This window comes from Pirellulales bacterium, from assembly GCA_036499395.1.
Classification (GTDB): Bacteria; Planctomycetota; Planctomycetia; order Pirellulales; family JACPPG01; genus JACPPG01.
Window position 1 is genome coordinate 1 of the sequence record DASYDW010000089.1, and the last position, 47,215, is coordinate 47,215.

Consider the following 47,215-nt stretch of genomic DNA (forward strand, 5'->3'; position numbering starts at 1 on the left):
CGCATTCTCCGTTTCTAAACGGCCCCAGCCGACTGTCAGCGGCCCACTCTTTCCCTTCCGGGCCAGAAGATTCTTGCCACAGAGTTCACCGAGGCCACAGAGAATTCTCTAGGCACAGTTCCCTAACTTTCTCTTGGTGCCTTTTCGCACTTTTCGTGGCCGGATTTTCTAAGTACTTGTAGGGTGTGTCCGAGACACACCAGTCTTCAGGCCTTCAGGCCTTCAGGCCGCAAAACGTTCACGCCTTCAGCAAATAATCGACGAATGCCGATTGATGAACGATGAGATGACCGATGAATGACGGCCATAAATTTCGGCTGGGTCAAAAACACTATCCCAAAAAGCCGTCACGAACCACACACCAGCCCGAAGCGCCGAGCTAAAGCGTCTTCCCCCACTCATCACTCTGCATTTGCTTCACTGCCCTCTGCCTACGGCCGGTTGCCCACTCCTTCGCTCCGGTCATCCTTGATTCGGTAGATCGCCCGCGAACCCGGCGGTGGTCAATATTTTCTGCTTCACCACGTCCACCAGCTTGATGGCCGCGATGTTGCCGAAGGGAAGGATCACCTTGCGGGCGCCGATCGTGTCGGGCGTGCGCCGCTCGAGGAGCAACAGGGTCTCGGTGGTGAGAAAACCGTCGAAGGGAATCTGCTCTTCGAAGGTCGTAACCAGCACCCCCCGTCGCAACATATCCTTCGGCCACGCCAGAAAAAAATCACGCCAAATCGTACCGGTATCCATACCACCAACACTCCTCATCGTAGGGTGCCCTGTGGGCACCGCATTTGAAATTGACGCGACATGTAGCGCGGCGGGCAACCAGTACGCGATTCAATCCGACGCCCTAAGCAACCGCGTCCAACGCAACGGTCGCCATTATAGGGGAAACGACCGCGGAGCGCCGGCCCAGCGAGCCAAGCGTGAAGACCGAGCCTCGATTGCGGATCACCGCCGAAAAGTGTGCGAAGCGCGGCGCGAAATTGTCGGCGAGATCAACGCCCGATTGCCGAACGTAGCGCATAGTGCAGGCAAGGTAGGCAACCGTTCCGCTGTCGCCCATCCCACGTAGCGTACGCTGTTCGTACCATGAATCCGTCGCGGTGATGCAATCCTCAAACGGATCGCCTGGCGCCCGCAAGGCACCCTACAAAAAAAGGTGGAGGTCTTGCGACCTCCACCTTTCACGTTTGCACAGATTGAATCAACGCTACGCCGCAATCAAGCGGCGACATCACGCAGTTACTGGATATCCAACCCACTGACGACCGAGTTGCGAAATCCGCCGGTGACTGCCTGCGTATTTGTGTAAAAACTAGGCAAAGTATTGTCTTTGGAACTGACAAACGGTAGGCCAGGAGGATTGCACTTCGCGCCATCGGGAGTCATCAGCAAGCAATACACCGTGTAATTGATATTCTCGCTCAGGGTCTGAACGTGACCATCGGCAAATGCTACGACGACGATGCCAGGGTGATTGCTGGAGGGACGTGCGTAGTACATGTCCGTGGCATATCCAACTTCGGTCTGCGGAAGGCCGTTGATGCCACACACCTGCGACGGAGGAACGAATTGAGGCCACCAGACAAACCCAGTAAACGCCTCGGCAGTGAGGAGCGACGGTGCTTGCGGGGTACCGGTCGACAACTTGGTACCGGTGGGACCAACCGGGGCGGTCAAATAGCCATTCGATGTAACCGATGTCGGGAAAGTCGTGCTCGTATCGGTTGTTGGGAACGACGCATTACCAGTCAACAGGTTGGTACTGTTCGCGAGATTCGGGTCGCCATAGCTCGTTTCGTCGTACCAGTTTCTCGCCTCGAGATTTTCCGCCAGCAACAAGGTATTGCTCTTGCCATCCCGAATCGTGTCGTCGGTGTTGCGTGGCAGCGAGCTCTGCTTTCCTTGGGCGACCCAGTTCTGATCCCAGCGACTTACGCAGATGCCGTTAGCAGGACTATCCGGATGAATCAGCGCGGCCTTTGCCGGCTGACTGGAGCCTGGCGACGTCGCGCCGCCTGCATTGTAAGTGTTCCCCCCAATCGATGACGTCGTCGGATATAGGTCCGCTTGTCCCGTGTTCACAACATAGCTTATCGGGGCACTAACGTCTTGAACCGTCAAATCGCTGGGGCAGACAAGCGGTTCGAGATATGGGAAAGACATTAGACTCATATTTGCCCCGCCAATCATCTGCTTCCATTGGTTATAGACCTGCGGCTGCTCCATGTAGGGCAGAATCGCAGTCGTCCAACTGACGGGCACCAATCCAAGGTTGGTTTGCATCGCGTCACGATATCCGGGGTACAGCTTGCGGGCCCCGGTATAGTTCGTGATCGCCAAACTCAAGTTGTGCTGATTGTTCATGCACGTGTTGCGGCGTGCGGCTTCGCGCGCCATCTGCACGGCCGGCAACAACAGCGCCACCAGGGTGCCGATGATGCTGATCACTACCAATAGCTCGACCAGGGTGAAGCCCCGGCGTTCGGGCGTGACGCGCCCGTGCGACAGTCGAGAACCGCGAGCAATACGACGGATCATATAATTACCTCTCTTGTGTCCCCAGCCGACTGGTACGGCGCAGAAAGCACCCCTGGATATGACAATCGTCAGTTTATCAATGCCATCGAGGCGGGACAAGCAATTTGGACAAATTATAATTGCCCTAAAACGTGAGGTAGCAAACGGTTCCTTAATGTTCCCGGCCCCCGTCGAGAACCGACGCGAGTCCCTGCTCGATAAAGCCAGAGATGGTTCCTAAAAGCCCATCCGAAACAGAGAATGCTCTACGAAAATCATCCAAATTGCCAAAACGCATGATCGACCCGACCGGTCCCTCGCGGCACGCATCGCTATCGCTTCCCGCTGACCGCCAAGATCCCGCGGCAGAAGTCCGGCAGATCATCCGGCTTACGGCTGGAGACGAAATGCCGGTCGATGACCACGGAAGCATCCTCCCACTGGGCCCCGGCGTTGACCAGATCGTCTTTGATGCCGGGCGAGCCGGTGACCCGAACGCCCCGATACACGCCCGCCGAAATGGGGATCCAACCCCCGTGGCAGATCGCGGCCACGAGCTTGCCCGCCCCGGCGAATTCGCGCACCAGCGACAGGACCTGCGGGTCGCGGCGCAGCTTATCCGGCATGAAACCGCCAGGAATTACGACGCCGTGGAAGTCTCCGGCCTTCATGTCTGCTATGGCGGCGTCCGACCGGCAGGGATAGCTGTGCTTACCGTGATAGACGCGATCCGCCGCCGGACCGGCCACGGTCACCGCGGCCCCGGCCTCGATCAGCCGCAGCCGGGGGTACCATAGCTCCAGATCCTCATAGATGTCATCGACAAACATCAGGAAACGCTGGCCGGCCAGGGGCTCGCTCATCGTAAAGTCTCGCGGTTCGGGGGCTGCAAATCTCTCTCGCTAGCCGCCGAGTATACCGCACCGTGAGTAGCTGGCGCCGTCGTCGTCAGCCCGCGAATCAGCAGGTCACCAGGTTAGGCGCGGAGCAACACCTGGGAGAAAGCCTGTCGGGCAACAGAATCGCCAGAATGCCATGTGCCGTCGACCGGCGGGCGAATTTCGGCCGGCGTGCGAAACCGACCGTTAATTCAGTTCCGCATCGGTCTGCTGCTGCGAGCCGACATATTTGCAGAGGACGATTTCGAGCCAGATTTCGTCGATCCGGTCGAACGGCTCATAAAGATGTACCGGCACAGGCTCGGCAGCCGGGCTTTGCTCCGCGGCGCCCGAGTGGGCCAGGTCTGGCATCGCAAAGGCCGGTCGCGACGTCTGCCCTGCGCGAGTGGCCCGCTGATAATCGACCGTTCCCGGGCTAAGCGTGCGCCCGTCCAGCGGTCCATGGCAGAGGCGAAAGAATCGCTTCATCGCGATCGCACAGCTCTCGGTGGGTGGCCGTCTGGTTCAGCGGCGATAAGACTGCCGCGGTGCGACGCACCCTCGGCCGCTAATGTTTCGGTCGGCCGGTACAGAGAACTTGAATGAATTTGGGGATTTCATCTCCAACGGCCGGTGCTATCACCGATTCGCGGACCGCGCGCCACAGGCTATGCTGAGTTGAAATCCGCCCCCGATCCGTATCTCGCCCTTTTGCCAGCATGAATCAGCCCTGGTACACGATCGACAATGTTGCCGACCTGATCACGCCCGCCCTGGTCGTTTATCCGGATCGGGTCGACGAGAACTTGCGCCGCATGATTGCCCGCACCGGCGACGTGGCGCGCCTGCGTCCGCACGTGAAAACGCACAAGATGCCAGACGTGGTGCGGCGCAAGCTGGCGTTGGGCATTACGAAATTCAAATGCGCGACGATCGCCGAAGCCGAGATGCTAGCCCAGTGCGGGGCGCCCGACGTGCTGCTGGCCTACCAGCCGGTCGGACCGAACGCGGCGCGAATGGCTCAGTTGGCCGCCACGTTTCCCGCGACACACTTTTCGACCGTGGCCGATGATGCCCAGGCAGTACGAGAACTGTCGGCGGCGGTCGAGGCCGTCGGCGCGACGATCGAAGTCCTGCTCGACCTGGACGTGGGCATGCATCGCAGCGGCATTGCTCCCGGTGAGCAGGCTGTTGACCTCTATCGTCGGATTGCGCTCTCACCTGGGCTCAAGCCTGGTGGGCTGCACGTCTACGACGGTCACATTCGCGCCTCGGACCTGGCCGAGCGTCGAGAAGATGCCGAGACGGCATTTGCCGCGGTGGACAACTTACTGCGCGACCTGGCAATCGCAGGCCTGCCCGTGCCACGCATCGTCAGTGGTGGCACACCAACGTTCCCAGTCTATGCCGGCCACGTGGACCGCGAATGCAGTCCCGGTACGTGCGTGTTTTGGGATCATGCCTACGCCACGCGTTTTCCGGATCTCGACTTCCTGCCAGCGGCGCTCTTGGTGACCCGCGTCATCAGCCGGCCGACGGCGAATCGTTTGTGTCTGGACCTGGGCTATAAGGCGGTCTCACCCGACAATCCCGACCAGCGCGTTCACTTGCTCGATCTGCCCGACGCGAAATCGGTCGTTCACAGCGAAGAGCATCTGGCGATCGAAACCTCGCATGCCGGCGAGTTCGCTGTGGGCGACGTCTTATATGGCGTGCCCTGGCATATATGTCCCACCGTCGCTCTGCACGCGGCGGCCGTTACAATCGTCAATCGTCGCGCAACAGGCGTCTGGCCCGTGGTTGCCCGCGACCGAAAGCTGACCATCTAACCGCGCGGCCGATTCCTAAACTTGTCCCGCCGAAACCAGCGGGTTAGGCTCAGAATTTGGCCGGAAGTCGCCGGCGCGTGGGGCAACGGGCAGTTCCCACGGCAGCATGCGCGCTCGAGCCCGCCAGAGTCTCATCTCGTAATTGTTCGTGGTCGTCCTGACCGTATAGCTGTCGATCGTTCTATGAAGCCTCGCACCAAAGCACATCGCAAGCAGCAGGCCGTCCGGATCAAGCCCGCGACGTACCTACCGGACGCGCCGACTGAACCGCGTTCGCGAAGGGCCGCGGCAGCAGGGCTATTGCTGGCGCTAGTGGTCGTGGCTTACTTGCCAGTCGTTCGCGCCGGCTTCATTTGGGACGACGAGAGCTACGTCGAGAATAACGAGGCGTTGCACACCTTCGACGGACTGCGGCGCATCTGGTTCGATAAATCGACCGAGCGACAGTATTACCCGCTGGTTCACACCACGTTCTGGATCGAATACCACCTGTGGGGCTTGCATCCGCTGGGGTATCACCTGATCAATGTTTCGCTGCACGCGCTGAGTGCCGTGCTGCTGTGGCGACTGCTGGTCCGGCTGCGCGTGCCCGGCGCGTGGCTGGCGGCGGCGCTCTTCGCCGTTCATCCGGTCATGGTCGAAAGCGTGGCCTGGGTGACCGAGCGCAAGAACGTCCTCAGCCTGGCGCTGGCCCTGCTGTCGCTGCACGCCTATCTACGTTTTGCGCCGGCCGACGACGATGGCCGGCTGCAAACTGCTCGACCGCGCGATGCGTGGCGCTGGTATGCGCTGGCGCTGGTCTTGTTCCTGGCAGCACTGTTGAGCAAAACGGTCGTGGCCTCGCTGCCGGCCGTGATCTTGGTGATCTACTGGTGGAAGCGTGGACGGATCACGCCGCAGGATATGCTGCCACTGGTGCCTTTTTTCGCGCTGGGGCTCGGCCTGGGCTTGTTCACCGTGTGGATGGAGAAGCATCACGTCGGCGCGCGCGGCAGCGAGTTCGATTTCACAGTATTCGAACGCATTCTGATCGCGGGGCGGGCTGCCTGGTTCTACGTGGGGAAACTCGTCTGGCCTTATCCACTGGCGTTCTTCTATCCCCGCTTCGCGATCGACGATCACGCGCTTTGGCAATACATCTTCCCACTGACCGCCGTGGCCCTGCTGATCACACTGTGGTGGTATCGCGAAAGAATTGGTCGCGGTCCGCTGGCCGCGGTGCTCGTGTTCGGTGGCGTGCTGGTCCCCGCGCTCGGCTTCTTCAACGTCTATCCGTTCCGCTATTCGTTCGTCGCCGATCATTTTCAATATCATGCCAGTTTGGCGCTTTTTGCCCTGGCCGGTGCCGGCGCGATGATGGCCGCAGCACGGTTGCCGCAGCAATTTCGCGCTGCAGCGCCCGCCGCTGGCGGACTGCTGCTGGCGGTATTGGTGATGCTCAGCTTCAGTCAAGCGCGGACCTATCGCGATTTAGAAACTCTCTATCACGACACCATCGCCAAGAACCCCTCGGGCTGGACCGCTTATTCGAACCTGGCAGTGTACGTCGAAGCGTTAGGCCGCCACGACGAGGCTTATGAGAACTTCAAGAAAGCGGTCGAACTGAATCCCGACGACGAAAAGATGCAAGCCAACATGGGGCACATCTTGCTCAAGCTCGGCGAGCGCGACGGTTTCACCCCTGAGCTGCTGGAAGAAATGATGGGCCATTTTCGCCGCGCCCTGGAAATCGATCCCAACTCGGTGTCGGCGCGGCGCGGTTTGGGGTTCGCGCTTGTACACGCCAACCGGCCGAATGAAGCCATCGAACAATTCTCGCGCACTCTGAAGCTACGGCCCAACGATCCCGATTCTTGGACCGGTCGCGCGGCCGTACTCGGCGCCGCAGGGCAATCGGCTGAGGCCGAAAGATCGTTTCGTCGCGCGCTGGAACTCGATCCCAACTACGTCGAAGCACTGCGCGGACTGGCCATTTTGTGCATGCAGCAAAAACGAACGGCCGAAGCGATTCAGTATCTGGAAAAGGTCGTACAACTGCGCCCCAAGCACCCCGATGCGCAATACGAATTGGCCAACCAGTACGCCCTGCGCAAGAACTTTCAGGGTGCCGCCAACCACTACGCCGTAGCCGTGAGCCTGCGCCCCAAATTTGTCGAAGGCTGGATCCGGCTCGGGGCGGCCTACGGCGACTTGAATCAGTTCGACAAGGCAATCGACTGTTTTCAACAGGCTCTGCTGTTGGACCCCACTTCGGTTCCGGCGCAGGCGAACCTGCAAAAGGCGCAGGAATTGAAAGCCAAGCCAGCGGCGGCACCCTAGATGGCTAGCAAATCAGCGCGACAGGCAGCACAGGCCGCGATCGCCGGCACGGGCCAGGAACCAACCCATAAGGAGTCGGCTCGCAACGCCCAGTCGGCCAGTGACCCGGACGCACAACTCCGCGCATTGGGATTCGGTACCCTGTTGGTCGCGATGGTCGTGGCCACCTATGCCCCGGTATTGTCAGCCGGCTTCATTTGGGACGACGAAGAAAATATCGTCACTAACGGCACGCTGCGCACCGTCGACGGGCTGCGGCAGATGTGGTTCGTACCGCAATCGATTCAGCAATACTACCCGCTGATGTACACGAGCTATTGGCTCGAGTACCACGTGTGGGGCTTGTCGCCGTTTGGCTATCACCTGGTAAACATCTTATTGCACGCCACCGCCGTGCTGCTGTTATGGCGCGTGCTGCTGCGACTGCATGTGCCGGGCGCCTGGCTGGCAGCCGCGATGTTTGCCGTTCATCCGGTGATGGTCGAAAGCGTCGCCTGGGTCACCGAGCGCAAAAACGTGCTCAGCATGTCGCTCGTGCTCGGTTCGCTTTTGTGCTATTCGCGATTTGCATTCCCCGAGGTCCGCGCAACACAAGAAACACGCGACGCAAAGGGCACGGCTTGGTACGCGGCGTCGCTAGTCCTATTTGCGCTCGCGCTCACGGCCAAGACCGTGGTCGTTACGCTGCCGCCGGTGCTGCTGGTGATCCAATGGTGGAAACGCGGGAAGATCGAGCGCCGCGATTGGCTGGCCGTGGCGCCATACTTCGTTCTGTCGATCGCGCTGGGCAGCATCACAACCTGGATGGAGACTTACCATCTCGGCGCGCGCGGCAAGGAGTGGTCCCTGACGCCGCTCGAGAGATTGCTGCTCGCGGGACGCGCCTTGTGGTTTTACGCGACGAAGTTGGTGTGGCCACATCCGCTGGCCTTTTTCTATCCTCGGTTCACGATCGACACGCATGCCTGGTGGCAATACGTGTTTTCCATTGCCGCCATCGCAGTGCCTGGATGTTTGTGGCTGCTGCGCAACCGCATCGGACGTGGTCCACTGGCCGCGGTGTTGATTTACGCGGGCGTTCTCATGCCGATGCTGGGATTTTTCAACATCTATTATGCGATGTATGCCCAGGTGTCGGATCATTTTCAATATCACGCTTGCGTGGCGCTATTGGCACTGGCCGCCGCCGGCATCAGCGCCGCGACGGCACGATTGCAGCCGTCTAATCGTGCAATCGGCCGCGCCGCAATTGGCGTGATGCTGTTCGTGCTGGCTGTGATTTCTTTCCGGCAGACATTCATTTATCACGACTTGGAAACTCTGTACCGAGACACGATCGCGAAGAACCCAAGCGGCACGATCGCTTACTCGAACCTGGGCGTTTATCTCAACGCGCAAGGACGAAACGACGAAGCCATAGCGCTCGCGCGCGAAGTGCTTGCGCTCGACCCGGACGATCCGATCGGCCATGCCAACCTGTCGTTCTTTCTGTTGACGCACGGCAACCGATACGGACTGCAGCCCAACGAGCTGGACGAGATCATCGACCACTTGCGACGTGCGTTATCCACCGCAGAAGACGCCTGGGGGACGATTCCCAACGAGGCACGCCTTCGAACGCAACTGGCAACGGCATTTCTCCGGCAAGGAACGAGCGATGGCTCGAAACCTGAAAAGATCGCCGAGGCGATCGAGCAATTGAGCGCCGCGCTGCAAGTCGAACCAAATTACGTCGACGCCGAACTGAACCTGGCTCTGGCGCTGGCCACGATCGGTCGCGCTGCCGAGGCGGTCGCTCACGCCCAGCGCGCGCTCGATCTTGATCCGCAGAATACCGAGCCGTTGCATCGCACACTTGGACCGGCACTCTCGGCCGAGGCCCACAACGCCCGGGCCGGCGCGTTCGCCGCACACGGAGCATGGCGCGAAGCCGCGGACGAGTACAGCGCCGCCGTCGCGTTGCGACCGGAGTTCGATCGCGCTCTGAACAACCTGGGCGTCATGATGATGAAGCTCGGCGACACAGACCGGGCGATTCATTACTTCCAAGAGGCCGTTCGCCAGAATCCGCAGTACACCGAAGCTCAGGCGAATCTGGAACGTGCCCAAAAATCGCGGAGCGAACCGGCAGCGCCGCAATAGTTTTTAATCGCACAATGAACCCACGCCCCTCATCACCGGCTCGATCGATTGCCAGACGCGATCAGACGCGTCGTCCGGCATCCGCGTCCGCGCCGTCGTGGTGGACATGGCTGGCCGCGGCTGCGCTCGTGGGCCTGGTGTGCATCGCTTACGCGCCCGTCGGCGACGCTGGCTTCATTTGGGACGACGATTCTTATGTGACCAGCAATGCCACGCTTCGATCGCTCGACGGCCTGCACCGCATCTGGTTCGAAATCGGCGCCGTCCCACAGTACTATCCCTTCGTGCATACGACGTTCTGGATCGAATACCATCTTTGGGGCCTGGCGCCGCTGGGTTACCACGTCGTGAACGTCCTGTTGCACGCCGTAAGCGTGCTGTTGTTCTGGCGGCTGCTCTCGCGGTTGAACGTCCCCGGTGCCTGGTGGGCCGCGGCACTCTTCGCCGTGCATCCGGTGATGGTCGAAAGCGTGGCCTGGGTGACCGAACGCAAGAACGTTTTGAGCTTGGCGCTGTCGCTGGGCGCAATGCTCAGTTATCTGCGCTTCGCGCCGCTTGAGAATGAAGAAGTCACTACTACGGGCGCACCACGTCGCGAGGGAACGCGTTGGGCCTGGTACGTACTAGCGCTTGGCTTGTTTCTGGCGGCGCTACTGAGCAAAACCGTCGTCGCGTCGCTGCCGGCCGTGATCCTGGTCATCGTGTGGTGGAAGCGGGGCAAGATCTCGATTCGCGACCTCGTGCCGCTTTTGCCCTTCTTCGTCCTGGGCATCAGTTGCGGATTGTACACGGCCTGGATGGAGAAGCATCACGTCGGGGCCGCCGGGCTGGAATGGAATTTCTCACCGGCGGATCGGGCATTGATCGCGGGGCGTGTGCTGTGGTTTTACGCGGCCAAACTCGTTTGCCCTTATCCGCTTGTGTTCTTCTATCCACGCTTCCACATCGACGATCATGTGTGGTGGCAATACGTGTTCCCGTTGGCGGCCCTGGCGATAGTCGTCGGGCTATGGCTCGCGCGATCGCGCATCGGGCGTGGCCCCTTGGCCGCGGTGCTGATCTTCGGCGGCGTGCTCACCCCCGCGCTGGGCCTGGTCGACGTTTACCCCATGCGCTTCTCGTTCGTGGCCGATCATTTTCAATACCATGCGAGCATCGCACTTTTGACCTTGGCCGTCGCCGCAGTCGTTCATTTCCTTTCGAAGTTGCGGTCCGACCGACAATCGGCCGGCATTGCGGTGGCAGTCGTCGCCATTGCGACGCTCGTCGCACTCTCCATACAGCGATCCGTCGTCTTTCAAAATGTCGACTGGCTGTACCGCGATACGATCGCCAAGAATCCGGCCGGTCCCACGGCCTACGCGAACCTGGCCGTCTATTTAGAATCGATCGAGCGATTTGACGAAGGGCTCGATATGGCGCGAGCCGCCGTGCGATTAGGCCCGGACGAGGCCACGGCGCACAACACGCTGGGTGTCTGCCTGATGCACGTCGCCGAGCGCAACCCGACGTCCACGGCGACCCGCGACGAAGCCATCGGCGAACTCGGCGAAGCCTTGCGATTGTTTCCCGACTATGCTGACGCGCACGTGAATCTGGCCACGGCGTTGCTCGCGGGCGGCCAGGCCGAAGCGGCGAGGCAGCATCTCGAGGCGGCTCTCGCCACCCAGCCGGAACATGCCGACGCCCACAATGTGCTGGGCAACTTATGGTTTGCTGAACGCGATTTTCAAAAAGCGGCCGAGCAATACTCCCTGGCGGTCGCGGCGCGTCCCGAATTCGACCGCGCCTGGAATAATCTGGGTGTGACCTATATGAACCTTGGTGAAACGCCTCGTGCCATCACCTGCTTTCAAGAGGCGGTACGCGTGAACCCCGCTTACGCCAGTGCTCAAACGAATCTTGCTCGCGCTTATCAGGTACTCCAGCAGCAACCCGCGACGCAGTAACAGTACAGCCTTTCGATGTCACGACGATCACCTACATCGCGCCCCGATTCGCCATTGCCCGCGGAGAAGCCGCGCGGTGACGGCGAGACGAACGAGTCGGGCAAGTCGTCGTTGCCGGCTGCCGTGGCGATCGTGTTCCTCGTATTCCTGGCGTATTTTCCTGTTTTCTCGGCGGGCTTCATTTGGGATGACGACGATCACGTCACGAATAACGAGACGTTGCGCAGCGCGGAGGGCTTGCGCGAAATCTGGTTCGTCCCGCGATCGCTGCCGCAGTACTACCCACTCGTACATACGTCGTTCTGGATCGAATATCACCTGTGGGGGCTGGCGCCGCTGGGGTACCACGTCACGAACGTGCTTCTGCACGCGACGAGCGCCGTATTGCTGTGGCGTTTGCTGGTCGCGCTGCAGGTTCGCGGTGCATGGCTCGCCGCGGCGTTATTCGCCGTTCATCCCGTGACCGTCGAAAGTGTGGCCTGGGTCACCGAGCGAAAGAACGTCTTGAGCCTGGCGCTAGCGCTTGGGTCGCTGATCGCTTATTTTCGTTTCGCGCCCGCCGATGATGCCGCATCGAATGCGAAGGAAGCGCACAGCGTCGCGCCTGGGCGCTGGTCGTGGTACGCGCTCGCGCTGTTTTTGTTCACGGGCGCGCTCCTGAGCAAGACCGTCGTCGCCACGCTTCCGGCTGTGATACTCGTGATCGTCTGGTGGAAGCGCGGCCGATTGCAATGGCGCGACGTTCGGCCGCTTGTGCCGTTTTTTGTTCTAGGCATCGGCACGGGGCTCACCACGGCGTGGCTCGAAAGGCATCACGTCGGCGCGATGGGGGATGAGTGGTCACTGAGCCCGATGGATCGCGTTTTGCTCGCGGGGCGTGTGGTGTGGTTCTATGCGGGGAAGCTCGCCTGGGCATATCCGCTGACATTCATCTATCCGCGCTTCACGATTAACGCGCGCGAACTCTGGCAATATTTGTTTCCACTCGCGGCGATTCTCGTGCTTGTGCCACTGTGGCTGGCACGCAAGCAGATCGGCCGCGGCCCACTGGCGGCCGTATTGATCTTCGTCGGCGTGCTGTTTCCGGCACTTGGTTTCTTCGACGTCTATCCATTCCGCTACTCATTCGTCGCTGACCATTTTCAATACCATGCCAGCATCGCGCTCTTTGCCCTGGCGATGGGCTGTATTGCGAGCTATCTCCAGAGGCAATCAATTTCGGTCCAGAAACTAACCGGCAATGTTCTCGGAGTTCTGCTGGTCTTCCTCATGGTCCTTACCGCGCGCCAGACGCGCGTCTATCACGACCTGGAAACGTTGTACCGTGACACGATCGCCAAGAATCCGACGGGTTGGCTCGCGCCGATGAACCTGGCCACGCACCTCGAAGGGCTTGAACGCTACGACGAGGCCTTGGCGTTGGAACGTGACGCCGTAGAACTGAATCCCAACGAGCCGGGCATTCGCGCGAACCTGGGCGCCACACTCTTGAAGACCGGTGAACTGACGGGATTCCAGCCGGGTCAGTTAGAAGAGATCGTTGCCGAATTGAACCAGGCGCTCGCTCTCGGCGCTACGCGCCCTGGCTTGGCGCGCATCGAGCCGGCTATTCACAACAATCTGGCCACGGCGATCGTCAAGCTCGGGCAGCGCGACGGTTTTCAGCCCGGCCAGCTCGAAAGTGCGATTGCCCACCTGCAAGAGGCGCTACGACTCAGTCCCGATTTCGTCGGCGCGCACAATAACCTCGCCTCAACGTTGATTCTTGTGGGCCAAGCCCCCGCAGCAATCGAACATCTGTCGCGCTCACTCGAACTCGAACCCGAGAATCCGGACACGCTGGCCAGCATGGGCAGCGTTCTGGCCGCCGAGGGGCGCGCAGCGGATGCACAGACGTACTTCGCCCGCGCTCTGGCGATCAAGCCCGAGAATGCGGCAGCCAACTACGGCCTGGCACTGTTGCTGATCAGCGAAAACAAATCGGACGACGCGCTCCAGCATCTCGATCGAGCGCGCGCCGCCGATCCACGACTGGCCGAGGTCTATTATGCGACGGCCGGGATCTTCGCCGCGCGCGAACAATGGCAGCAGGCCGCCGATGAATACATGGCCGCCGTACAATTGCGGCCGGGCTACGATCGCGCCTGGAACAATCTTGGCGTGATAATGATCAAGCTGGGCCAGATCGACCGGGCCATCGAAAGCTTTCAAAACGCGGTTCGTGTCAATCCAAACTATGCCGAGGCGACCGCGAACCTGGAGGGGGCTCGGCAGGTCAAAGAGCAAAGCAACAGCGTCAGCCCGTCGTCTTCAAAGTCCAATGACCAGCGGCCGCGTGATGAACAATCGCCTGCGAAGACCCCCTAATTCGAGCCATGCTGCGAGTCTGACTGGTGACCACTCGGTGTCGGCCAACAATCGTAAATGCTGTGCGTCGCAAAAACGTCACGTCGTAAAACGCAAAACAATGCCCTGCCAACGATCAAGGACCACGCATCGATGAGCGCCCCTGAACGACTTTCTACCGGTGTCCCCGGTTTGGACGAACTTCTCGGCGGCGGGTTGCTGCCAGGCACGCTGACCGTGGCTTCAGGGGCGACTGGCATTGGCAAAACGCAACTCGGCCTGCAGTTTGCCAACGCTGGTCAGGCCCAGGAACAGCGGCGCGGCATCATCTTCGACATGTGCTCGCGCGGTGACAGTCAGAACCATGCCGATTACGCGCAGCGCATGTTCGACTGGCGCTTGACCGAAACCGATGCCAGCCGCGCGCCCGACCTGACTCGTTTTTTCGATTCACTCGACAACCTGGGCGATTATTTACGCGTCTTCGAGTATCACGGGCGGCGAGTCACGCGCGCCGACATGGAATTCGAAGCCTGGCAGGATTGGCAAGGCGAGTTGTCGCGCAAGCTGTCGGCCGCGATCGCGTTCTTCTACGGTAACTTCCTGCGCGGGGTGCGACGCACGGTCATCGACGGCGTGGAACCAGTTGGCCGCGCCAGCGAATCGATTCAGTTCGATCTTTTCGAGTACGTGTATCACCAGGTTTTGCGAAAAGATCCCGAATGGGTCGCCCGCGATCTGTTCCGCGAACGCTTTCGCGAAAACTCCGCGCGCATCGCCTCGGCCACGTATGACAACAAACTCATTGGCTGCCTGCTGCTCTATACATCCCCCGAAGTCATGCTCGAGGAACTGGCCGCCCGACCGATTGAAGAAGGCGATGTGTTGTCGAACGCCAACACAGTCATCTATTTCGGTAAGATTCGCAGCGGCAATCGCCTCAGCCGCGCGCTGTACATCGCCAAACATCGCGGCAGTGCCTGTACCGACGAGATCGTTCCCTACACGATCGACGATCGCGGGCTGCACGTCGGCTAGCTTCGAATGCTCATTGACGACTGTCAGTGATGGTGATGCCCCTGGATCGTCCGGGCGCGGGCCATGGCGTCCTCGGCTTCGGGGATTTTGCCGGCGCGTTGATAGGTCACGCTCAATGCCGTAAAGCTGAAGGCATCGTTCGGTTCCAGTTCGCAGGTACGCAGCGCGTGCTTCACGGCGTCCTCGTGGCGACGTAGGCGCGTGCAAACGACGGCCATCGCCGAATGGGCCAACGCATAACTCGAATCCTGCGCGATCAGCTCGTCGAGCTTCTTGGCCGCCCCTTCCAGGTCACCGGCGTCTTTCAGTTTCTCGGCCTCGCCATACAGCTCTTCGTTCGTTGCCATGACTCGATTGATCTCCGCAGAAGTTAAGATTTTCGGTGCTGAATCCACGATCGTCGCCCCTGGAAGAAAGCGACGCTCGGGCGTATTGCTAGCGGCGAGTGTAACCCATGCACGCCCCGGTTCGAAGGCTCCACGCTGTAAAGATTTACCGCCTGCGTCCCCTGTAATGGGGCAAACGCCACGAGCGGGTCGACGGCAATGCTCTTTTTTTCTCGCCAGCGTTCGGGCCGCCCCTTTTTGAAGGACTTGCAATGCGGTGATAGCAGCCCCGCAGAGTCGGCCTGATTTTTCCTATCCTTTCCCGCGGAAGGTTCCGGCTGCCGGGCGACGGCCGTAGCGCGCGCCTCGAACCCCTCTCGAGCGAATCGGTCAGGCGTTCCTGGCAAGATCGAGAACCTGGCGCGGCGGACTCGCACGGTATTGAACCGACCTTCGGTACGAACCGATATGTTACCGTGGACGGAGTTACCGTCACGGTCGAAACAGTTTCTCGCCCTTGGTCCCGCCCGCCGTCAAGTTCCTATCGCCAGTATCACACGTCGCCAGTATCCCGCCGGCTTCCGCCGCGCCTTCTCCCTGCCGAGGCTCACACAGGTGAAGATCCACCCGCTCGCCGTTGTCCATCCTTCCGCAAAACTTGGGCACAACGTCACCATCGGTCCGTTCGCGGTCGTCGAAGCCAACGTGGCGATCGGGCACGACTGCATTCTCGAATCGCACGTCGTCATCAAAGAAGGTTCGACTCTCGGTGACAGTAATCATGTTTTCGAAGGCGCCGTGATCGGCGGCCTTCCCCAGCATGTGCGCATGCCCGAGCATCCCGGCGGCACGGTCATCGGGTCGGGCAATACAATTCGCGAAAATGTGACCGTGCATCGTGCTATGGAAGATGGCCACCTGACGATCGTCGGCAACAGCAATCTATTGATGGCCTGCTCGCACGTCGCGCACGATTGCCATATCGGCCACAACGTGATTTTCGCCAACAACTGCATGTTGGCCGGTCATGTCACGGTCGAAGACCGCGCCTTTGTCTCGGGCGGAGTGGCCGTGCATCAGTTCTGCCGCATCGGCCGTATGGCGATGGTGGGCGGACAGGCGCGCGTCGTAAAGGATGTCCCGCCCTTTGTGACGATCGACGGCGCCAGCAACTTTGTTGTCGGACTCAACACGATCGGCCTGCGGCGCAATGGTGCCACGACCGCCGAGATCACCGAGATCAAGTCCGCCTATCGCTTAATCTATCGCAGCGGACTGAAATGGAACGAAATTGTCGACCGCCTGGGTCGCGAGTTCCGCCAGGGCACCGTCGCCCATTTCTACGAGTTCATCGTCGGCACGCAACGGGGCATCACGCAAGAACGCCGCATGCCCCCTGGCGCCACGATCAAGCTTCCCGACGTTGCCGCCCCGGCCGAAGCAGCCCCCGCGTCCCGCGCTCTGGCCGGTTAACCGCGCGGGTGGATAGCGAGGAGGGATGGTTCGCAGCGAGGGACTTTCCCGCGGCTAAACCATCTGCTGCGACCGCATCACAGCCGGCTGATTCCGGCCCAGTGCCAGCGGCGTTGAAAACAGCCGACGAATGTGGGATACTCGCGAACCCGACACGGCTGCCGCGAAACGGCAGACGTTGTCCAAAAACACACGCACACGGGGCGTGGCGCAGCCTGGCTAGCGCGCTTGACTGGGGGTCAAGAGGTCGCAGGTTCAAATCCTGTCGCCCCGATTTCCGAAGGCTTTTCATATCAAGCATTTGCGGCAAGCGTTGAAACTCGCCTCTTTTGCTCGAAAGCCAAAATGCTACGCCGGTGCTACGGCGTGAAGGAAAACGGCCATGAGAATTGCCGTTCTGCTGGTGGTGCTACTGGCGGCTCTTTCCGCCGGTTCCCGGGCCGATGATCGGCTGGCGGCTGAGTTTGCACGTCGTCACCCGGACGTGCGGAAGTTCAACCCGGCCGTGGAAGCGATCCGGCGGGAAGTGAAGGCCGGGCAACTGAAGCCCAAAGAGGGCAAGGCCATTCTCGCGGCCATGAACGCGGGCCAGCAAGCAAGCGGATCACAGCAGCCCAACCCGGAACAGGCACGGCGGGCCTACCGCATGGCACGGGCCGCGCGCAGGCGGGCGGGGGTCGCGGCCGACGATGCGGCGGGGGTCTCGTTCGCTAATGCGCAACAGGCGGCCTGGCAGGCGAATGTCGCGCGGTACGTGGCCCACTATTGAGCGCCACGATGATCGTGTTCATGGCCTTTTCCAGGGCCTCTGGGTTCCGCCGGAAGTAAGTCTGAATCTCGGCCCGGCTCCAGGCCAGTTTGCCCAGGATCAACGACAGGCGGGGGCGGGGGAACTCATCACGGCCTCTGAGCCGTTCGTTTTGTCCGGCCATCAGCAGTTGATCGACTTCGATGCCCAGCAGCCGGGCCAGGGTTGGCGCGTCTACGGGGTCCGGCAAATCTTCGAGGCGGATGCGGGCCATTACTTCCTCCGGCGCTGTTGCTGCCGGCCCTGAAGCAACCGCTGACGCCGGGCTCGGTTCTGGTCGCGTCGCTCGTTCACCGGCAGGCCATCGCGGTTCAGCCGGTCGCGGCCCATGCCGGACCAGCGGCCCTGCTGCAGATCGTTCAAGAAATGCGGGAAATCAGCGACCGGGCCCTGATCTTTGCCGACCAGCTTTTCGAGCAGGCCGACCAGCTTCACGACCGGCCGAGCGATGAAGTTCAGGCCCCGGCCCACTTCGACCAGCGGGATGGCAACAACGTTGACGGCCGACGCGACCGCAGCACGTGTCTCGGCGAACTCGCGCTCGAACTTGCCCATCTCTCCGGCCAAAGCTGCGGTGCTGTTTTCGGTGCGCTGGCCGACCTCTTGGGAGGCCCGGACGCGCTGATAATCCAGTTGCCCGAACGCGGCATTGATTCGGCCGTTGAACTGCCTCAGGTACTCTTGGCCGTTTAATTGCAGGTTGGCGAAGCCCTTCATTGAACGGGGCAGATTGCTCAACCCGGCGCCGGCGGCCAGCGCACCTACAGTCAACTGGCTCATGGCCCTGTTCATGTCCTTCAGGCGGTCCTCTTCCTCTTTCCGCTCGCGGTTGTTCCGTTCCCCCTGCATCAAGCCGGCGTAGTCGACCTTGCCTCCGAGCAGGTCCCCAAAGTTGCCGGCGGCCAGCTTGGCGAATCCTCCCGGTGGCCGATCGTCAGGCCCGGGCGGCGCTGTCGGCGCACCGAACGCGCTAGGCCGCATCGCACTGCGCACGGCACTGGCCGGGTTTGCCACGAACTGAGCCAGGCGGCTGAGTCCGCCACGCGGTTGGTCAGCGAAGCGTGTGCCGGCGATTTGTGGGGGCTGCTGGCGGGGCTGAGCGCGATCGAACAGGCCGGTCATGAAGTCCTTGAAGCCGGCGCTCTCCGCTTCAGCGACGCCTTGCTTGGCGCCCTGCGCAACTGCCGCGCGTGTGCCCATGCCGGCGAGGGCCTTCAAGCCGGTCCCGAACGTTCGCGCGCCTCCGGCTAGTGCTCCGGCGGTCCCGGCGGCCTCGACTAGGCCTGGCAAAATGGCGAGTAGTGCGGGCAGCATGTCAGGTCCTTTAAGCGATTTGAAGCCAGCGTGTGCCGTCGGAAACCAGGATGCAGCTATGCAGCGTGGCGATGGTCAGGCTGCTGGCCCCGGTGCCGCTGTTCAAGGGGTAGATGTCAGAGCCGCTGTCAGCCGCGATCACGCAATTCCCGGTGCCTAGGTTTTTTAGGAAAACCAGCTTAAAAGCATCGGGGCCGGGCAGTTTCGGCGCTGTTGAAGTACCTGAGGCAACAACGAACGAACTGGTGATGTTCGTGCTACCCGTGGCCGCGATGGGCTGCGGGGTGACGGAAAGCGTAGCGGCTTCGGCCGCTGTCCAACCGGTAGCTTCAATCAGATCAGCTATTGCCCGCGCTAACGCCAGCGGCGACAGGGCTTCTCGTTGTGTATTACAGATAAGCGCCTTTTGCAGCGCCTCCCCGTTGCCAGGAGGCTTATCGAGGACGCGCGCCTCGATCGTTTCAAGACCAAGTGATACCGTCGCGTCAAATCTGCGGTGACCGTCGACCAGATGGAACCAGTCGTCGTCCTGCCAGACGATCACCGGCATCAGCTGGCCGTCTTTCAGCGTCGCGACGAGACCGGCAGCTCTGCTGGGGTCAGCGTTGTCGCGAATGTCCGTTCCGCGTTTTATCTTGCTTATTGGGATACGTTGGATCGGGCCCAGCGTCATGACTCTCCTCCGCTAAAAGGTGCGAAACATTGTTTCCGCCCGAAATTCGATGGAGAACACTGAAATGAATGGATTATCAATACCCTTGCCAACTTGTCCTCAAATGAAGAATTCTTTTATCAGGTGCTGGACTTGTCGTGCTTCGTCAGTCGTCAGCTGATCGAGCGATTCCCTGTGGAACAGCTGTTGCGCAAATTTTAGCGCCTGCTCGTTGCGATCGATCGGCGACATCTGCGATACTTTCAATTTGCGGGCGCCAAGTACGATTGCGCCAAGGACGCCAAGTCCCACCACCGCCAACGCACTGGCCAACATCCCGAGTCTCCCTTGGCTATTCGCGGGCACGTTAGCTGGCCCGGCCTCGCACCGTGATCGTCCTCTGCTGCTGGCCGGACGATGTCCGTGCTGCCACTTCTTCTGCTGCCCATTGCCGCGCTCGGGCGTGTGCTCTTGCCTCTCGTCCTGTTTTGATCGCCGTAATTAACGACGCTATCCCCATGAAAAGCGCCAACAAATCATCGGGTAGACCAAAAGGACCCAAAATGATTTCTGGCAACACGTCGACGGGCGACAAGACGTAGGCACCACACGTCCCTGCAAATAGCCAGGCGACAAGCTGCAGAAGCAGATCGCGCACCGGACTGTGCGGCAGGCTGGCCAAAACGAGCAAAGCGACAAACCCACACGTAATGCAAATCAATAGGACGCTGATCATTCCAAAGAACGTCATGTGTCACCTAGCCAATGAAAAAGTTCCTTGCTCAACGATGCGGCTGCGCCCGTCGAACCGGACGCAGCCGCACGGCACACTGACTCTTCAACGCTTGGGTCTCCCAACAAAGAGCACGTAAACGATCGCTGTCCACACGCACTGCAGGATTGCAACTAAAGGATTCTGAGACATATCGAGCCTCCTTTCCGGGGTTTTCAAAAAGATCGCTTTCTAACGCACGAAATCCCTCGGCGGCCGAGGGCAATAATCACCCAGCCGCGACGGTCATGCGGGTCACGCGCCGCCGCCCGCAATGATTTCACCGACAACCTCTACAGCTACCTCGGCAACCACGTCCGCAGCCGCTTGAACCAGCACGGCGATCAAGAACGTAAACATCGTGAATCTCCTTTCAACACCTGATTGACGTAACTGTCGTTCCGCCCCACGGCGGACAAACGCACAGACCTCCTGAAACTTCTCTGTTCCACCAAAATGCTCAACCCGTTTTCCCAACCTGGCCAGACAGAGTTCAATTCGCAGACGGCAATGGCGGCCATTCGGCTGCATAGCTTAGAAATTGACCTCCCAGCTCTTGCAGCCCGCGCCGTACCTTGAAAGGCTGGCCATGCGCGGCGTGTGTCAGCCGGTTGTGGACCTCGTACACAGTCCAGCGCGTCAGTGCCGGAGGTGCGCTCGCGTCACGTTGCCGGACCATTTCCTGGAGTCCGCGGCGTTCCTCTGCTGATATTCCCAATACTGCGTCGGGATCTCCGCCCCTGGGCAACACGTAATTAACGCGTCGCCACACGTTCGTGAACGCCACATCAGGAACCGGCCGGTCGAAGGTCACCCTGTACAACTTGCCGACAGAAGCCAGCTCGCCACAGAGCGCTGTCACCTCTCGTAGAAACGCCCTTTGACATCCGGCAGGCGTCATGCGGGGATCGCTAGGCCAGCGGGCGACTCCAAGATCGTCGGTCATCATTGCGCCATTCGTGCAAACCAGCCGATAAGAATAGGCCGACGCTTTCAACTGGCGGTCGCCGCTCTCGCTGTTCGTGACGGCAATTCCGATTTCCACGGTATCGCCCACGACCGGTTCGACCATTAGGCCCGGGCGGACCAACTCAACATCGACCCCAGCGTAGGACACAGATGCTCTGCGAAATTCGAACTGATGCTCTTTCCACAATTCCCGCAGAACAACCATCGTGTTCGCCGGGCGATAACGAGACCGCCGATCATTTACCAGTCCGATCGCAACGTCGCCGATGCTGCATACGGTGATGGGCGCAGTCGTTTCAGCCTGCCTCCTCCGGAAATTCTCGATAAAGAGCTCCGGGGAAATGCGGTAGGCGTACGTCTTAGGCATTCCAATAAAATTTGCGCTGCTTTCCAGAAAATCACGCGTCAGTTGAAACGCGCCGCTCGGCGTCTGGACCGTCCCGTCGGCGGACAGCCGAATCATTTCCAAAGTTGTCTGCTCATGCCGGACGCAATAAGTCGTCGCCAACTCCTCCATTAGCTCGTCGAAGTTTTTTGGACTGGTCGATCTGTCGAGAACTAAATTTTCTGGAAGCATTGGAGTTCTCCTCTTTTTGGACACTTCACGGCCTTGGAAATTCCCAGCTCGTCAATAATTCCGCGCGTCTGTGAGAGCGGAGCTCGCATCAAACTCTGCCTCGCGTTTCCGTTACACTATCGACGACGTCTCTCTCACCGCCTGCGCGCGTATTGTGAAACGGTGGTGGTTCCCCTTGCTAAGGAGTCTCTGGAACAATTCCTGCAGCAACGAGATAGGTATGTGTCATAGACCACGCACGCATGCCCATGTCGCTTAATCCCTGGATCGCATTGCCTTGGCCATTATCAAGAAAGAGGGGAGCGGGACCGCTGCAACCAAATAACGCTCCAAAGAAATGCTTTGCCACTTTGCACTGCCGCGTTATTGATGAAGGCGAGCAAGGAAGCATGAGCCTGTCTGTCCCACTCAAATTGCGCGTCGTAAGCATTCCAACAACATCTGCTAAAGAGCGTGCACCGTTTTTGAACGCCACGCCGACTTCGTGGTACAGAATCAGTACCTTGATGTATCGCCAAGCCTCGGGTCCGAGGCTCTCGACATGTTCAAACTGCGATCGACTATGCCGGCCCCGACCCTGATTGGATGCCGATTTGTCATTTTTCCGTGCGCCCATCTCCATGCTCCTATGGATTCCAAAACCGAATGTCCCAAGGTCCGCTCAAATCAAAACGACTTCTGTTCCCTATCCAGCGGGCTTCTGAACCGGAAGCCCGCCAACCTGCGAAACTTGCCTGCCAAGAATTCATCTCTGGCTTACGGATTCCCGCGCCGCATGCGTTTGCTTTGCGGGAATCGCATTTTTGGGAGGAAACCAGAGAACGTAAAATGCGCAACAAGTGCGCAGTCGCAGGCAGGGGCGTGCCAGTAACTGGGGTGCCTTAGAGGACCGGGAAGGCCGGTCGTGGCTAGCGAGATTTACCAATCGCCTTCTTGGCTTGCGCGACGGCGGCTATTTCGATACCCCGCACGAACTGCTTGGTTTCTTCGAGGCCTCCACTGAGCCCATACTCTCGGTAGGCATCATCCAGCATTTCGATCATCTCGCGGTGATCGGCCAGAGCCGGAAAGTGTGGTGGCTGTTGACCGATCGCTGCCGCGTAGGCCCTCTGAGCCAGGCACTCTTCCAGCATAAAGATGCTGCACACATCGACTTCCGACGCCCTTTCCGTCAGCAACCTTTCTCGGCGAAACACTTCAGGCTGGCTTGCCCGCATCTGGCCGAATGTGATGCGATCGCTCGGCAGTCGAATTGAACTGAGATCGACCGCCAAGGGCGGTCTCTGGTGTGCATCAGACAGACGGTTGCCTCCTCGACAACCGTTCAATGCCACACAACGGCCGTGTCGTCAAGCATCACTTGACCATCGTAGGCGCCAGGCGATTATTTGAAGAACTCCTCGATCAGCCACAGCCATGCGACTCCCTCATCCGTGAGGCCGCCTTTGCTGTTCTTCCCGCGGCCAATCAGAACACACCCCAGAGCCTTCTCAAGGTTCGCTATACGGATCAACAACATGCGCGCTTTGGCCTTGAGTTTCGTTTGGCTGCGTCCGGTGGTCTCTAAGTGTTCTCTGAACAGCGATTCGAGCTCCCGTGATCCTGTCGGCCCACGACCGCGTAGTATGCCGCCCACGATCAAAAAAGTCTCTAGTGTGATGCGGTCTGTCGCGTTCAACTTGGCAAATGCCGTTTGTGGCGACATGACGGCCGCAATGATACGGGCGATTCGCTCCCGAGTGACTCCCGTCGCGTCTTGAAGTGAATCTGCTAGAAACGGCAGCAAGCTTTTGCCGCCGTGCATAAGCGCCCGGCCAGCGAGCTCGGCCATTCTGTCGCTTTTTGTAGACAATCGCCGTATCAGCGACATGGCTCCGTCACGCATGAACACACCACATTCGGCAATCGCCATGATCAACTGTTCTGCCGAGGAGCCATCCTCGGCCGCATCGAGCATTTCCGCCAATATAGAAACCGCGTTCCCGCTCCGGGATCCAAGATTTCGAATAAGTTCAATACCTGTACCCCGCACAAGCGCATCACGATCGCTCAGCAATGTCCGCGTGACGAAAGGAAGCAACTCGTTATCCATATTGAGCAAAGCGCCCAAGGCGAAAGAGTGCGTTCGCATGTTGCCGGTGCGGAGTACTTCCACCAAGGGGAGAACAGCGGCCGCACCGATGTGGGACAGCGCGGCGCAGAGATTATCGCAAACACCAATGCTTTCCTCGTGACCGAGCCTGGCAACGATGGCCGAAACAGCGCGTTCGGCCTTTGGCCCCGCTAGCATGAGGCCATAGGCGGCGGTTCCTCTCATCGGTTCTTCGTGATCCAGCAGGAGAAGCTCCAGCCGCTGAATGACTGAGACGGGGAACTCGCCAAGCGCATGGAGTCCGTCGACTGCTCCGTGCACCAGTTGCCAGTTCGCAGACTCCGTTAAGACGAGAAGCGTGCTTATCCAACGGGAGCTGCCACGCGAGACGAGACCTAGGCTTTTCGCTGCATAACGCCGAACGGATAGGCGTTCACGCTCGTCGGTGGCCAGAAACGCGACATCGTCCTGCAACGGGGCCGCCGCGACTCCGAGTCGTCCAACAGCCTCGGCCATCAACAATCGCATTTCGGCGTCAGAGCCACGTATGATTTGCCTGACCTCGGGTAAAACGTCCGTCTTCCTGACACCCAGTCGTAATACAGCCTGCGCCACAAAAACCAGCGCGTGATCAGGAGTACGCGATTTTAGACTGGCCATCAGGATCGGAATACGATCCGGAGGAAATCTATCGGTAGTCGTAAGTGCGGAAGCGGCCATTACCTGTTCGCTCTCGTTGCCCTTTTCCAGGAGCAACTCCAAAGCGGGAATGACCTCGGTCGGTATGCTGTCGAGTCCAACGAGAGCAGAGCACGCGTGGAAGCGCGCGTTCACGTTGCCGGTTATTATTGCGGCACTCAAGACGGCAGCAGCGCGGGCTGTCCACTCCTGCGCCGGCCCAGCATTCAGAGACACGGATCGCAGAATGTTGATCGTGAGCACCGCGGCACAGATTTGCATTGCGCAATCATGATCATCAAGTAGTGGGGTAAGCGTAGGAAGAAAGTGGATGCCAAGCAGTGACGCCTCGTGGTCCAACTGCGGCAGGACCTGGAACGCTAAGTCAGGATCATGGAGAGCTTGCCGAAAGCGAAGGGCAAGCGTCTCGGCTTGCTCTCGGCGGCGCGTGTCTAGGTCCATATATGAAGAGGACGGTCCCGCTGACGTGGATTAGCTATTCACCCACCAACAGATTCAAAGAGGAATCGCAAATTCCGGAGTCGATCAATAGCTCAAAGGGATCAATGTGCAGTGAGTCGCCATACTGCGCCACCGCGTCCTGCACCGCTTGCAGCGCCGATGCGGGCGTCAAGGGGCCTCTGACGAATGCAGCGCATACTTCTAGCCAGGCGACATCCTTGGTCGTGAGTAAATAGTCGTCCGGTAATCTCTCGATCACGTACCCGGGCAATTCCTGAGCAGGCACAAAGTCAATCATAGTGAACGCTCCTTTCGGCACCATGCCGCTCGGCAATCCTGGGGACTTTACACCGAAATCCGTTCCACGATGTTCCTGGTCACCTGTTTTTGCCGGCGGTCATAGAGCTTGGTGACACGGCTGTCGCTGTGGCCGAGCAGATATTGCACGTCTTCAAGTGCCACTCCTTGCAGCAGCAAGTCCGTGGCGGCGCACGATCGGAACGAGTGCGGCGACATGATTGTCGGTAAGCCCGCAGCCTTTAGTCGCCGCTTCACCAGTCGGCAGATATCCACGCCGCTAATTGGGCGCTCGGATAGTATCCCCCTCCGCCCGCCGGACGTCCGAAACAGTGGTGCATCTTTGGGCTGATCCGGCAATGCGGCCGCCGCTATGTAGGATTGTAAAAACTCTTGGAGATCGGAGCGTACGGGGATGGAGCGGGCTTTGCCTCCTTTCTCAGCGAATCTCAGGACGAATTGCGTACCTTCATCGGCAAAATCCTTGATGCGAAGCTTAGCCACGGCGCCGGCGCGCGCAGCGGTATAGATGAGCATACCAATCAGGGCGCGATCGCGCAGGTCGACGACGGACTTAATCTTGATCGATGTAAGTAACCGGCGGGCCTGGTCGACGGTGATCTCTGGCGTCCGCCCTTCAATGGCTGAGAAACGTTCCATGCGTACGGATAAGGCCGGATTGAGCACAATGACGTGACGTTCCACCAGCACATTAAGGAACGCCCGGATCCCCGACAGATACAACTTCTTGCTGGGCACACTCATCGCCAGCTCGTCGAAATACTGTCCGACCATGCCCGGAGTAATCCGCACGAGATCGACCTGGCGGCACTCGACCCACCGTAAGAAGTCACGGACCGCATGCAAATACGCGCGACGCGTGTACGCATTGCGAATCCGGCCAATAAAGAACTCTTCCCAGGCAAATTGCGCGGCTGCCCCGGCATCCGCGATCATCTTTGGCACGTTCGCCGTAGCAGTTCTGTCTGCAGCAACTATCAGGGCATTCTCAAAAGCTTTCTGCATAGACGGCGCTCAAGTGTCCGTCGGCGGCTTCGTCGCCGTGTGACCTGTGCGGGAAGCTTTTTGCCATTCTCGCTCATTCTTCTCGGTCATAGGCGCTCTCGCTTGTCGTGAAATACGCGCAGTATCTGGACTTCCGCGTCCGTCACGCGATAGACGACAATGAAGGGTAAGCCCGGAATCACCAGCTCGCGCGTGATCGGCACCGTGCCTATCCGGCCGGAATGCGGGAACGCCTCAAGACGCTGCACGGCCACATCGATGCGCCGCGCCAGGTCATTGGCGACTGCCGGATTATCGTCGCGGATTCGACGCAGAGACGAGAGTAGAGTTGCGCGACCACTTGCTATCCAGCGAAGACGCATCAGCGGAATTCGTTGAACATTGCCCGGACGTCTTTATCCGTTGCGAACTTGTCGGCGTCGGCTTCCGCAAGCGCGCGCTCGATCTCTTCGACCTGCCAACGCTGTAAGGCGATGTATTCCGACACCGCCTGCTTAATCAGATAACTCCGGTCGCGGTCTTTTGCTTCCGCAAGCTTATCGAGGAAGGCAACGTCTTCTGCGCTCAGTCGACAGGTTACGTTGACCTTTTCTGTGACCTTCTCCATAGCACCTCCATCTTGTTTCACTCTATGAGGCTACTACGGACTGCATCTCAGCGCAAGCGAATACTGCGCAATCACGGTGGCACCTTTGCAGCAAATAATTCCCTTTATTTGTCACTGGTGCGAATGCTGCAAATAATTCGCACTTGCAGTCGTCACGCAATGCAGATGGGCTCAGCCAGAATGCCCTAACCAAGCAAGTAAGAGCTTAAATGTTGGCATCCATGTGTTGCCGTGTCAGCTATCGGAAATGGGCAGCATCTCCGCATCAAGGTGTAGATATCGTACTTAAAACGCTCTTGGCGGGGCGAGCCGCTTCGAGACGGTGGATTCGCAACCCGTACCGCCCATTCTGCTCGATGCCAAGGACCAAGGTCTCTCCGCTTGGGATCAGCGCCATGGAAACAACTCGAATTTGTTCGTCACCTATGCATAACAGCTCTGCGCCGGTGCGTAAGTCCCAAAACCGTACCGTATTATCCATGCTATGGCTGAGAATAGTTGTGCTATCTGGTGCAAAGCACAAGTCGACAACGGCGCCGGTATGCCCAACGCACTTGATCGGAGGACCGATATCATCCAAATCCCATACATAGGCCACCCGATCGTCCGCTCCCACGGCGATATAGCGACCGTCGGATGACGCGCACGCCGTGCAAATCGCTTCAGTTACGCCCCGCAATATGAACAAGGGCGGCCCATCGAAAGTGGCGCGCAAAGCGCAGGCACGGTCAGAGTCCATGTCAAGCCATAGATCGCCATGCTTGGTGCGGAACATACCGTGCAAGCTTCGCCGCTCATCTAGACTGTCGGCCAATAACTCGCCAGTGATCGCCCGCGCGTTGTGGTCGACAAGTCTGAGCTCACGTAGTGAACGGTACGCAAGCATTGTCTTGCCGTCCGGCGAGTACCGGATCATAGGCAGACTTCCCAAGAGTTGCGGATATTCCTTGATCACTCGTCCGTCCGACGGTGCGCGCGTTCGGATTGTGGAATTGCCCTCGTAAAGCGCGATCTCTTGCCCGTCCGGTGTGAACGCCAATGGCAATGCGCCGTCACGGAAAAAATAGTCTGGGTAGAGGTGTGTATGAAGCTCGCTTTCAATTTGCCACAGTTGTGTGAAAGTACGGGCATCAAACATGGTGACTCTTCCACTGCCGCGAACCGGACCATCCAGTGCCACGAACCATTGGCCGCACGGCGAAAAGCTTGTAAATCTTACTGGCTCAAGGAATGGAATGTCGTGGGAGTGTGCATTGCCAGCTGGCCAAATTCTCACTTGTCCGTCGCTGCCGGCGGAGGCGAGTAACTGCCCGTCTGGGGAAAAATCGAGCGAGTTCACTCGGCCCGAGTGTCCGAGCGTTCTTCGTCGCGCCATCTGACGATCGGGCGCGAGGGCACCTAGTTCGAGGATTTCAACGACTCCATCACGAAGGCCGACGGCCAACGTGCCCGATTTCTGGCAGAATCGAATTGCATTAGGAACGTCGGTACAGGAAATATCAAGTTGCCGTTTTACGTCATCAATCTGGTAGATATACAGAGACGACGACTTTTCGGCGCTCCTCTTGTCCACGACATGTCCCGGAGCGATCGGTAGATGCCGCGCCATTCCACTGCCACCCTGCCCCGCAGTGCGCGTGTGCCTGCACGATTCCACGTCGATCCAATACACATCACCCGGTGGCCCGCACGCCAACAACGCGCCCCGCTCCGCGACATATTCCAGAGACGACACATTAAGAAGGGCAGGATAACCGGGCGATGGCGTCTCAAGAGTTTCGGTCGCTCGGCGCTCGGCCGAATCAAGATCGACGATCCACACTTTCGCCCCGTCCCCTCCAACGGCCAGCCGCCGGGATTCACCAACCCAAGCCAGCGCACGCACGCGGCCATCAAGAACTCGCTCGTCGAAAAGAATCACGTGGTCATCCATCCTGTAAACCACGACTCGACCGTCGCCGAACCCTATCGCTAGTAATGAACCGTCCACAGAGAACTCCGCCTCCGACGTGATGAAGTAACCACCGCGGCGCATTTCGCGCTGTAGTGTCCATGTAGCCGTGTCCCATATTGCGATTCGTCCGTCTACTTCCACGGATACCAGGATCGAATCACGAGGCGAAAATCTGACGCTGCGAACGCTGTCCTCCGAAACTGCCAGCGTGTGCAAATCCTCATGTACCGCTGCCCGCAACCACCGACCTTCAATGCCATTGCGAGACATCGCCTCGGACAATTGTTGCGATCGTTCAAGATGCTCAATCAGTTCTCGTCGCTTGCCGTTGCGATGCGCCTCGGCAGCGCGTTGAATGCTGGCCACGTATGCGCGTTGCCGTTCGGTGTCCTCAGCGACGACTTTGGCGGTTTCGGCGGCCGAGATTCGCGCAGTTGCCGACTGTCGATCGCTCAGCCACGCGCCGGCAACGAGGGAAAGCAGTAATAATCCACAGACAATTGTGCCCGCCAATGCAGCGAACGCCGGCCTGCGCCACGCGAACTTCACGGCTCGTTGTAGTATCGATGCAGGCCGGGCATGTATTGGCTCACCGCGGAGAAACCGTCCCAAATCAGCGGCCAGCGCGCTAGCGCTCGCATATCGATCACCGGGTGATTTTTCCAGGCACTTGAAAACTACCGTTTCCAGATCGCGCGGGACATTATTGACTCGCCGCCGGAGCGACTCCGGTTCACTCTCACGAATTTGGCCACGCACCTCCTCTGAAGTCTTGCCATCGAAAGGCCGTCGACCGTTAATCATTTCGTACAGGATGACGCCCAATGAAAAGACGTCCGAGGCGGGGCCTACCTCACTGTTCTGCCCGGCAGCCTGCTCGGGCGACATGTAGTGATCGGTTCCCAAAACAACGCACGTGGCGGTCAATGCTGACGCCTCTCCGTTTGCTGGCCAGTGCGCCAGACCAAAATCCGTGACAACCGGCATTAACACCGATTCGTCGGCGCCGACACTAGGACGCAGCAAGACATTGCTTGGCTTCAAGTCGCGATGGACCACGCCATGCGAATGCGCGTAATCCACGGCCAGGGCCACGTCGCGCATCATAGACGCCGCGACAGGCGGCGGCACGCGTTGCTGCTTTGCCAACCATTGCTCCAGAGTTGGCCCATCGATCAGCTCCAAGACCATGAACCAGGCGAGCTCCAGGTTCCCGGTCTCGTACACTTCCACGATGCCCGGATGGCTCAGCAAAGCAACGGTTTTGGGCTCTTTGACGAAACGTTTGCTCAATACCGGGTCCATTAAAACGCCTGGCCAGGCCACCTTGAGCGCTACGCGGCGGCCTAACCGTGTGTCGAGTGCGCGGAACACCGCTCCATACGCGCCACTCCCCAACAGCGATTCCAGTTCGAAATGCCCGATCCGCCGCGTCGTCTCAAGGTTCAGATCGACCGCATTCGCGCGTCCCATGACGCGTTCCTGACGTAGGCGCGTGAGCCATATCATCAGCGCGTACGATTCCGAACCATCGCCCGACGCCAGGGCGTCCGACAGGCTCGACCCGAGTGGGTCGATCGATGGATCGGCCGCGCGGTTGGAGTCAATTCTGGTCATCGGCTTCAAACAACTCCTTAAGTCGGCGTATTGCTCGACGGTAGGCGACCCGCGCCGCGTCCTCGCTCCGTTCCGTCAAACGACCGATTTCCACAAAGCGGCGATCCTCGACGGCGCGCAGCCGAATCACGAACTGCTCGTTGACGTCGAGTCCCTCGAATATCGATTGTGCGCGGTGGGCTTCTTGTCTCCTTTGGAGTACGTCACTAACCGATTCACCATGCCGGGCCAATCGATCGCGCAGCAACCAGCCGATTTGCTCGCGGCGGGCCGCGTCATTGCGGTGCAGATAATTGCGAATCCACTGTTTGCGTCGCCGATGCAGGATCAGAAACGACCACTGCTTAAACTCCGCAAATGTACCGCGGTTGAATCGCGAAAATTTCTCAGCAACGGCGGTCAGGGTGTCCTGGACCAGGTCGGACAGGCCGTGTGACGGCCCCGGCGGGCGCATCGTCTGTCGACTGTGCATGTCGGCCCACAGGCACTCCGAAAGCAACTTCAGCAGGCTGGCCCTTGCGACTTTGCAGCCGTCGCGCGCCGCCAGGACAAGTTCGTCCAACTCGGCGATCGTAAATTGCGGCGAGGTTTGCACGGGCGTGGCTCCGGTGGCGATGCGAGACCAGTATGGAGTCGCACCCAGCACGTTTCAATTGCGATCGACAAATACTTGCGAGAAAGCAAGTTGCGTAATTTTGTGTTCGGTTTTTCGATTTTGCGCCTGGGGAGAATTTGCCGTGTTTCCGAACGGGCGTCCATCATGCGCGCTCTCGGTAGGCGGCGCGTTTTTTTGCAGTTTTTCGTTTAAATCCTGTTCGCTTTCAGCAGTTCGCGGATTGAAGGGGTAGCCAAATGCGACTGACCTCACAGCGCGAGGCTATCGCAATTGCCCATTACAGGCTCGGCATTCTCCACTAATTCGCAGCTAATGAGCTAATCCTCTCTTTCTACCGTGCCTGCTGGCGAGCGCCTTCATGCCACGGTATCTGTCAGCCGGCGAACACTAGCGGCGCGTTCTCCAGTGCCCTTGCGCACCGGCCAAAAAGGAGCATCGTCTCTACACTCACACTCAACCCTGAGATCTCATGCGCACACTCAACTTCTTAACGCTCGCACTCGTTCCGGCCGCCGCACTATTTGGCACTTCAGACACCGTCCACGCCGGCACTTACAATATTACAACCGTAGCCACGTCCGACGCTTTCGGAGGGCTTGGGCTCTCGACTCCGTCGATCAACAATGCTGGCACCGTTGCGTTTGTGGATAGTGCGAACGGCGTATTGGAGCTTGGCAATGGTGGTCCGTTAACGACTGTCGTAGCCTCGTCAACGTACTTCGGGGTATACGGTGCCGGCACCTCTGGCGCGGCGCCGTCCATTAACGATACTAATTTAGTGGCGTTTTGGGCTCGCACGCTGCCACCCCTCTCGGCGCCAAACACGTCGGGCATTGTGACCGGCGCAGGCGCTCCGCTAACCACCATCGTGTCGGGCGGAGCTCCCGTCGGGTCATCCACGTTCGCTGATTATTCGCACGCGCCAATGATCAGCGATTCGGGCGCGGTCGTCTATTCAGCCTTCCATAATGATGGGCCTGGTGCAGGAGTCTACTACTACAACAACGGCGCGATTTCAACCCTGGCGTCCAGTAGCGTGCTTTTGGACGGAAACGTAGCCGACCCGGCGATCAGCCAAAACGGCATAGTTGCCTACGAGTGGCCCACCACCGACTCCAACGGACACAAGATCGGTGACAGCTTGTACACGGTCGTCAAAGGAGTGACTACGCAAGTGGCTTCCACCAGCGGCGTAGCCTTCTCCAATGCGGTGCTCGCTCAGGGCCTGGATCGCCGCCCGATATTCGCGACGCTCCTGCCGCTGGATCTGATTAACCTCTGCCGGCGTAATCCCCGCCTCGGTCTCAAGCATCCGCAGCACATCACCACGCGCGACTGAGCCATGTTGATAGCGATCGCCCGAGAGCAAGACGCGGGCGTCAATCCGATCGGCCAGGTCGAACACCTTGGCCGTTGTTCGAGAATCCATGAGCCCCGCTTCGTCGATCCAAATGAGTTGTCCGGAACATTGTTGTTGCAGCTTGTCATTCACGAGCAAGGTAGCCACCGTTTCGGCGTCCTTGAAACCATCGTTTCGCAATACAATGCGGCTCGCATCGGTCGATGGGGCAAAGGCAAAGACCTTTGTTCCGCTCTCCTCGATGGCGCGAGCCGCCTCGGACATGAGCCGCGTCTTGCCGACGCCCGCCGCGCCCCGCAGGATCATCAGCCGATCGCGGGATTCGACGACATGCTTTACGGCCCCCTTCTGCTCGGGAGTTAACGCCTCGTCGTGAAAGTCGTCAAATGGACGCACGAACGGGTTACACGTGCCCCTGCCTTCACGGGCAAACTCGGTAATCCGCTGTTCCTCGGCCAGCACCTCGCGGGTAGTCACCATCCGCCGGCCGCGCAGCTCGCCGGTAATGATGCCGCTTTGATCAGCCGCGCGCTCGACTTCCTCGACCGTCGCCTGGCCGACCGAGTGCTTGAGCGCCGTGGCCAGGAAATGTCGCTCAGGTACGACGCTTTTTCTGGCGAATACGTGGCCGGTCGCATAGTCGATCGCCCGCGCTGAAGCGCTGGGGTCGGTCGGCTCAGCGTCATCACCGAGCCTTTCCGCCAGTGTGTGGAGCGCGGCGCGTTCATTTTCGGTCATCTGGTCGTGCCAGATTTGTTGCAGCTCCTCAAACTTGAGGTCCTTCTGCTTATGCTCGCGGGTCTTGCCCCCGAGTTCGGCCTTCAGCTCCGGATCGCTGATTCCTTTTTCCTTAGCCAGCTTTTCAATCTGCTGCGTCCGCCGCGAGAACTTTTCCACGAGGTCGCGGTCGACGCCCCCCAGCTCCCAGCCCTTGGCCGTTCGCTCGATCGGCAGGCCCATCTCCCCCAGCCGGTGCGCAAACCGTGAATGAAACACCGCCTCGAAATAAGGTGCATCCCGCTTGAGTTCGCGGAACTGGCCCGCCTTCCAGCGTTGTTCTTCCGTGTCGAACGTCGTGTTGAAAACGTAGCAGTGCCCGTGCAGCAGCGGATCGGGGACACCGTCCACGGGCCGCGAGGTGAGATGGATATACTCGCCCCAAACCATGTTGCCCGTGGTCCGATTCTCGTTCTTGCCCCCACGGCGGACGCGCGTTGCCATTTCTTCTTCGATGTCGTGCATCGTGCCATCCATCGCGTCGCGGAAGGCGTCGATGATCCGTTCGTCGCGCGTCGTCGCATAGAGTAGCGAGACGGACTTCGGCACATGGAAGCCGAAATCATAGCCGATCGTGCGGTCATCTTTATTGCGAACCGTTAGCGGGTCGCCGGTCTGCGGATGCCGGTTGTCGCACAGCGCGTTCCAGTCGGATTGCTCAATGGTGCCGTCCAATTCCAGCAGGCGGGCGCCCTCGCCGCGCCACCGGCCGACCGTCTCTCGTCCCTCGGAATAATAATCTGCCGTCGAGAAGTAGCTTCTCGCGTGGTTGACGCTTCTGCTCTGAATGACCCTCAGCATGTTTCATTGTACGGCCCAGACCTTTGACATTTCGTTAACGCGGACCGCTGACAACGCGTGTCTCTGATTGGCACTGTCTGGCGTCAAATCAATCGGTTACGTGTCAGGTGCAACCAGGTGTCTCCTTCGATTTCAATCGCTTGAGTCCGCCCGCGCCCGCGGCCTTCTTGCTTGGCACTTACGAAGCGTCGCCGGTCCCGCAAGCAGAAAATTGCGGCCCCCTCCCCATCTTCCTGCGCTGGCGCTCTGTGCAGACGTGGCCCCTCCGAAAATTTCCACTTGGCAGGAACGCCTTTTCAAAAGGCTCCGGGTGGTCCGCTTCGTTTGTGGCGCCCGCAAGGCCGCGATGGGCGTGGCCTTAACACTCAACGAAACGAAGGAGAAAGACCATGACTGACACGAACACCAACGAAACCGCCGCCAGCAAAGCGCCGAGCCACGTCGCCTATCAGGTACGCGACCGCGAAGGTCGAAAGGCGTTCTGGACCCGTATCGGCTCTGCCTGGGCTCACCAAGACGGCAAGGGCTTCAATGTCCAGCTCGAATGCGTACCCCTCGACGGCCGCATCGTGCTCCGGATTGCCTCCGAGAAGAAGGAGTAGCTCACCGGCCGGGGCGGGCATGGACGCCCGCTCCGGTGTTTTTAACCCGACAAGGAAAGGAATCCGACTATGAGCAAGACCACACGAAGCCTCGTCGTCCGCGTTGGCCGACGACTTACCGCCGGCAAACTCTACCTGCGGCTCTATCACGGCCGCAAGGACCCCGACGAGGACATGGACGACTGGGGCTTCAATGGCCCGACTTTCGGTCCGTTGTCCGCCGTCGTCATGACCTACCTGACGACGGTCCGTATCTACGGCACGCGCCCGTGCGACGAACTCTGGCTCGACACCACGCGAGACATGGTGAAATGGCGAGGCAATTACTACGGCGACTTCGAGATATTTGTCGCCGAATCAACAAAGGGAGGCGGCCAATGAACGCAACCGCTTGCATCATTCCGCTGTTCGCCGCTCGAATGCACCGGCCCGCGTCCAACAAGCTGGGCAACCGTCCGCAGACGGTACGCCAAGCTGCCGCTGGCGCCGGACAACGCCATCCCCGTCCCCCCCTTACGAGCCTTTATCACAATTCACGAGCTGGCGAATATGGTGACCGAAGTTATCCAGGCAACTGCGGCGGCAACCTGATCAAGGACTTGCTGCTATATTTCCGGCCGGAGTGCCTGGTCTGCGACCCAATGGCTGGCTCCGGGACGTGCCGCGATGTGTGCGACGAACTGGGCATCACGTGCATGTCCTGGGACATCCACGACGGCTTCGATGCCTGCGATCCCGATGCTTTTGCGGCATGCGAGGCAGTCGACGTCATCTTGGCGCACCCGGCCTACTGGAGACAAAAGCTGTATTGTGTGGCGAAGAGCGTTATGTGGTGTCCGCCGAGATTGCCAGTGGGACGCGAGGTGACAGCCCAGAGTGGAAGCCACATAATTATCGGTGCAGCTTTCTGTGAGGGCGCACTTCCGAAGCTCTTCGGTCCTGGTCGAGGTAGCGGAACTGCTACGTGCTGCAAAATTGAAAACCGCCGATTTGACGGTGATGCGGGACTTTGAATTACGAGATGAGTTCTCAGAGCTCGTTGCCCGAAGATTCGCGGACGCCACGGCTTGCGGCGACGAGTGCTGCAAATCGAACAGTTTTCGCATCCGAGTTCAAATGCTATCACCCCACTTCTTTGTTATCTATCTTCATACTCAGACATCACTTACGGAAAGGTGGCAACACCCGGACTTCCTGTCGCTCTTCCCTTGTCCGCAGTCAAACCGTTGACCTTCTTGCCAGCCCACCAGCCAACCTGGCACACGCTCGACGTAACATTTTTCCTGGTGGTGTGTTGTATGGATTGGGAAGATTGGAGTTGCCGGGCATCAAGGCGCTGGTGACTCGGTCGCCTGGCGACGGCCGGCTTACTATTGAGGTCTTCGCTTGGATTCGTGGATCACGCACGCACTGCCGGGCGCGGTCGCCTACGCCGCCTCACTGCTGGGTAATCGCGAAAAGGCAGACGACATCGTGCAAGAGTGTGTTTGTCGTCTGTTACTGACTGCTGCGCGATACAACCTGCCGCGCGACGGACGTCGACTTTTGTTCCGATCGATCACCAATGCGTGTATGAATGCCATATCGCGCGAGCGTGGCGAAATGAGCCTTGATGAAGTCGGACGCGCCTCGACCGACGGCAAGTGGGAGTTGCAGGATGCAGCGGCCATGGTGCCTCCCGACCTCGCCATAGCGGAGGAAATGCGAAAACTCGTGCATCTCGGCCTGGCTGCGCTTCCCGTTCGGCAGCGATCAGCGATCGAACTATGGAGCTTCGGCTACAACACGCACGAGATTGCCGACATGCTGTCGCTTAGTGGAAGTAACGTGCGAGTGATAATCCATCGGGCACGTACAGCGATGGCCGAGTTTCTCCGCGCGCGAGGCGTGCAAGGCACCGAAGGTCAAGAATGAGCGGCGATGTTCCCAACGACGAGATTGCACGTTTGATTCGGGCAGCACTCGAAGCCGACGCGAAAGACGTCGATGTCCTGGGAATCGAATCGCGCGTTTGCGAACAACTGGCGCAACACGGAGGCGATTTCGTTGCACAGCAGAAATCCCGTTTCTTGGCAGCGCTCATCCGTCGAACTTCGTTGCGCGTGAGTCTCGCAGCAGCCTGTCTGCTCGTCATCGGGGGTGTCGCCAGTTATCTGCTATTTTCGGCCTCTCCGGTGCAGGCCTATGCACTTGTTCGCTCGGCGCAAGCGGCACTCAATACGAATACCGATCGCGAATACATAATCACGATCGAGCACGCCGCCGGACTGCCGATTCTGAGTTCGCTCGACGAGGCGCGGCTATGGACTAGAGGAGATCGGTACCGCGTCGAGTTCACTCGTGGCGATAACCACGTTTTATGGGGAAAAGACGAGCAACGACGGGTATGGGTCGTCTCCGCGGCGGACAAGGGCCTGTCTTTCGAATCGAAAGAGATCCCGCCCGAGGTTAACGCATTGCTGTCCTACTTGAGCCTCGATCTCAAGCACCTCACCGACCAGATTCTTCGGGATTGCGAGCTGACATTTTCTGAAGGAATGCAAAACCAGCGCAAGGGCGTGAAAACGATCGACGCCATCCCCAAGCAGAAGGGCAATATGGTGGAGTTTAGCGCCGCGCAAATTGACATCGACGAGTCCAACAAGGCGATTCGTCGCCTGGAACTTTCTCGCCGCGTCAATGGTACCGAACGCGGCCGGTGCCGGTTTGTCTTGATCAGTGAGGCACCTCAGACAGACGCCAGTTATCGGCTCGAATCCTACCTGGTAGATAACGCGACGGTTCTGGATAAGGCGGAGTACTACGACCGGATGGTCGAATTGTTCCGCATCATTCGAGAATTCCCTAAGAAGTAGCGACGAGGTTGCGGCACAGCAACTCTTTTGGCAACTGGCCACTATTGATCGACCATTGCTTGAGTCACCACTCGGAGAACGCCAATGCATTCCACCTTGAACTCAACACAACCTTTTTATCGCCATGCGCTTGATCGAGCCTTGCGCCCGGCGGTCTCAATTCTAGTGCCATTGATCATCATCACTTGCCCAGTGGCCGTGGATGCGGCCACTTTCCGGTTAGCGGTGATGGGTGACAGCATCAGCGCTGGCAGCGGCGTCTCGGGTGGTTCGCCCAATTGGGTGGCGCAACTCAATGCCACCGGCAAATTCTCCTTCCAGAACAAGGCGGTGGGAGGGGCAACTTCGACCGACGTCGTCAACAGCCAACTGCCGAGCGTCGAGACCCTCGCCTCGCAGAACAAGCTCGATGGCTCGGTGCTTATCATCGGCGGCAACGACGTCACCGGCAATTTGGACCAGATTCTCAGTGATCCTCAAGGCTTCGCTGACTCCTACACGGCCAACATCGAAACCGCTCTTGCGGGCGTTGCCGCCGCCGGTCCTTCCGTGCATCAGGTATTTGGCAATATCCCCGATATCACCGTCACGCCGCTCGTGCAATCCGAAGCGGCAAGCGCCGGAATCACGCCGGCGCAGTTGCAGCAGCTCAGTGCCGCCATTGCTCTGACCAATAGCGAGGCCGACGCTTACGCTTTGTCCCACGGCGTGCCAGTGCTCGATCTGTACTCATTGAGCCACGCTTTAACGGCGCCCTTCACGCTCGGAGGTCACACCTTCACCACCATTACAGCGCCCGATGACTATCATCCGGCAGTGTGGAGTCAGGGTCTGATCGCAAACATGGTCGACACGGTCTTTAACCTGAAGTGGGGGCTGTCGTTGCCCATCCTGTCCGATCAACAGATCGTCAAGAACGCCGGCTACACCCCTAACAATCTGACGACCTACTACAACATCCAACCCTACGTACTGCTCGCAGCGCCAGAACCTGCCACTTGGGCGATGGCGATAATCGCGGGCATTGGCCTGCTGTTATTTGCTAGGAAGGGATGCCCGCATCGCGACTACGGTCGTCACCTTGTCGTTCTGCTGGCCGTGATTGTCACTGCTGGCAGCGCGACGTCCGCCCACGCCGACATTTTACATGGAATCGGCGTCATGGGCGATAGTGGTTCCATCTCATCGCCATCGTACAAATGGCCTGCTCAATTGCAGACCAACCGAGGGCTGAACTTTGGCGGCAGTGGACTTCCCTACGATCATGCAGTCGGCGGCGCGACTTCTGCGACCCTTCTAAGCGGTGGTCAACAGACGAAGATGGCCGCAGATGTTACCGCTGGAAAGGTCACACTAGGAATTACCTTCGTCGGCAATGACGATTGGGGAACGTCCGCGGCATTGGCGATTGCGGCAGGAACAGCGACGCCAGCTCAGACCACGGCCTTCCAAAATTCGGTAGTCAACAATATCCAGACGGCCGTGAACACAGAGTTTGCCGCTGGCATACAAGGGATGCTGCTCGGCAGCGTAGAAGACGTGTCACTGACGCCGGAAGGGCAGTCGATCGGCGATCCCGACGCGATTGCCAGGGTGCAAGGGACCATCAGCAACATTAATTCGCAATTGCTGACGTACGCCCAGACAATGCACATTCCGTTCGTCGACTTTTATACGCTGGGAGACAATATCTACGCGACCGGCCAATTGAAAGTTGGTGGCGTCGCCATCGATTTGACTGATTCGGGATCTGACCCCCACGATTTTTGGATGGACGGCTTGCACCCCGGAATCGTGGGCAACGCCATCCTTGGCAATATGTGGATGGAAGCCATTAATATCGCCTATGGAACGCATTTGGCGCTGTACACAGATAAGCAGATCCTAGCCTTGGCAGGACTGAGCAGCTCGTATACGGGCGAGACCTTTTCGACCTCCTACAACCTTGCGAACTACATCCACTTCACACCGGTGCCAGAGCCATCGACATTCGTTCTCGGCGTCGCAGGTGTTGTCGGCCTGGGCTTTGTCACCCTGCGGAAGAAGTTTCGGCGGGCGTAGCATAGCACTGCCAAGTAACTCGTAATCCGACAAGCCCCGGTCGGCCCTCCGTTTTGGCTGGGTATTTTCGTCCCGCAAGCACTATTGCAGCGCGGCAGTGTCGTCCAGTCAATCCTTTGATGGCACTCCGAGAAAAGCGTGATGAGCACTCCCGGGGCTGTTCGCCAGGCCGAGCCCTTCAATGATGACAAGAAGCAGTGGGGCGAATTCCAGCAGCGTTCTCCGAGACAATCCGAGGTCGGCAGCGTGCGGGAGAAATTGAATGCGTTCATCGGCAAGCGGAGCGTTACGATGCCTGGCACGAACCGCCGGCAAACTGAAAAGCTGATCAAACATGGTCGAACCTCCCCAGAGGGTAGAGGAAATTTGGTTCGTCGATGGCAGAGGAGAAAATTGTGCGGCGCAACAAACAGTGCGCACGCCTGATTTACCGTGACCGCTCGTGGCAACACCATATAATCACGTTTGCCACACAATAAAGTTTATGTGGTGCGCCACATAAGCTTTATTTGACGACCCTCGCGACCTATAGCGGGCACCGGCGCTGCGTCGCTACGGCCAGTTCATCCGCAACTGCGCCAAGGCCCTGAATCCAAACGGCAAACTCGCCATCCTGATGGGGGACTATTGTGACCGTGAGGCAGGCTTTGTGCCACTGACCTATCACACCAAGCGGCTGGCCTTCGAGTGCGGTCTGAAGCAGACATGCACCGACATTATCCGCTTCAGCCATGGCGCATCGAGCAGCCGCAAGGTCTACCGTTCGTCATTTATCCCCGGCCTGCACGACGTGTGCATGGTTTTTGAGCAATCGAATTCAACTCAACAATGCTCCTCCTCGGGTAAATAGCATCCGCCGGTGGACCCGCGATCGCCAATTTTGCGCGGTCTCCGTAGCGGGCAGCCCTGTCGCAAGCTGTCGTCAGCCTCAAAGCCGCGCCGAAACGGCGCAGACAGACGGGTGATTCTGACCCATTTCGGACTGAAGCTAGAGTAGCGTTCCAAAGAAAAGTCAGGCTAGCTGAAACCTGAGTTGAATGACCAAACTGGAATGTTGGCAAACGCAACTACGTTGCAGACGTCTTCCCTTAGCAGTGCTAAGGAGGAATTTCACGGTGAAATTTGCATGACAGCCATCAATCAAGCTTGAAAGATGGCTGGCTTTCCAGCTTGCCGACATGAAAGCCAGCAAGAAATCTGTCTTGCCAGAATGTCGGACAGATGGATTGCCAGATGGCAAGCAAGCAATCGTGCATGATTGCCAGCGAGCAAGCCTGAAAGGCTGTCATCCTGCCAGATTGATTTCGTGCTTGCACGTTTGCATGAAATCGTGCTATCCGTTGAAGATGATTATTACGATCGCAAATTCCAAGGGCGGTGTCGGTAAGTCGACACTCGCCGTCCACCTGGCAGCGTGGCTCCATGAGCAGGGCTGCCGCGTAACTCTTGCCGACTGCGACACGCAGCAATCGTCCTCGGAGTGGATTCGCGAGGCGCAGCCTGGAATCAAGGCTGTGCGCCTCGATAACCCGGATGTGATTCTGAATGAATTACCCAATCTGAACCAGGACGCGGACTTCATCGTCGCCGATGGCCCGGGTAGCCAAACGGAGACCAGTCGCGCATTACTGTTGCGAGCCGACCTGGCGATAGTGCCATGTAAGGCCAGCATGCTGGAAATCAGAGCCTTGGCCAAAGCCACCGACGTGCTTCGGCAAGCCCAGGACATCCGCAAGGGAGTACCCCAAGCCGTCATCGTGCTGAGCATGATCGGCATGCACTACCGACTGACCAAGGACATGAAAGACGCCGCCGCCGCGCTATCGCTACCGCTGGCAACCAATGCCATGATCCTGCGGCAGATTTATGCCGACGCACCGGGGCAGGGGGCCGTCGTGTGGAACATGGGAGCCCGCGCCCGTGACGCCGCCAACGAAGTCGATGCGTTGTTCCGCGAGATCTTGCCGAATGTGGCCAAGAACCGCGTCATCACTAGACGAGACGTTGCGAAAGCGTAGGGGGGAAGGGATGGCCGATCGACGCTCTCTCATCGATGGACTGCAATCGACGCCCCCGCCTATCGACAACGAAGCGGAGAAGGATTTCGTCTACGGCGAGAAGGTCAAGCCGCCGCAGAACATGACCCCGACAACCCCCACGATTAACCGGGTGCCGATCAGCACGCGAATGCGAGAAGACTTTGCCAAGGCGCTGAAACGCGCCTCATTGGAGCGGCAGTTGAAGGGCCTTGAACCCAACACACTGCAAGACATCCTGGAAGAAGCCATTGAGCCGTGGCTCAGAACCAACGGCTATATTTCCTGATTCAGTCAGAGGGAGCGGGCAGAGACTGCACCTCGGCCAGCGGCAATTCATGCTGCCTGCTGGAGCCTTTGAGGTGATAGGACTTGACGAACGCCAGCCGGTCTCCGTTGAACATGAAGCGGATGTTGACGAAGAAGACGCCGTCACTGGCACTGCGGTAGAGGAATTCTTTTTCCAGCAGCTCCCGTACGCCCCGTTGATACGTGCGGTCGCTCATGCCGTGGTCCTTCGCGACGTACTGATTCAGCTTGATTTCATCGGAGCCGGGGCTGGCACGCATCTGCAGATACACGAGTTCAAATACCTGGATGCCGGTCTTCGAGAGACCAGCCGCTTGTTTGATCCCATCAAGGAACATCTTGACGAATCGCGTGGTGTCCACTTCTTCGTCCCACCAGAATCCCATGCCGCCGATACCTTTGAGTTCGCCAGTGCTATTGTCGACGATCATCGAGGCCTTGCCACCGGGCACCTGAAACCGCCTGTTACGCGTGGGTATCCCGTTCGCGGATGGGACGCTTGGATTAGTGCGGTAGATGGGGAAGCCCCGTTTCACGCTGAGCTGGTTTGTGGGCAGCTCAACAACCTGCTGCTCTGCTTGGCGCTCATCCGTCATTTTTGTCCTCCATTTTTGTCACTTCACAGACAGCGCACTGGCACACGACCGACAAAGGCGCAAGGGATTTTTGTCGGTCCACCGTCCATTCGTGACGGTCTACCGCCCAAATCTGTCGTTTCGGATTCAGCGAAATCAAACAGTTACGCCGTTCCCCTTTCTTATACAAATACTGCCTTCCTGATCCCGACGCCGGAGCGCGCCCACACAGCGCATGGCGACGGCGGCGAGGATCAAAACACGGTCACTTCAAGATGTCGTTAAGCGATCGAGTCGAACAACAATCCTGGTCAAGCCGTTCGATTCCTCTGGAAAATGAGTTAGTTAGTTGATTTCTACGAGGCGATGCGACCACCGCTCGGAATATCGGCCGGAGGAATGAATGAATTGGCATTCATGAAGAAGTGGTCAGGGGTACATAGCGCAATCGACCGGCAGAATCGAATTTGGAGGGCACTTATAAGCGTCTTTTCAACTAAATCGAGTCTGACCTCATCCTAGTTATCTCGTCGCCGCCAGATAAGCCTTCTGTCGGATAGCAATTAAACGATCAGTTCTGCCCCAACATTTGTTGCCGGAGCAAGTTAGCTCCTCTACGCCACCTGTCTTTCGGGCTACTACGCGATCCAACCGGCCATCTGTATACTGGCCGCATGTAATCCACCGGGCCAGCCATTTTGGGCCGCTCCAGACTTCTGACTTTGGGGGCGATGGCGGCGCAGCCACGACGGCAATGTCGCAAGCAGAGATATTCGCACATCTGGCCCTTCATTGACTTGGCAAACCACACGGGCGGGCGATGGCATCAAGCATAGCTCCAACTCCACTACCTTTGCCGGCCAACCACAGCGCGACCCCAAGTGATTTCGTGCATGCGGGACAGCCCATTCCCGCCATCGAACGAATTCGGATATTTGAGCCTAAGCAGTGGGAAGAATTCGTTTTAGAGTGGGCTGATAGCCTCCGATCTGAGTATGAACGAGTCGAACGCTGTGGCGGGACCGGCGATTGTGGCCGCGACGTCATCGGAATTAGCAAGTGCGGTACGGGAGCTTGGGATAATTACCAGTGCAAGCAATACCGTGCGCCGCTCGCACCTTCTGATGTTTGGGTAGAGCTAGGCAAACTGGTCTATTACACGTATCGAGGAGAATACGCCTATCCGCGCAGGTATTCCTTCGTTGCACCTCGAGGAGCGGGTAACAAATTGTCGCGCCTTCTCAGAAATGCGGCGGAGCTGAGGAGCCAACTGATTCAGAATTGGGATACCTATTGCCTGAATGCCATTACCGAGACGGGGCCGACACCACTTGATGCGGCGCTGAGAGCACACCTTGATGAACTCGACTTCTCGATCTTCGACGCTATACCACCGCTTCGCATCATTGATGGTCATGCAAAAACAAGATGGCATGTCGCTCGCTTCGGAGGAGGCTTGCCCGCACGTCCTCCCATCGTTACTCTCCCTGACACTCCGACAGCGGAAGAGATTACATACATTCGGCATCTGCTCGACGCCTATGGCTCCCATCTGGATCGCGTAATTGCGAGACTGGACGAGTTATCAGACGAGGAACTGAAGGCGCACCTTCTCGACTCGCGCCGTGAGTTCTACAGCGCCGAATCATTGCGAGCGTTCTCAAGGGATACATTGCCTCCCGGTGAATTTGAACGTCTTCAGGATGAACTGCATAGCGGAATCGGTGATGAGATACGGGCCGCTCATGACAACGGATACCGTCGTGTCTTGGCGGTCGTCAAGATCGCGCGCTCGCTCCAGCTAACGGCGCACGCCTTAGTGAGCCGTCTGACCATCCGAGACCGAGGAGGGATCTGCCATCAGCTAGCAAATGACGACAAGTTGAGGTGGATCAAATGAGCATGGTTGATCGACAACTCGTCCTTTTCAACAGCCCAGTTGAGGTCGGTCTACGAGCACTCGTCCTTTTGACGGACGTGTTTCCTGACGCCTGCACCTTAGAAAGACTCGTTATTCTCGACTACTTCGTTGTCCACTCGGACGATCTTCCAGCGGGACCTCGTGGACTTCATCCTCAGACGCCTCACAGAAGTGGCGAAATTCTCGTGCGCAGAAATGCTCTTCAAGCCGGCCTGATGTTGTTCTACAGCCGGGGCTTGGTCGAGATCCGGTATGACGGAAGCGGCGTAGGCTATGCGGCGACGGAAACTTCCTCAAGCTTCCTGGATGCGATTGATGCCGAATACGTCTCTGGTTTGCGTAACCGGTCGACATGGTTGCAGTCGACTTACGGTGGTAAGTCAGATGCAGAACTTCAATCGGTGGTTCAAATCAACATCGGAGTGTGGGGTGCCGAGTTCGAGATGGAATCAGTCCTCCATTTAGAGGATGACGAATGAGTAGTTATGGATTCTATCTGACGCGATTGACCTTGAGCGGACTCGGGCTACCAGATGCCTCGGTCAAGCTCGAAGATGGGTTGAACGTGATTGCCGGACCATCTGACACCGGCAAAACCTTTATCGCGCAGTGCATCGATTTCATGTTCGGCGGCAGTAAATCTCCTGAGCCAATCCCTGAGGCCGAAGGTTATCAGGAGGTTCACTTATCCCTTATCAGTCGAAATGACAATGGCGCTTACACGCTGTCTAGGGGGCTGCGTGGAGGGTCTGTCGCCCTGACTTCTCCTGGACGAGAAGAGGTCATTCTCAGCGCAACGCATGATCCGAACAGCGAAAACACCGTCTCGCATTTCCTACTCCAGCTATCCGGAGTAGCCAGAAAGCTGGTCCGAACAAATACCCGTGGCACGACTCGGAAGGTGAGCTTTCGGGATATTGCGCGTCTTATCGTGGTTGATGAAGAGTCGATCATAACGAAACGCTCGCCGCTTTTGACTGGTCAGTTTACGACTGCGACTGTTGAGAAAAACGTGTTCCGACTACTGCTAACAGGAGTTGATGATTCAGCTATCCGTGAGGAGCCGGACCGACGCATCGCAAAGCAAAAGGAGTCGGGAAAGAACGAAGTGATTGACAAGGTTCGCGAAAGCCTCTTGTCGCGAATCAAATCACTTGGAGTTGAAGGCACGGGCGACCTCCTACGCGACCAACTTACTAAAGCTGACAACTACCTCCTAGAATTGAATACTGAATTGGCTTCACGCCAGCAATCGGCGGCATACCTAGAGACTTCACGCCGCGATACATGGAACGACGTCCGCCGAGTAGAGTCGCGTATCGCGGTCATTGAACAGCTACAAGTCCGTTTTGTGCTCCTGGACCAGCAATATACATCTGACCTGCGGCGTTTAGAGTCAATCGCGGAAGTGGGATTTCGGCTGGATCAGCTACAGGAGAATCGCTGCCCTGTATGCGGTGCATCGCCGGAACATCATGCCGCTGATTTCCACTCTGAAAGCGCTGCGCCGGCGACTGTTGCCAACGCATCTCAGGCGGAAGCTAAACGTACTCGTGAGTTAAAAGCGGATTTAGGTGGAACACTGAACGAGAACGAGCAGGAACTCTCTTCGCTTCAAGCTGGTCTAAGCGGCCTTCGCAACTCTCTGCGCGATATTGGAGAACAGTTAGAAAGTGAGGCGAAGCCGAGACTCCAAGAGATTATTCAACAACTCAAAGAAGGCCAGGAACGACGTGCGGCTTTTCTGAGAGTGATCGAACTTCACGACCAAATAGTTGAACTCGATCAAATGGCTGACGGAGTCGAGGCGGCATTGTTCAACGCTTCCTCTGGTGGGGTATCTGCTGATAGCGTCGGAGAAGCAGAGCAGTTCAGTCAGGAAAATGAGGCACTTCTCAAAGCGTGGAACTTTCCGGGCTTAGACCGGGTCGTATTCAGTGAAGACGATCAGGATTTAGTGATTTCCGGCCGAAAGCGTGCGGGACATGGCAAAGGTGTGCGAGCGATTACGCATTCAGCGTTCAATATTGCATTGGCAGATTATTGTGCGCATCGCGACATGCCGCACCCCTCAACGGTGACGATTGATTCGCCCCTCGTTGTCTATCGGGAACCGGACGACGATGAGGGGGGATTTTCAACAGAAGTAAAGGATATGTTTTATCGTTCCTTGGCCACTCGCGAAATAGCGGTGCAAGTGATTATCCTTGAGAATGATGTCCCGCCAGACGACGTCGATAGATTTGCAAACGTAATTAAGTTCACTGGCGGAAACACTGGGAGACGCGGCTTCATTCCTCCAAGGCAGGATGCTTCGGGCACGGGAAACTAACACGGGCCCCTGACTGTGGAGCAGATTATCGAGGAGGCGCGGGCAGCGTGCCCTCGGATGCCACTGAATGACCATCGTTTACGGCCAAGTGCTGCACAGGGGCTGCGCGCGGCGAGTCGCTACGCTCTAACTGTAAGCCATCGTATTGGTTGCAAAAATCGGTTCGCGGGTTCGATCCCCGACGCCTATTCATAGCTTGGACCCACTAGCCGACTTTAGTCGTCTGCACTTATGACGGATTCGCCGGCCGCAATGGTGGCAAGGCTCGAGAGTAATTGCATGTCGACAGAGACGGGAAAGAAATGGACCGATCCATCACATTTGA

Annotated in this window: 42 protein-coding genes and 1 tRNA gene; 20 read left to right on the forward strand and 23 right to left on the reverse strand. The window is 58.5% G+C overall.

Annotated features, from left to right (window positions below):
- Positions 1-462 precede the first annotated feature (462 nt).
- From VGN12_16415 to VGN12_16430, 4 genes are all read right to left on the reverse strand, one after another.
- Positions 463-744 carry a hypothetical protein gene (locus tag VGN12_16415; protein HEY4311037.1) on the reverse strand — a complete coding sequence of 94 codons (282 nt, stop codon included), beginning with the start codon at positions 742-744 and terminating at the stop codon, positions 463-465.
- Positions 745-1,242: 498 nt separating this feature from the next.
- Positions 1,243-2,541 carry a DUF1559 domain-containing protein gene (locus VGN12_16420; protein ID HEY4311038.1) on the reverse strand — a complete coding sequence of 433 codons (1,299 nt, stop codon included), beginning with the start codon at positions 2,539-2,541 and terminating at the stop codon, positions 1,243-1,245.
- Positions 2,542-2,852: 311 nt separating this feature from the next.
- A complete protein-coding gene (locus VGN12_16425) occupies positions 2,853-3,383 on the reverse strand; it encodes a type 1 glutamine amidotransferase domain-containing protein (protein ID HEY4311039.1) in 531 nt (176 codons plus the stop codon).
- Between the two features lie 222 nt (positions 3,384-3,605).
- Entirely contained in the window at positions 3,606-3,887 is a 282-nt protein-coding gene (locus tag VGN12_16430) for a hypothetical protein (GenBank protein ID HEY4311040.1), read from the reverse strand.
- A 230-nt stretch (positions 3,888-4,117) separates the two neighbouring features.
- Between VGN12_16430 and VGN12_16435 the strand changes: the two genes are divergently transcribed.
- From VGN12_16435 to VGN12_16460, 6 genes are all read left to right on the forward strand, one after another.
- Positions 4,118-5,227, forward strand: coding sequence for a D-TA family PLP-dependent enzyme (locus VGN12_16435; GenBank protein HEY4311041.1), 1,110 nt, complete (start codon positions 4,118-4,120; stop codon positions 5,225-5,227).
- Between the two features lie 183 nt (positions 5,228-5,410).
- Entirely contained in the window at positions 5,411-7,546 is a 2,136-nt protein-coding gene (locus tag VGN12_16440; GenBank protein ID HEY4311042.1) for a tetratricopeptide repeat protein, read from the forward strand.
- Entirely contained in the window at positions 7,547-9,688 is a 2,142-nt protein-coding gene (locus tag VGN12_16445; GenBank protein ID HEY4311043.1) for a tetratricopeptide repeat protein, read from the forward strand. It abuts the gene before it with no gap.
- Positions 9,689-9,702: 14 nt separating this feature from the next.
- Positions 9,703-11,637 (forward strand): tetratricopeptide repeat protein, encoded by a 1,935-nt coding sequence (locus VGN12_16450; GenBank protein ID HEY4311044.1) that lies wholly within the window; start codon positions 9,703-9,705, stop codon positions 11,635-11,637.
- Positions 11,638-11,652: 15 nt separating this feature from the next.
- Complete coding sequence (locus tag VGN12_16455; GenBank protein HEY4311045.1) at positions 11,653-14,004, forward strand: tetratricopeptide repeat protein; 2,352 nt, start codon at positions 11,653-11,655, stop codon at positions 14,002-14,004.
- Between the two features lie 132 nt (positions 14,005-14,136).
- Positions 14,137-15,021 (forward strand): ATPase domain-containing protein, encoded by an 885-nt coding sequence (locus tag VGN12_16460; GenBank protein HEY4311046.1) that lies wholly within the window; start codon positions 14,137-14,139, stop codon positions 15,019-15,021.
- Positions 15,022-15,044: 23 nt separating this feature from the next.
- Here the strand turns inward: VGN12_16460 and VGN12_16465 are convergent, their stop codons facing one another.
- On the reverse strand, positions 15,045-15,368 hold the full coding sequence (locus tag VGN12_16465) for a scaffolding protein (protein ID HEY4311047.1): 324 nt from the start codon (positions 15,366-15,368) through the stop codon (positions 15,045-15,047).
- A 594-nt stretch (positions 15,369-15,962) separates the two neighbouring features.
- Here VGN12_16465 and lpxA point away from each other — a divergent pair.
- From lpxA to VGN12_16480, 3 genes are all read left to right on the forward strand, one after another.
- Positions 15,963-16,820, forward strand: coding sequence for an acyl-ACP--UDP-N-acetylglucosamine O-acyltransferase (gene lpxA / locus VGN12_16470; GenBank protein ID HEY4311048.1), 858 nt, complete (start codon positions 15,963-15,965; stop codon positions 16,818-16,820).
- 199 nt (positions 16,821-17,019) lie between these two features.
- Positions 17,020-17,094, forward strand: a tRNA-Pro gene (locus VGN12_16475).
- Positions 17,095-17,202: 108 nt separating this feature from the next.
- Entirely contained in the window at positions 17,203-17,589 is a 387-nt protein-coding gene (locus VGN12_16480) for a hypothetical protein (GenBank protein ID HEY4311049.1), read from the forward strand.
- Here VGN12_16480 and VGN12_16485 read toward each other — a convergent pair.
- From VGN12_16485 to mobF, 16 genes are all read right to left on the reverse strand, one after another.
- Entirely contained in the window at positions 17,531-17,842 is a 312-nt protein-coding gene (locus VGN12_16485; GenBank protein HEY4311050.1) for a hypothetical protein, read from the reverse strand. The two genes, VGN12_16480 and VGN12_16485, sit on opposite strands and share 59 nt — an antisense overlap.
- Positions 17,842-18,846: a hypothetical protein gene (locus VGN12_16490; protein HEY4311051.1), complete on the reverse strand. Its 1,005-nt coding sequence runs from the start codon at positions 18,844-18,846 to the stop codon at positions 17,842-17,844. The genes VGN12_16485 and VGN12_16490 overlap by 1 nt, the downstream gene beginning before the upstream one ends.
- A gap of 106 nt (positions 18,847-18,952) precedes the next feature.
- Complete coding sequence (locus tag VGN12_16495) at positions 18,953-19,615, reverse strand: ParB N-terminal domain-containing protein (protein HEY4311052.1); 663 nt, start codon at positions 19,613-19,615, stop codon at positions 18,953-18,955.
- Between the two features lie 99 nt (positions 19,616-19,714).
- A complete protein-coding gene (locus tag VGN12_16500; GenBank protein ID HEY4311053.1) occupies positions 19,715-19,930 on the reverse strand; it encodes a hypothetical protein in 216 nt (71 codons plus the stop codon).
- A gap of 31 nt (positions 19,931-19,961) precedes the next feature.
- Positions 19,962-20,345 carry a DUF1232 domain-containing protein gene (locus VGN12_16505; protein HEY4311054.1) on the reverse strand — a complete coding sequence of 128 codons (384 nt, stop codon included), beginning with the start codon at positions 20,343-20,345 and terminating at the stop codon, positions 19,962-19,964.
- Positions 20,346-20,859: 514 nt separating this feature from the next.
- Positions 20,860-21,912, reverse strand: coding sequence for a hypothetical protein (locus VGN12_16510; protein HEY4311055.1), 1,053 nt, complete (start codon positions 21,910-21,912; stop codon positions 20,860-20,862).
- 178 nt (positions 21,913-22,090) lie between these two features.
- Positions 22,091-22,528, reverse strand: a complete 438-nt coding sequence (locus VGN12_16515; GenBank protein ID HEY4311056.1) for a hypothetical protein — start codon at positions 22,526-22,528, stop codon at positions 22,091-22,093.
- Between the two features lie 292 nt (positions 22,529-22,820).
- Complete coding sequence (locus VGN12_16520) at positions 22,821-23,186, reverse strand: hypothetical protein (GenBank protein HEY4311057.1); 366 nt, start codon at positions 23,184-23,186, stop codon at positions 22,821-22,823.
- A 110-nt stretch (positions 23,187-23,296) separates the two neighbouring features.
- Positions 23,297-25,144 carry a hypothetical protein gene (locus VGN12_16525; protein ID HEY4311058.1) on the reverse strand — a complete coding sequence of 616 codons (1,848 nt, stop codon included), beginning with the start codon at positions 25,142-25,144 and terminating at the stop codon, positions 23,297-23,299.
- A 34-nt stretch (positions 25,145-25,178) separates the two neighbouring features.
- Positions 25,179-25,442, reverse strand: a complete 264-nt coding sequence (locus tag VGN12_16530; protein HEY4311059.1) for a hypothetical protein — start codon at positions 25,440-25,442, stop codon at positions 25,179-25,181.
- A gap of 47 nt (positions 25,443-25,489) precedes the next feature.
- Entirely contained in the window at positions 25,490-26,398 is a 909-nt protein-coding gene (locus VGN12_16535; GenBank protein HEY4311060.1) for a tyrosine-type recombinase/integrase, read from the reverse strand.
- Between the two features lie 155 nt (positions 26,399-26,553).
- Positions 26,554-26,829, reverse strand: a complete 276-nt coding sequence (locus tag VGN12_16540) for a type II toxin-antitoxin system RelE/ParE family toxin (protein HEY4311061.1) — start codon at positions 26,827-26,829, stop codon at positions 26,554-26,556.
- Entirely contained in the window at positions 26,829-27,074 is a 246-nt protein-coding gene (locus tag VGN12_16545; GenBank protein ID HEY4311062.1) for a ribbon-helix-helix protein, CopG family, read from the reverse strand. The genes VGN12_16540 and VGN12_16545 overlap by 1 nt, the downstream gene beginning before the upstream one ends.
- A 265-nt stretch (positions 27,075-27,339) precedes the next feature.
- The gene (locus VGN12_16550) at positions 27,340-30,645 is read right to left on the reverse strand and encodes a WD40 repeat domain-containing serine/threonine-protein kinase (GenBank protein ID HEY4311063.1); all 3,306 of its coding nucleotides are present in this window, start codon (positions 30,643-30,645) and stop codon (positions 27,340-27,342) included.
- Entirely contained in the window at positions 30,632-31,240 is a 609-nt protein-coding gene (locus VGN12_16555; protein ID HEY4311064.1) for a sigma-70 family RNA polymerase sigma factor, read from the reverse strand. The genes VGN12_16550 and VGN12_16555 overlap by 14 nt, the downstream gene beginning before the upstream one ends.
- Before the next feature lie 1,036 nt (positions 31,241-32,276).
- Positions 32,277-34,199, reverse strand: a complete 1,923-nt coding sequence (mobF, locus tag VGN12_16560; protein HEY4311065.1) for a MobF family relaxase — start codon at positions 34,197-34,199, stop codon at positions 32,277-32,279.
- Positions 34,200-34,588: 389 nt separating this feature from the next.
- Between mobF and VGN12_16565 the strand changes: the two genes are divergently transcribed.
- The 5 genes from VGN12_16565 to VGN12_16585 all read left to right on the forward strand — a co-directional run bounded on the left by VGN12_16565 (position 34,589) and on the right by VGN12_16585 (position 39,717).
- Positions 34,589-34,801, forward strand: a complete 213-nt coding sequence (locus VGN12_16565; GenBank protein HEY4311066.1) for a hypothetical protein — start codon at positions 34,589-34,591, stop codon at positions 34,799-34,801.
- Positions 34,802-34,870: 69 nt separating this feature from the next.
- Positions 34,871-35,182 (forward strand): hypothetical protein, encoded by a 312-nt coding sequence (locus tag VGN12_16570; protein ID HEY4311067.1) that lies wholly within the window; start codon positions 34,871-34,873, stop codon positions 35,180-35,182.
- A gap of 1,005 nt (positions 35,183-36,187) precedes the next feature.
- Positions 36,188-36,715 carry a sigma-70 family RNA polymerase sigma factor gene (locus VGN12_16575; protein ID HEY4311068.1) on the forward strand — a complete coding sequence of 176 codons (528 nt, stop codon included), beginning with the start codon at positions 36,188-36,190 and terminating at the stop codon, positions 36,713-36,715.
- Complete coding sequence (locus VGN12_16580) at positions 36,712-37,656, forward strand: hypothetical protein (protein HEY4311069.1); 945 nt, start codon at positions 36,712-36,714, stop codon at positions 37,654-37,656. Before VGN12_16575 ends, VGN12_16580 begins: the two co-directional genes overlap by 4 nt.
- A gap of 84 nt (positions 37,657-37,740) precedes the next feature.
- Positions 37,741-39,717, forward strand: coding sequence for a GDSL-type esterase/lipase family protein (locus VGN12_16585; GenBank protein HEY4311070.1), 1,977 nt, complete (start codon positions 37,741-37,743; stop codon positions 39,715-39,717).
- Positions 39,718-39,825: 108 nt separating this feature from the next.
- On the opposite strand, the gene VGN12_16590 is transcribed toward VGN12_16585, so the two are convergent.
- Positions 39,826-40,053 carry a hypothetical protein gene (locus VGN12_16590; GenBank protein ID HEY4311071.1) on the reverse strand — a complete coding sequence of 76 codons (228 nt, stop codon included), beginning with the start codon at positions 40,051-40,053 and terminating at the stop codon, positions 39,826-39,828.
- Positions 40,054-40,366: 313 nt separating this feature from the next.
- On the opposite strand from VGN12_16590, the gene VGN12_16595 reads away from it, so the two are divergent.
- The 3 genes from VGN12_16595 to VGN12_16605 all read left to right on the forward strand — a co-directional run bounded on the left by VGN12_16595 (position 40,367) and on the right by VGN12_16605 (position 42,042).
- A complete protein-coding gene (locus VGN12_16595; GenBank protein ID HEY4311072.1) occupies positions 40,367-40,567 on the forward strand; it encodes a hypothetical protein in 201 nt (66 codons plus the stop codon).
- Positions 40,568-41,063: 496 nt separating this feature from the next.
- Entirely contained in the window at positions 41,064-41,735 is a 672-nt protein-coding gene (locus VGN12_16600) for a ParA family protein (GenBank protein HEY4311073.1), read from the forward strand.
- Positions 41,736-41,745: 10 nt separating this feature from the next.
- Positions 41,746-42,042 (forward strand): hypothetical protein, encoded by a 297-nt coding sequence (locus VGN12_16605; protein HEY4311074.1) that lies wholly within the window; start codon positions 41,746-41,748, stop codon positions 42,040-42,042.
- A 1-nt stretch (position 42,043) separates the two neighbouring features.
- On the opposite strand, the gene VGN12_16610 is transcribed toward VGN12_16605, so the two are convergent.
- A complete protein-coding gene (locus VGN12_16610) occupies positions 42,044-42,658 on the reverse strand; it encodes a hypothetical protein (GenBank protein ID HEY4311075.1) in 615 nt (204 codons plus the stop codon).
- Between the two features lie 1,207 nt (positions 42,659-43,865).
- Between VGN12_16610 and VGN12_16615 the strand changes: the two genes are divergently transcribed.
- The 3 genes from VGN12_16615 to VGN12_16625 are packed head-to-tail and all read left to right on the forward strand — an operon-like array spanning position 43,866 to position 46,890.
- Complete coding sequence (locus VGN12_16615; GenBank protein HEY4311076.1) at positions 43,866-44,537, forward strand: ABC-three component system protein; 672 nt, start codon at positions 43,866-43,868, stop codon at positions 44,535-44,537.
- The gene (locus tag VGN12_16620) at positions 44,534-45,037 is read left to right on the forward strand and encodes an ABC-three component system middle component 2 (protein HEY4311077.1); all 504 of its coding nucleotides are present in this window, start codon (positions 44,534-44,536) and stop codon (positions 45,035-45,037) included. Before VGN12_16615 ends, VGN12_16620 begins: the two co-directional genes overlap by 4 nt.
- Positions 45,034-46,890 carry a hypothetical protein gene (locus VGN12_16625; protein HEY4311078.1) on the forward strand — a complete coding sequence of 619 codons (1,857 nt, stop codon included), beginning with the start codon at positions 45,034-45,036 and terminating at the stop codon, positions 46,888-46,890. Before VGN12_16620 ends, VGN12_16625 begins: the two co-directional genes overlap by 4 nt.
- The last annotated feature ends 325 nt before the right edge of the window (positions 46,891-47,215 follow it).

What these genes read in the sequence shown, in the direction of transcription:
- VGN12_16415 (HEY4311037.1), bottom strand. Translation starts at nt 744, where the DNA reads ATGGATACCGGTACGATTTGGCGTGATTTTTTTCTGGCGTGGCCGAAG.
- VGN12_16420 (HEY4311038.1), bottom strand. Translation starts at nt 2,541, where the DNA reads ATGATCCGTCGTATTGCTCGCGGTTCTCGACTGTCGCACGGGCGCGTC.
- VGN12_16425 (HEY4311039.1), bottom strand. Translation starts at nt 3,383, where the DNA reads ATGAGCGAGCCCCTGGCCGGCCAGCGTTTCCTGATGTTTGTCGATGAC.
- VGN12_16430 (HEY4311040.1), bottom strand. Translation starts at nt 3,887, where the DNA reads ATGAAGCGATTCTTTCGCCTCTGCCATGGACCGCTGGACGGGCGCACG.
- VGN12_16435 (HEY4311041.1), top strand. Translation starts at nt 4,118, where the DNA reads ATGAATCAGCCCTGGTACACGATCGACAATGTTGCCGACCTGATCACG.
- VGN12_16440 (HEY4311042.1), top strand. Translation starts at nt 5,411, where the DNA reads ATGAAGCCTCGCACCAAAGCACATCGCAAGCAGCAGGCCGTCCGGATC.
- VGN12_16445 (HEY4311043.1), top strand. Translation starts at nt 7,547, where the DNA reads ATGGCTAGCAAATCAGCGCGACAGGCAGCACAGGCCGCGATCGCCGGC.
- VGN12_16450 (HEY4311044.1), top strand. Translation starts at nt 9,703, where the DNA reads ATGAACCCACGCCCCTCATCACCGGCTCGATCGATTGCCAGACGCGAT.
- VGN12_16455 (HEY4311045.1), top strand. Translation starts at nt 11,653, where the DNA reads ATGTCACGACGATCACCTACATCGCGCCCCGATTCGCCATTGCCCGCG.
- VGN12_16460 (HEY4311046.1), top strand. Translation starts at nt 14,137, where the DNA reads ATGAGCGCCCCTGAACGACTTTCTACCGGTGTCCCCGGTTTGGACGAA.
- VGN12_16465 (HEY4311047.1), bottom strand. Translation starts at nt 15,368, where the DNA reads ATGGCAACGAACGAAGAGCTGTATGGCGAGGCCGAGAAACTGAAAGAC.
- VGN12_16480 (HEY4311049.1), top strand. Translation starts at nt 17,203, where the DNA reads ATGAGAATTGCCGTTCTGCTGGTGGTGCTACTGGCGGCTCTTTCCGCC.
- VGN12_16485 (HEY4311050.1), bottom strand. Translation starts at nt 17,842, where the DNA reads ATGGCCCGCATCCGCCTCGAAGATTTGCCGGACCCCGTAGACGCGCCA.
- VGN12_16495 (HEY4311052.1), bottom strand. Translation starts at nt 19,615, where the DNA reads ATGACGCTGGGCCCGATCCAACGTATCCCAATAAGCAAGATAAAACGC.
- VGN12_16500 (HEY4311053.1), bottom strand. Translation starts at nt 19,930, where the DNA reads ATGTTGGCCAGTGCGTTGGCGGTGGTGGGACTTGGCGTCCTTGGCGCA.
- VGN12_16505 (HEY4311054.1), bottom strand. Translation starts at nt 20,345, where the DNA reads ATGACGTTCTTTGGAATGATCAGCGTCCTATTGATTTGCATTACGTGT.
- VGN12_16510 (HEY4311055.1), bottom strand. Translation starts at nt 21,912, where the DNA reads ATGCTTCCAGAAAATTTAGTTCTCGACAGATCGACCAGTCCAAAAAAC.
- VGN12_16515 (HEY4311056.1), bottom strand. Translation starts at nt 22,528, where the DNA reads ATGGGCGCACGGAAAAATGACAAATCGGCATCCAATCAGGGTCGGGGC.
- VGN12_16525 (HEY4311058.1), bottom strand. Translation starts at nt 25,144, where the DNA reads ATGGACCTAGACACGCGCCGCCGAGAGCAAGCCGAGACGCTTGCCCTT.
- VGN12_16530 (HEY4311059.1), bottom strand. Translation starts at nt 25,442, where the DNA reads ATGATTGACTTTGTGCCTGCTCAGGAATTGCCCGGGTACGTGATCGAG.
- VGN12_16535 (HEY4311060.1), bottom strand. Translation starts at nt 26,398, where the DNA reads ATGATCGCGGATGCCGGGGCAGCCGCGCAATTTGCCTGGGAAGAGTTC.
- VGN12_16540 (HEY4311061.1), bottom strand. Translation starts at nt 26,829, where the DNA reads ATGCGTCTTCGCTGGATAGCAAGTGGTCGCGCAACTCTACTCTCGTCT.
- VGN12_16545 (HEY4311062.1), bottom strand. Translation starts at nt 27,074, where the DNA reads ATGGAGAAGGTCACAGAAAAGGTCAACGTAACCTGTCGACTGAGCGCA.
- VGN12_16550 (HEY4311063.1), bottom strand. Translation starts at nt 30,645, where the DNA reads ATGACCAGAATTGACTCCAACCGCGCGGCCGATCCATCGATCGACCCA.
- mobF (HEY4311065.1), bottom strand. Translation starts at nt 34,199, where the DNA reads ATGCTGAGGGTCATTCAGAGCAGAAGCGTCAACCACGCGAGAAGCTAC.
- VGN12_16565 (HEY4311066.1), top strand. Translation starts at nt 34,589, where the DNA reads ATGACTGACACGAACACCAACGAAACCGCCGCCAGCAAAGCGCCGAGC.
- VGN12_16570 (HEY4311067.1), top strand. Translation starts at nt 34,871, where the DNA reads ATGAGCAAGACCACACGAAGCCTCGTCGTCCGCGTTGGCCGACGACTT.
- VGN12_16580 (HEY4311069.1), top strand. Translation starts at nt 36,712, where the DNA reads ATGAGCGGCGATGTTCCCAACGACGAGATTGCACGTTTGATTCGGGCA.
- VGN12_16585 (HEY4311070.1), top strand. Translation starts at nt 37,741, where the DNA reads ATGCATTCCACCTTGAACTCAACACAACCTTTTTATCGCCATGCGCTT.
- VGN12_16590 (HEY4311071.1), bottom strand. Translation starts at nt 40,053, where the DNA reads ATGTTTGATCAGCTTTTCAGTTTGCCGGCGGTTCGTGCCAGGCATCGT.
- VGN12_16600 (HEY4311073.1), top strand. Translation starts at nt 41,064, where the DNA reads ATGATTATTACGATCGCAAATTCCAAGGGCGGTGTCGGTAAGTCGACA.
- VGN12_16605 (HEY4311074.1), top strand. Translation starts at nt 41,746, where the DNA reads ATGGCCGATCGACGCTCTCTCATCGATGGACTGCAATCGACGCCCCCG.
- VGN12_16610 (HEY4311075.1), bottom strand. Translation starts at nt 42,658, where the DNA reads ATGACGGATGAGCGCCAAGCAGAGCAGCAGGTTGTTGAGCTGCCCACA.
- VGN12_16620 (HEY4311077.1), top strand. Translation starts at nt 44,534, where the DNA reads ATGAGCATGGTTGATCGACAACTCGTCCTTTTCAACAGCCCAGTTGAG.
- VGN12_16625 (HEY4311078.1), top strand. Translation starts at nt 45,034, where the DNA reads ATGAGTAGTTATGGATTCTATCTGACGCGATTGACCTTGAGCGGACTC.